The organism is Thermodesulfovibrio sp. TK500a, from assembly GCF_055381765.1.
On the sequence record NZ_AP041606.1, the window covers coordinates 1088212 to 1145882 of the forward strand.

The following is a 57671-nucleotide window of genomic DNA, read 5'->3' on the forward strand; positions in this document are numbered from 1 at the left end:
AAGCTCCTTAAGACTTCTCAGCATCATGTCGTATTCTTCATCGGATATCACAGGGCTATCAAGCACGTAGTAACGGTAGTTGTGATAGTTGAGTTCTTTGACAAGTTTTTCAATCTCTTTTTTTATATCTTCAGGTATCTGCTTCATTAAAAACCTCCAGAGAAATCTTAAATTAATCCCATTTTTTCTAAGTATTCTAAACTCTTTATAATAAAATCTTCTATTTCCATGGGTTCTGCAGGTAAATGCAAATCCGGATTTTCAAAAGGATGTTCGTGATAAAATCCTCCTTCTTTGTCTATACCATAAACTCTAATGTCAGAGATAACTAATGCAAGATTTGTTTTTTGTTTTCGGGTGTTTATATATATTTGGATGAAAATTTCTAATGAAAGCCCTATTCTTGCAATTAAAGAAAAATCAGAAAAATCTAAATGAAAAATTTTTAAATTGTATTTTTCTGCAAGATTGTCTATTAAACTTATATATTCTTCCATTAATCATCTATTTTTTCAATTTTTCTGAGCTTTTCGGTAAGAGTTCTTAAAGATTCTAAGGCATGCTCCCACTCAATTGCATCTTTTTCCACATCCCAAGAAAATCCTTTTTCCTTTACGATATTTTTCTTCTCAAACTCTTCAAAGCTCATACCATATTTTTTTTTCATTTTTTCGTCTATTAATCTATAAAGAACTATTCTTCTTCTGTATTCATTTAATGCCATTTCTTTAAGTTCCTTTTCTGTAATCAGTTCAGTGAGTTTCATCTTTTTCCCTATTTATTATAACAATTCAACAAAAAGTTTCAATGCTTCTTCAGTGGCCTTTATTTTATTTGATAGCCTATCACCCTGTAAATTCAATTCTTTGATATAGACTTTTTCAGGAGTTGCAATTGCAATATAAATTAAGCCTTTTGGCTTTCCCTCCATCACATCAGGACCAAGATTTCCCGTTGTAGCAATTGAGTAATCAGAACCAGTAAGAAGCCTTATTTTTAATGCCATTTCCTCGGCCATCTGCGAAGAGATTACCCCATAATCGAAGACTTCCCTTGCAACTCCAAGAAGTCTAAGCTTCATTTCCGTTGCATAGACTACCATTCCTCCAAGGAAAACTTTACTTGCCCCAGGAATATCAGTGATTGAGGAGGCTATTAGCCCACCCGTGCAAGACTCTGCAGTTGAGAAAGTTTTGCCAATCTCGATGAGTTTCTGAATAATTATAAAGGAAGTAGAATTTGAAAAATTCATGGTTAATTATAACAAAGCTTGAAAATAAAAAAGGAGGGATAATTCCCTCCTATAAAATATTATTTAATGAGTGACTAAGCGCCTTTTCTCTTTTCTCCTAACTCTATGTAACTTCCGCCAAAGTACGTATAAATTAAATCTCCTGCATCAATGAGTTCTCTTATAGCTGCCTTGGTGTCAGCATCTGAAATTCCCTGCTGTCTGAAATGCTTTATTAAATCTGCTTGTTTATATTTCTTCTTTCCTGCTGACTGCTCAATTAGCTGATAAATTGCTTTTTTGAGTTCCTCTTTCTCCATTTAAAAATCACACTCCTTTCATAAAAATTGAGGAGAGGATTAACCCCTCCTCATTATTTATTTAGTCCACTTAATTTGTGCTGTTGTTCTAAAGGTCTTAAATGCGTATGTCCAGTCATCAATATGCTGGAATGTGAATGGTAAGCCAGTTACCACAAAGAATTTCTCCCAGCCAATTCGTTCAATCCATTCACCTACTCTCTCATGTTTCTTTGCTCCGGCAATATAGGCATCAAATATTTTCTTTGTTGCCTTTATAACTTCAGGCCATCTTGGTGGAGTGTTTGGTAGATAAGCAACGGCAAGCTTTGAGAACATAGGTGGTTTTCTTAAGTTACCAACTTTTCCACCAACAACTATTGCAACACCGTCATTCTCAGGGTCTGCAATAGGAAGGGCAGGACAAACTGAGAAGCAGTTACCGCAGTACATGCATTTCTCAGCATTAATCTTTATAGATTTCTTTGCAGGATCAGGTGTAATTGCTGCAGTTGGGCATGAAGCCATCGTTGTTGGAAGCTCACAGAGGTTTTTGAAGTTGTCATGGTCGATTCTTGGAAGTTTTCTGTGAATTCCGACATAGGCAATATCAGAGCAGTGAACAGCACCGCACATGTTTGTGCAGCAAGCAACAGCAAATCTCACTTTATTTGGAGTATCCTTTGTTGTAAAGTAATCAGCAAACTCATCCATAATAGCCTTAACGAGAGCAGATGCATCAACTGCTGCTGAGTGGCAGTGAATCCATCCCTGAGTGTGAACTATATTACTTACTCTTGAGCCAATTCCTCCAATCATATATTTCTTTGCAGCAAGCTCATCCATTAAAGGCTTCACTTTGCTCTCGTCGGATACGAGAAATTCTATGTTATTTCTTGTGGTAAATCTGAAATATCCATCGCAGTATTTTTCAGCTATATCTGCAATCTCTCTTAATGTATCGGTTGATAAAAGTCTGGGTGAAGCAACTCTTACTGACCAGATTTTATCACCAGAATTTGCTATATGAACCATTAATCCAGGGCTTAATATTTCATGAGTTTTCCAGTCTCCATAGTTTTTCTGGATTACTGGTGGTAAAAAGTTTTTGTAATGGGGTGGTCCTATATCTGTTTTCCTTTGTTTTACGTCTACTACATCGGGAATTACATAAGGCATAATTTTTTACCTCCTTCTTTATTTTGTGTTTTTATTATTTTAAATATTCTTCCCAAGGCTTCTTTTCAAGGTCCTCTTCTGTCCAGAACCAGAATGGGTCATTTCTTGGCTCTTTAACCATTTCTGGTGTTGGCTCAAGTCCACATACTTCAAGGAATTCTCTCATGCCACGACGAAGAATTAGCTCACCAATTCTCTCTCTATTCTTTCCATATTCATTCCACCAATCCCACATGTTTCTTATGAGGTCTTTAATTTCCTGATATGGAGGCTTCATTTCCATAAATGGAACTATTACCCATGAAAGGGTTGCACCGATAACAAATGGTGCTTTAGCACCGATAAGGATAACCGCTCCAAAGGGTGGTGTTGGCTTTAATGCACCTGCAAGTTTTGTAATACAGTGCATACAGTGTAAGCAGTCGCTATTATTTATAGTAAGAGTATTACCATCCCATGTTATACATTTTCCAGGACAGAAATTGACTATTTCCTCCTGAATGTTCATGCCTTTCTTTGCATAGTCTTTCACTTTGTCCTGATCTATTGCTATGGGGCCTTTCCATGTTCCAATTATTGAAAGGTCTGCACGGGCTATTGATGCATTACAGTCAACGGGACAGCCAACGGTCTTGATTTTAAACTTATATGGGAACTGAGGCCTGTGAAGTTCGTCCTGAAACTCTTGTGTTAAATCATAGGTAATATCAAGGGTATCAATCATTGACCATTCGCATCTGGCTGGTCCTACACAGCAACTTGGAGTTCTCATTGCAGAACCAGAACCACCAAGGTCAAATCCATTCATACTAAGAATTGTAGCAAGAGGCTCAAGATTGTCTGTAACAGTTCCTAAAAAGATTATGTCTCCTGTGGAACCATGAAAATTTGTAAGCCCACTTCCATATTTGTCCCACAAATCACAGAAAAACTTCATTGTTTCAGAAGTGTAAAAAAGTCCTGATGGCTGATTTACACGTACGGTGTGAAAGTGAGCAACCCCTGGGAATTCGTCGGCTAACTGGGAGTATCTTCCAATAACTCCACCTCCATAACCTCTAACACCGACTATTCCTCCGTGTTTCCAATAGGTTACCTTGTCTCTAAAGCTTTTTTCTAACTGTCCAAGTTCATCGGCAGCCATTGCATTTTTTGCAGCTGCTTTTTTCATTTCCGTAACGAAGCTCGGGAATGGACCCTTTTCGAGCTCATCCAACAAAGGTGTGTCATACTTCTTCGTCATAATTTCCTCCTGCTTTTTAAGATTTTTTGAAATTATACCATAAAATTTTGTGTCTATCAACAGTAAAACAGTTGTAGCTATTTGGTCAAATAAAAAAAATTTATGCTCACATTAAAGCTTTTAAATTGAAAATAGGCTAAAATATTTTAATGCAGATTAAATGGATTGAACTAAACGGATTTAAATCTTTTCCAGATAAGATAAAAATAGAACTTAACAGCGGAATTACATGTTTTGTAGGCCCTAATGGAGCAGGAAAAAGCAATATCGTCGATGCTTTCAGATGGGTTCTTGGAGAACATAACCCCCGTATGCTCAGGGGAGATAAAATGGAAGAAGTCATCTTTCAGGGGTCTGCTTCAAAAAGAGAAAAGGGTCTTGCTGAGGTTTCACTGTTTTTAGTGCTAAATGAAGAGTCAAACAACGGAGAGTCATCTAATAGACAGGAATTAGAAATCAAAAGAAAGCTTTACAGAACAGGAGAATCTTATTTTCTGATAAATGGGAAACAAGCAAGACTTAAAGACATTAAAGAAGTTTTTGTCTCTGAAGGCACGGACATAAGAACATACTCAATCATAGACCAGCATAAAATAAGTGAAATTTTATTCAAATCCTCCCAAAGAAAAGCCCTACTTGAAGAGTGTGCAGGAATTTCTCTGTATAAAATAAAAAAAGCTGAGTCAGAAGGAAAATTAAGTGCAGCCAAAGAAAATTTACAAAGAATTGAAGATATCCTCAGCGAATTAGAAAAGCAATACCACCTTCTTGATAAACAAGCGAAACGGGCTGAAAAATATCAGAAACTCCTCACTGAACTCACAGAACTTGAATTAAGAACATCTAAAACTGAGAGTATGTCACTCATTGAAGAATTGAAAAAATTACAGGACGAATTAGAAAAGCTTGACGAAAGAAGTATGAATTTAAAAAAGGCAATTTCTGAGGTTAATATCTCAAAGGATAAATACAGAGAAGGCATCACGACTCTTGAAAAGAAGATAAAAGAGACAGAAAAGGAAGTTAAGAATAAAGAATTTGAAAAGGCAAAGCACGAAAAAGATGCGGCATTGCTTGTTCAGGAGGAAAAAAATCTAAAAAGCTCAATAGAACAAATGAATCAAGAAAACTTACAAATTATCGCAGAAATAGAAAAACTCCAAGGGGATTTAAAGGAGGGGGAGGCAATTATAGAAAAAACCGAAGAGATAATAAAAAATCTTCAGGAAGAGATAATATCGCAAGAGGAGGAATTAATAAAATTCCAAAACACTCTCAAAGAAACTGAGAAAATAATAGAAACTCAAAGAAAAAACCTCTTTAATCTTACCACAGAAATGGCAAACAAGAAGAATTTATACAATAACCTAAAGAAATCTTTAGATAACAACCAAAACAGAATCGCTTCACTTCAAGCAAGAAAGATAGAGTTGAGCGAAAAAATTAAATTAATCGAAAGGGAAATCGAAGGAAAAGAGCTAAAGATTGAGGAATTTGAGGAAGAATCAAAAAAACTTCAAGATAAAATCACAGATATGAACGAAAAATTAATTGCCGAAGAAAGAGAATTCGAAGACAACAACAGAAAATTAATAGAAAAAAAGAAAGAAGAGGCAACCATTGCGGGCAAGATAGACGCTCTGGTTGCAGAGTTATGGAGTGAGGAAAAGGATGGAAAACTTCTTTTCGAATACATAGATGTTTCAACAGAAGTGGAAGAATTATTAGAAGTCTTTCTTGATGAAAAACTTAGAGCCTCTGTAATAGATGATATCTCTGTTATAAAGGAGTCAGATAAAAAAAGATTTTTCTTCCTGAAAAATAATGCAAAAAATGAGGTATCCTCAGCCTATTTAGAACATGATTTAAAATGTCTCGGAAGCATGGTCAAAATAAAAGACCCAGATATTGCTGCAAAATTCCTTGAGAACACCTTTGTCGTTAAAGACATAGAAACAGCTGTTAATTATCAAAAGCTACTTCCGCAGGCATTTTTTATAACTGAAGCTGGAGAGGTTTTATATCCAGATGGCTTTATAAAAAAGGGTAAAAACATCAATCTGCTCAAAAAGAAGAGAACTCTTGAAGAGTTGGAGAAAAGAAAAATAGAGATACAAGAGGAAATAGCTAATATTGAAAAGTCTATTGAGCTTAGCAAAAACAAAAAGGAGAAATTAAAAATAGAGATTGAAAAAACAAAAACAACGATAAACAATCTAAGTAACGAACTATTTCGATTAAAAGAGAGCAAGAAAAATCTATCGAAGGAATTAGAGTTAATAACTCAAAGATTGAGATTCATGGAAAAAGAAGAGCGAGCCATAAACAACGAGATAGAAGAACATAGAGCCTCCATTGAACGACTAAAAACAGAAATTCAGAACCTTTCATTCAGTATTGATGAAACAGAAACAAAAATAGAAGATTTAAAGAAAAGTCAAAATGAAGCCCTAACAGAGAGAGAAATTAAAAAGGAGATTTTATCTTCGAAAAAGATTGAACTTTCAACACTTAAGGAGAAAATTAACAGCAAAAAAAGCGAAATAACGAGAATCAACGAAGATATTAGGAAATTACAAGCAAAAAAGGCAAAAAATTTAGAAGAAATCGAAAGAAAAACAAAGGAAACAGAGAAAAATCATCTTGAGCATAGGGAAAAAACAAATCAAATGAAGAAACTGGAAGACAAAATTATAAATTTGAATAAAGAGTTAGAGTCTCTTTCAAATCTCTTATTTGAGGAAAAGCAAAAAAACATAGAAGTTGAAGAGAAATACAAGTCCTTGAATGAGGAATTACAAAGTCTTACCTCAGCCATTGGAGAGAAGAAATCAAAAGCGAATGAAATAAAGATTAAACTCGAAAACCTATGGAGAGATATAAACAATCTATACGGAAAAGATATAATTCAAGAGAATATAGAACCTCTTGAAGATTTAGCTTTATCAAAAATAAGAATAAAACAGCTTAAATCTCAATTGAGAGAAATAGGCTCTGTTGATACGGAAATTTTGAGAGAGTATGAGGAGATAAAGGAAAGATATGAATTCATGTTAAATCAGCAAAAGGATATAAAAACATCCATTGAAGAGCTTGAGATGGCAATAAAGAAAATAAACAGTCTTACAAGAAAAAAATTAAGAGAAACTTTTGAGTTGCTCAAAGAAAAATTTAACTCAGTATTTCAGGAGCTTTTCAACGGTGGTAAAGCAGAAATAGCTTTAACCGATGAAAACAATATTCTTGAATCTGAGCTGGAAATGAATGTTCAGGTTCCAGGCAAAAAAATGAGCAATATCAATCTTCTATCTGGTGGAGAAAAGGCTCTCACAGCAATAGCTTTCATCTTTGCCTGTCTATCAATAAGGCCTTCACCTATATGCATTCTTGATGAAGTAGATGCTCCTCTGGATGACCCTAACACTACAAGGCTTTGTAGGATAATAAAAAATTTAAGCAACAGTATGCAATTCTTAGTGATAACGCATAATAAATTAATGATGGAAGCTGCCGATTACATTTATGGAGTTACTATGCAGGAACAGGGAGTATCAAGCATCATCTCTCTTGAGTTAAAAGAGGCTGAGGTATACGCATGAAAGACTTAAGTCTCCTAAGTGGCATAGAGATATCGGAATCAAAGGAAGACCTGATTTGTTATAGCTACGATTCATCCTATGCCTCTGGTATTATGCCAGAACTTGTAGCCTGGGTAAAAAATACCGATGAAATCTCTCGAGTTGTTAAATGGGCAACAAATAGGGGGCTTAAAATAATACCAAGAGGCTCTGGCACAGGAATGGCCGGTGGAGCTATTCCTATCAGTTCAAGGAGTATAGTTATCAGCCTTGAAAGAATGAGAGAGGTGCATGAAATAAATTCAAAAAATTTTACAACCACTGTTAGTGCTGGAGTCATAAACGGAGATTTACAAAAGGAATTGCAGATATACGGCCTTTTCTATCCTCCAGACCCTGCCTCACTTGATTACTGCTCAATCGGAGGTAATGTTTCGACAAATGCTGGAGGTCCCAGAGCTATAAAATACGGCGTTACGAGAAATTATGTAATGGAGATTGAAGTAGTCCTTTCTAATGGAAGCATTGTATCACTTGGTGGCAAAACGGTAAAGCGAGTTGTCGGTTACGAATTAAAGGAACTTTTCATTGGTGCAGAGGGAACGCTTGGAATTATTTCAAGAATAACCCTTAAAGTGCTTCCCGAACCAGAGGAAGTGTTGACTCTCCTTATAAGCTTTAACGAACTTAAAAATGCCGGAGAATGTATCCCAAGAATAATGAGTCTCGGTATTATTCCGAGAACACTTGAGTTTCTTGATAGCTCTTCCATTGAGCTTATCGAAGCTGACAATCATATAGGTCTACCAAGCAATATAGAGGCAATGCTTTTAGTTGAACTTGATGGAGAGATAACCTCCATTAAGAGACAAGCGGAGATGATAGTAGATACGGCAAGAAAGTTAAAGGCCGATGTTCAAGTAGCTACAGATTACTACGCAAGAGAAAACTTATGGAAAGCTCGCAGAAGTATATCGCCCTGCCTATTAAAAATGAAAGATAGGGAGAAGATAAATGTTGATATTGCTGTGCCCATTGATAATCTTGCTTTAATTCTATCTAATCTAAAAGAGATTGCAGAAAGAGAGAAAATCCCTATCGTATCCTTTGGACATGCAGGAGACGGAAATATCCACGTAAATATTTTAATAGAGAGAAATAATGAGGCGAGCAAGCAAAAAGGATTTGAAATTGTAAAAGAGATTTTTAGCAATACAATAGCCTTAGGTGGTGCCATATCAGGTGAACATGGAATAGGGATTACTAAAAAGCCCTACCTTGAAATGCAAATTTCAAGAAAAAACATTGAACTGATGAAAGCAGTAAAGAGAGTTTTTGACCCGAAGGAAGTAATGAATCCGGGAAAAATATTTTAAAGCCCGTAATCCTTTATCTTGTAGTAAAGATTTCTAAGAGATATTCCAAGTAACTTTGCTGCCTCTTTTTTGTTACCACCTGTTTTTTGAAGCGCCTCAACAATAGCTTTTTTCTCTATGCTTCTTAGGTCTTCGCTTTCTATAAAAGACTCTTTCTCGGGAACTATATCTACCTCTTCGTTATTAGAAAGAATAACTCCTCTTTCAATCATATTTTCAAGCTCTCTTATGTTTCCAGGGAAATCATATGATTTGAGAATTTCAACTGAACGGGAAGAGAATTTTTTACCTTCCTTGCCCAATCTTCTGCATATTTTGATTAATAAATATTCGGCAATTTTTCTTAGCTCTTTTCTTCTCTGCCTTAAAGGAGGAATAGTTATAGGAAATACATTTAGTCTGAAATACAAGTCTTCTCTGAACTTGCCAGCTTTTACCATCTGCTTAAGGTCTCTATTGGTTGCTGTAATAAATCTTGCATTTGTTTTAATTTTTTCAAGTCCACCAAGACGCTCAAAACTTCTATTTTGCAATACTGTCAAGAACTTTGCCTGAACAGACGGAGAAAGCTCTCCTATTTCGTCGAGAAACAAAGTTCCGTCCTTTGCAATTTCGATTTTTCCAGGTTTTTGTCTTAACGCTCCTGAGAATGCCCCTTTTTCAAAACCAAACAGTTCCGATTCAATCAGTGTCTCAGGGATTGAAGCACAGTTTATCTCAACAAAATCACCCCTTCTGCCACTCATTCGATGAATCTCTTTTGCAATAGCTGTCTTCCCAGTTCCTGTCTCACCGTAAAGTATAAGCGTAGTGTCTGTCTTCGCTACTTCTTTAACCATCCTGTATACATCCTCCATTCCAGCAAAAAGAATCTCCTCGGGAATTTCATCTGTCGTTATTGTCTTACCATTGATGTTCCCAGTATCTTTTGGAGAAGATATGATTTTTTCGACCAATAATAGAAACTCCTCTGGCGATGAAAGAGGCTTCGTAATATAATCAATCGCTCCCTTTTTTATTGCCTCCACTGCAGAAGGTATTGTCCCAAAAGCTGTGATGATTATAAAGGCACTATCAGGTAAAAGCTTTTTTACCTTCTCAATAAAAGTAATTCCATCCATACGGGGCATTTTCAAGTCTGAAATTACGAGATGTGGAGAAAAACTTATTACAGAGCTGATTGCCTCTTCGGGGTCATGAAAAACCTTTGTAGAATACCCCTCTTCATCGAGAATTGTCTTTAGGAAAGTTGCAAAAGATATATCATCTTCTACTATAAGGATTCTGGCATTGTCAGACATACCTTTGTGCCCTCTTCAGTCTTACTGCTTATTTTAAGTCCGATGCGTAGGCTCTCACAGAGCTTACTAACGATGGCAAGACCTAATCCCGTTCCCCTGGGCTTTGTTGTAAAAAATGCTTCTGTTGCCCTCTTAAGTGTTTCTTCGCTCATACCAATTCCGGTATCGGCAATTTCAATTTTTATTTTACCACTGATTTTACGTGCTTTTATAGTTATTCTTTTTTGATTGGAACTTCCGACAGCATCAACGGCATTTTGTATTATGTTTGTCAAAATCTGCTTTAACTTATCTCTGTCAGTTTTGACTTTCAAGTTTTCTAAATCTCTTTCAATTATGAGATCATTTTGCTCTATAAAAGGTAAAAGAGTTTCCTCAATAAGTTCTTTGAGATTAAATTCGTCAATTTTAAGATTTTTATGTGGATTTGCATAGCTGGAAAGCTCATTACTTAGACGCTCAAGTCTCAGACTTTCCTTCAAAATTACATTAAGATAGTCCTTTATTGACTTATCCTCTGTTTTCTTTAATAGGTATTGAGTAAAGCCTTTTATACTTCCAAGAGGATTTCTAATCTCATGCGCCAAGACCTTTGATAGAATTGACAGATTTTCGAGTTCCTTCATCTTAATCTGCATCTTCTCTATCTTATGCATTATTAATAGGGCAAAAATTCCAAAGAAAACTATTAATAGGGCCGATAAAAATATAAAAATAAGATGCGTTCTTGTAGTTCTTAGGAGGAGTTCCGCGGGATAAGTATGGAGAGCTACTCGTAGTATGTATGGACTGCCAGATTTTTTTATTTTAGTATCTGAGACGAATACCTCTTCTCCTGTTCCAAGAGTTATCTTGTGATAATAGGGACTTGAGTAGGTTAAAATATCTGCGATATCATCGGTTTTTTTGCCTATCAACAATGGATTTGAGTGAAGTATTACTTCACCTTTTTCATCGTAAAGAGCAAGAAATGCTATGCCTTCCCATCGGTCATCAAGAAGCATTTCAGACATTATACTTTTTCCTTCGATTTTCAGTTGCTGAATACTCAAATTTTGAATAAAACTATTCAAGGTTACCGTTATGCCGAGTGCTTGCATTCTCAATGACTGCTCCGTTGCCTCTAAGGCATTTTTATACAAAAAATAGGCTGTTATTATGAGACTTAATGAAGAGATTAGGACTATCAGGGATATGAGTATTTTTACTCCCGTGTTTGTTCTCTTGATAACTCCACCTCTCTGTAGATTTCTGCGGGATTTTCTATGTATTTGGGCGAGATGTGAAGTATTTTCAGCTCCTTTACTCCCGCTTTTTTAGCAATCTCTCCTGTAATTTGAGCGGTCAGATGATTTCGTTCAATTGCTCTATCTAAATCTTTACTTAGAAAATAGGCTTCGCAGAAAAGCACATCGGCGTCTTTAACAAAACTTATAACTCTCTTCACATTATCCTTCTGCGGCGATATATCCATTACATAGGCAATTTTCTCGCCCTTTGTTATTTTAAGAATTCGGAAAAGTTCCTCTATGTTTATTCTTCCTTTAGGAGTTTCAATTTCTATGCTCTTTTTTCTATTTTTTGGCTTTAAATTCTTGACGGGGTCATATTTATAATGAAGTTTTAGTTGTTTTTTTAGTTCGCCTAACCAAGGTCCTACATTAAGACCTGCCTTCTGAAGTTCAACCTTATTTATATTTATATGATAATCTTCCTCTAACGAATATGCTACTACAGGAATGCCGTGAGACAGAACAACTGCTCTTACCTTAAATAAGGGCTCTTCAAGAATTAAGCCATTCTTAAATGGCAAACTTCTGACTTCCTCAATCTTAAAACCATTCGATGCAAGGAATTTTGCACCAACAATCTCCCGTCCAGTAATGGCGTAAACCTCTATCTTGAGAGGATATTCGGAAACAAGATTCCACGTATATCCCCTCAACTTTCCATTAACACACTCAATTATATTCTCTGGGCCGTAAACCCTTAAAGGTTCACTTCTTCTAAGAATTGCCCTTATAACCTGGTCAAAACCTATGAAGTGGTCAATGTGAGTATGGGTAACAAATATATCACTGACCTTCAAAAGTTCATTGAAAGGTATTTTCCTTATATCACCAATGTCGAAAAGAAGAGCTCGTTTCTCCCTCAAAAGTTGAATAAATACACAGGGGTCTCCAAAGGCATTGTTAATTACTTTGTAGTGAAAAAGTCTTGCCACAATGGTATAATTATACAAAATTAAGGATAGATTTTATTAATCGGAGGATGCCATGTCAGAACTGAGAAGAGACCCCGTTTCAGGCCGATGGGTTATTATAGCCATTGAGAGAGGGAAAAGGCCTTCAGACTTTACTCCACTAAGCCAAAAGAGAAAAATGATGGGATTCTGCCCCTTTTGCCCCGGTAACGAACACACTGCCCCAAATGAGATTATTGCTTTCAGACCGCCCAACACAGCACCAAATACGCCTGGCTGGACACTTAGAGTTGTCCCCAATAAATTCCCTGCCCTCCAGATTCATGGTGAACTTAACAAAAGAGGAGAAGGAATATACGATAAAATGAACGGCATCGGTGCCCATGAGGTAATCATTGAAACTCCTGACCACTTAGCATCTCTTTCAACCATGTCCCAGAAAGCTGTTGAGGATGTCCTGTGGGCATACTACTTCAGAATTACCGATTTAAAGAAAGATGTTAGGTTTAAATATGTCCTAATATTTAAAAACGAGGGAGAATCAGCAGGAGCTACTATTGAGCACTCCCATAGCCAATTAATAGCCCTTCCTGTTGTTCCCCATCATGTAACCGAAGAGATGACTAACTCAAAAAGGTATTTTGAACTGCGAGACAGATGCTTACTGTGTGATATAATAGCCCAAGAACTCGAGACAGATAAGAGAATAATTTACCAAAATGACTCTTATATAGTTCTTGCACCATTTGCACCAAGAGAACCCTTTGAAACCTGGATTTTGCCGAAAAGACACGAATCAAAATTTGAGCCCAAAGACAAATCCTTTGCATTACTTGCAGAAGCACTACAGATAACTTTAAGAAAACTCGATGCTCTCCTTGAAACACCGCCTTATAACTATGTCCTTCATACCTCTCCTTTTAATGATGAAGTAAATGATTATTACCACTGGCATATTGAGATTATTCCCAAATTAACTAAAACTGCTGGTTTTGAATGGGGCTCTGGCTTTTTCATAAACCCTACACCTCCAGAAGAGGCAGCTAAGTTCATGAGAGAGGCAAAAATATGAAGATAGCAATTGTCTCTGCCGAAGCCCTTCCTTTTTCAAAAACAGGAGGACTTGGAGATGTTGTTGGTGCACTATTTAAGGAATTACTGAAAGCAGGCATAGATGTAAAACTATTTCTACCCTATTATCGTATAACAAAAAATAACCTATTAGATAATACAGAAAACACAGGAATTGTATATGGCGTGACTATTGGAAAAGAAAAAAAATTTGGCGCTGTTCGAAGCCTCAGAGCAACGATTGATAGCGAAGGTGAACTAACTTTTAAACCTGACAAAGCAGGAAATATTTACTTTGTGGAACATAATGATTTCTTTGATAGAGACCAGCTTTATGGAACAAGTTACGGAGAATATTTAGATAATGCCGAGAGGTTTATCTTTTTTTCAAGAGCAATCCTTGAAATGTGTCGAATACTCGATTTAAAATTTGAAATAATTCATTGTCATGACTGGCACACTGCTCTTATTCCTCTTTATCTGAAAACCCTATATAAAGAATGTATGTGCTTTGAGAGAACATCCACTATTCTCACTATTCATAATCTCGGATATCAAGGAGTATTTCCGAGAGAAAAGCTCGAATTAACGGGATTTGGTTGGGAGATGTTTCACATTGACTGTTTAGAATTTTATGGAATGATTAATTTTCTTAAAGCTGGTATTTTCAATGCAGATGTTATAACTACCGTAAGCCCAACATATGCAAAGGAAATACTAACGCCAGAGTATGGTTTTGGACTCGACGGAGTATTAAAAAAAAGGCAGGACAAATTAATAGGAATTTTAAATGGTATAGACTACAACATATGGGATCCAGAAAGGGATGTTAATATAGTAAAAAATTATGGAATGGGCAATTTTAATGATAAAATTCAGAACAAAGAAGAACTCTTAAAAATAACAAAATTAAAATGCCCAATAGACTCTCCTCTCATTGCCTTCATCGGAAGAATGGTCACCCAGAAGGGTGTAGATTTACTGGCTGAAGCAGTGCCCAAACTAATAGAAAGGGGGATAAATTTTATCTTTGAAGGCACGGGTGAACATTATTATGAGTCAAAAATCAAGGAACTTGAAAATTCTTTCCCTAAAAATATTTATGCCTTCATAGGCTTTGACGAAGTGTTAGCTCATAAAATTTATGCTGGCGCTGATGCAATCATAATACCATCAAGATACGAACCCTGTGGGCTAAGTCAGTTAATAGCAATGAGATATGGAACTATACCCCTTTGCAGAAAAACAGGAGGTCTTGCAGATACTGTTGAAGACGGGATTACGGGCTTTCTTTTCTCCGAATATAAAGTAGATGAACTCATATCAATGGTAAATCGCTTCATGGAAGTTTATCAAAGAGAAGAACAGTTTAAAGCAATGATACTGAATGCAATGAGCAAAGACTTTTCTTGGGAAAAAGCCTGCCTGAGATACATGGAGTTATACAGGAGCATAAGGTAATGAGAGAAAGGCAGGCATTATTTGAACTAATTAAACTCCTTGAAATTTCTGATGATATAGATATTCTTCTCGAAAGACTTATATACCACATCTCCCAGCTAATGAATGCACAAGGTGCAGTCTTAAGATTGTTAAAAAATGATTTTTTATACGTAGAGGCGACCTATAACATTGATACGGATAAAACCATTACAGGTCGGGATGAAGGACTTTGCGGAGAAGTTATCAGAGAGGGAAGAGTAAAAATTTTTAATGCCGAACAATTGAAAAACAAGGAAGTTGACATCCCTGCCTACTCTGCCATATGTATACCCCTAAAGGTTCAGGAAGAAGTAACGGGAGCGATAATAGTATACAATAAGATTGATTCCGAAGAAGGCTATGCTGAGTTTTCTGAAGAAGACATATCTCTTGGAGAGCTATTCTCTGGCGTTGCCTCTCTCATAATTCTCAAATCTCTCCAGTTCAAAGAGTTAAAAGACAGAGAGACCCAGACAGTCAAAGCAATGTCGCAAATTGAAGAACTCAGAAGCTACCTTGAAAGTCTCATACAGAGCTCTGCCGATGCAATAATTGCAACTGACCTTGACAACGTTGTAACAGCCTGGAATCAAGGAGCGGAAAACATATTTGGATATCAAAACAGTGAAGTTATTGAAAAACCTTTTCCTGTAATACCCGATTTTCTTCATGACGTTGAAAGATTTTATTTTGAAAGAGTCAAAAATGGAGAGACACTAAAAGACATTGATACGGTTATGATGACCCGAGAGGGCAAGCTTATCGAGGTAAGCCTAACCATGTCTCCGATTAAAAACTCTAAAGGTCAGATAATCGGAGTAAGTAGAATAATCAGAGATATAACAGAAAAGAAAAAACTCGAAAGAGACCTTATAAGACGTAATGAAGAGTTGACAAAAATACTTTTTGTAAGCTCTGCTGTAAGGAGCACTCTTGAGCTTAACAGTCTCCTCAGAATGATTCTCACTGTAATTACAATGGGCGAAGGACTCGGATTCAATAGAGCTGTTCTGTTTTTAATTGACGAAGACGAAAATACGCTAAAAGGTGTAATGGCTGTAGGTCCGTCAAGTTATGAAGAGGCATGGCAGATATGGTCAAGCATGGCAAAGGAGAAGAAAACCCTATTTGATGTGCTTGATGAACTCAGCAAGAAAGAGTTTGAATCGGATAGCTTTCTTGAAAGGCTGTGTAAAAACATCTCCATTCCTCTCGATGAAAATACTCCCATTGTAAGAGCTGTTAAAGAAGGCAAAGTTTTCAACATTAGAGATATTCAGAAGGAAGATGCAGATACAATAATCGTACAGCAGTTGGGCAGTCAGGCCTATGCTGTAGTGCCACTTATCTCTAAAGATAAGGCGATTGGAGCTGTATGGGTTGACAATTTTTATACAAAAAAGCCCATAACAGACCAAGATATAAATTTTCTAAAAGGCTTTGCTGACCAAGTGGCAGGAGCAATAGAAAATGCAAGAGTATTTGAAAAAATCGAACAGGCCGAAAAAGAACTTGAAATGCTCTTCAACTCTATCACTGATTTGATATATTACACCGATGACAACTTTAACATAAAAAAAGCCAATCGTTCTTTCTTAAATAAACTTAACTTAAAAGAAAGCGAAGTGCTTGGAAAAAAATGCTTTAAATTAATCCATAAAATGAATCAACCACCAAAAGACTGTCCCCATAAAAAAGCTTTAGAGTTGGGTAGAGCTGTAGTAAATGAAATAGAGGAAAATTATCTTGATGGTGTCTATTTACTGTCAAGTTCTCCCATATTTGACAGAGCAGGCAATCTAATAGGCACCATAAGTGTGGCAAAAAACACCACTGAACTTAAAAATTTAAAGGAAAAAATCTCATCAATGGAAAAAATGGCAGCCTTAGGTGAGATGGCGGCAAAAGTTGCCCATGAGATAAGAAATCCCCTTCTTGCCATTGGTGGATTTGCAAAAAGACTAAATAAGGAAATAACGGATGAAAAATTGAAAGAATATATTAGAGTTATAGTGGAAGAAACAAGAAGGCTCGAAAAAATACTCAATGAAACGCTAAGCTTTGTAAGACCCCAGCCTTCACCAAAGATATTTTTCAAAATTAACGACTTAATAGCTGATATAGCTAATCTCACTGAGGCAACTCTAAGAGACAACAATAATAGATTGTTTATACATGTTGAAGAAGAGATTTCCATCTTGGGCAGCTATGATAAGTTAAAAGAGGTTTTACTTAATCTTGTAAACAATGCCAATGAAGCGACGAAAAATGGAAAAATAACTGTTAGAGTGAAAAAACAACTGAAAAATCCTGACGATGAACAAGGAGAAGGTGAATTTTGTATCATTGAAGTAGAAGATACAGGCACAGGAATTTCTCGAGAAAATCTAAAAAAAATTTTCAACCCCTTTTTCACCACAAAAATAAGCGGAACAGGCTTAGGACTTCCAATTTCAAAGAAAATAATTGAAGAGCATGGTGGTATAATTAAAGTAGAAAGCGAAGAGAATAAGGGAACCATATTTAGAATTTATCTGCCAATTATTAAGCAAGGAGGTAATGGTAATGAAAATAATGGTAGTAGATGATGAAAAAAACATTCTTATGCTATATCAAACAGAGCTTGAAGAGGAGGGATATGAGGTAGTAGCAGCAAATTCGGGCAAAGAAGCTCTTGAACTTTTTGATAAAGAAAAACCTGATTTGGTAACCCTTGATATAATGATGCCTGATATTGACGGCATTCAGGTTTTAAGACAGCTCAAACAAAAAGCTCCCAATACGCCTGTGATAATGCTAACAGCCTATGACTACAGAGACGACTTCTCTGTATGGGCATCGGATGCATATGTAGTAAAATCCTCTGATTTAGGCGCTCTAAAAGAGACAATTAAGCAAATTGCTGAAAAGTTTGGAATAAAATGAAAAAGCTTGCCATAGCCTTTCTTTTTATATTAACATTTCCCGTTATGGCAATCGGACAGCTTTCGGAAGAAGTATTTAAGAACGGTATAAAGCTTATTACAATAGAAGACCACTCGTCTCCTGTGGCTACTTTTCAAGTATGGTATAAAGTAGGCTCAATTGATGAAGACGAGGGGAAATCAGGGATAAGTCATTTACTTGAACACCTGATGTTCAGAGGAAGCAAAAAATATCCGGGAAATGTGTTCTCTAAAATCATTCAAGCCAATGGTGGAGTTGACAATGCTTTTACCACTAAAGACTATACAGTCTACTTTCAAAAACTTGCTGCATCAAAATTAGGCATATCTATTGACCTTGAGAGTGATAGAATGGAGAATCTTTTATTGCAAAAGGAAGACTTTGAACTAGAGAAAAAAATAGTGCTTGAAGAACGAAGGCAAAGATATGAAGACAATCCTGAAAGCTTGCTTATCGAAGAGGTTATAGGTTTAGCTTTTAAGGTTCATCCCTACAGAAGACCAATAATCGGCTGGACAGAAGATATTAAATCAATTACCTTTGAGGATATAAAAAATCACTATCGCAAATACTACTGTCCTGAAAACTCATTCATAATTGTAGCTGGAGACATAGATAAAAAAAGGATAACTGAAGAAATCAGAGAAAAATTTGAAAAAATCTCTTCATGTAAAAATAAATCGATGCCTAAAATTCTTTATGAGCCAAAACAGTATGGAGAAAAAAGAGTAATAATTAAAAAACAAACTCATCTTCCCATGTTAGTCCTCGCATATAAAGTGCCTGCCTATCCTAATCCAGATAGTCTATCTCTCGAGATATTAAGCACAATCTTAGGAGAGGGGAAAAGCTCAAGACTTTACAGAAAATTAGTTAATGAGACTGGATTAGCAGTAGATGTAAGCAGTTCAAACTCACCATTAAGCAGAGACGGATTTTTATTTTTCATAGTTGCCTCTGTAAAGGACGTTGAAAAAATTTCAGAAGTCGAAAAAATCATTAAAAATGAAATAGAAAGGCTTAAAACTGAAAAAGTATCTGAAAGAGAACTGGAAAAGGCAAAAAATCAGGTAGAAGCTGCTTTCCTGTTTAGTCAGGACTCTGTTTTCGGTCATGCATTGTTAATAGGCAGATTTGAAATTCTTGGCAACTGGAGAATGATTGAAAAATATAGGGAGGAAATTGCAAAAGTCTCTCCTAAAGACATACAAGATGGAGTTAATAAATATTTAAATGAAGAGAATTTAACCGTAGGAGTTTTGCTTCCGCAATGAAGTTAAGGCAAATCTTCGTAATATTTTTAATATTTATTTTTTTTCTCGTAAACTATGTTTCGGCAGGAGAGGAAGAAATGAAATTTAAAACTATACAACTGACAAATGGTGCTAAAATTAAACATCTCTATCGTAAAAACATTCCCATTGTGTATATGACTGTTTTGATACCCGCTTCACCATTGCAGGAAGTAAAGACCTCTCAAGCATATCTCACAGCCCATCTATTAACGCATGGCACAAAAAATCGTTCAGCCAGGCAGATAGAAGATGAATTAGACTTTTACGCCATATCCATTGATAAAAAAGTTACCTATGATTATACAATACTAACTGTTGCTACAACTAAAAAATATCTAAAAAATGCCTTAGAGCTTTTCTTTGACGTTCTAAAAAATCCAGACTTTCCTGAAGAAGAGTTTAAAAAAGAGGTCTCTATACTTGAAAAATCCCTACTTCAGATGGAAAAAGAGCCTTCCTTTATAGCAAACAAAAGGTTCCTATCAGAGCTATTCGACAACCATCCATATGGAAGACCCGTTGAAGGATTACCGGAGAATTTAAAAAATCTAAAAAGGGAAGACATCTTAGAATTTTACAATAACTTTTACAAACCAGACAGAATGATTTTTTCATTCGTAGGAGATATCAATGAAAAAGAGCTCTCAGAAATAAAGAGCAATTTCATAGAAAAATGGAACGGTAAGAGTTTTGATAGAAAAATTAATCCCATAACCTCAGCTAAAAGGCAGTCTCCAAAAGAGACGTTCATCAAGAGAGATGACCTCACACAGTCAACTATCGTCCTGGGCTTTGAGGGTATTAGTAGAGAAGACCCAGACTTCTATGCGTTCAGTCTTATGAACTATATTCTCGGAGGTGGCGGACTTACATCAAGGCTTGCCAAAAATATTAGAGAAGAACAAGGGCTTGCCTACTCAATCTATAGTACCTTTAGCCCCTATCTATTACCTGGAGCTTTTTCAATCGAGGTTAAAACAAAAAGAGAAAACACTGATAGAGTTGTTAAAATGATAGTTAAAGAGTTAGAGGAACTCAAACACAAGGGAGTTAGCGATGAAGAGCTTAGAGATGCAAAAGCATTTCTTATTGGAAGCTTTCCTATGAGAATTGACAGCTTAAGAAAGATAAGCGAATTTCTTGTAGTAACCGACTTCTACCGGCTCGGAGATGACTATATTAAGAAATATCCCGAATACATAGAAAAAGTTACCAAAGAAGAAATAAAGAGAGTAGCAAATAAATTTATTCAGGATAAATCTTATATACTCGTAATAGTCGGCAACAAATAGCTTTTTTACACAGGCTTTCTATCAAAGAAGATATTCTTTCCTTTAACGCTGAGAGGAACTCCAAAAATCATCTGTCCATCAATCAATCCAAGCTTCTTTGCTGCCACACCTATTGTATACATAATTCTGTTGTCAACACCAAGCTCCTTTGCAACGGAAACTAAAGAGCCTAATGCTATACCAAGGTCTACAGCTCTTATAGTGCATACAGGGCCTGCGTAATCGAGGTTATTTCCTTTTTGTTTCAAGATTGAATTGCAGTCGTATCCACAGGCACCACAGTTTACTCCCGCTGGTTTTTTAAAATTGAGAGCAATAAGAATAACTGCCTCGGCATCCCTTACATTTTGAGCATCTCGTTTAAAAAATTTATAAGCCTCTCCTCTATCTCCGATTATATCCATCTCTAAGGCAAGTTTTTCTTTCTCTTCTGAAGACAAAATACCCATAATAATTTCATCTTCACCCTTTGCCTTAGGCGCTGTTCTTGCTGATACAAGCATTATCTTTGCAATTGTTTCAACAATCTCTGTCTCAGGATTTAACTGCATCAACACACCTCCAATTCAAAGTTGATAAGTTATTTTAACATAGAGTTACAATAAAAGATGGTCTCAAAAGAAAACGAAACGAACAACTTAGATACTACTTTTCTAATAATAAAGGGAGCCAGACAGAATAATCTAAAAAACATAGACTTAATAATTCCTCATAATAAACTAACTGTGATTACTGGAGTCTCTGGTTCGGGCAAGTCTTCCTTAGCTTTTGATACAATCTATGCAGAGGGGCAATGGCGATTTATCGAATGTATGTCGAGTTACGCAAGAGTATTCATTGAAAAGCTACCAAGACCTCAGGTAGACCTTATCGACAATCTCAGACCCGCAATTGCCCTGGAACAGAGAAATCCTGTTAAGGGTTCTCGGGCTACAGTGGGAACTCACACGGAGATATATGATTATCTAAGACTCATATTCTCAAAAATTGCTAAACCTGTATGTCCGAAATGTAAAAGAGAGATAAAAAAATGGAGCACCACTGAAGTCGCAGAAGAGCTCTTTAAAAAGTTTTTTGGCAAAAGAATTTTCATTATTTTTCAGTCTAATGAAAGACCTTCGAAGCTTATGAAAGAGGGATTTTCAAAATTCATGTCAATTGATACCCTTGAAATAAAAAACTTAGAGGATTTAAAAGATAACACTGTAAATAGTATTGATGTAATTACAGACCGCCTTAAAGTGTATGATAAAGCAAGACTCATTGACTCTTTAGAAATAGCCTTAAAAAGAGGAACACTTAAAATATTCGTTCCCGATGAAAAACTACTCATTCCCTTTTCGAAAGAAGCTCAATGCCCTATTTGTGGATTTCAGGTCAATGAACCATCGGCTCTTCTTTTCTCCTTTAATCATCCTCACGGAGCTTGCCCTCAATGCAAAGGCTTTGGCTATCTGCTTTCTTATGATGAAAATCTCATTATTCCCGACAGAGAACTCTCTTTAAAAGAGGGGGCAATTGAGATGTTTGAAAAACCTATGCTTAAATGGTGGAAAGACCAGCTAATTAAAGGGGCAAAGCTTTCTGGTATCGATGTAACCCTGCCCTACAGAGAACTGCCAGAAGAGCAAAAAGAGCTTCTTTTCACAGGAAATCAATACTTCTACGGATTGAATGATTTTTTTGAAGAACTGGAGAGAAAAAAATACAAAGTCCATGTCAGAGTTTTTCTGTCGAGAATGAGAAAACCCTCTCTGTGCCCTAATTGTAAGGGAAAAAGGCTTAAAGAGTCTGCTTTAATCTTTAAGATAAATGGCTTTGATATTGGTGACTTAAACTTCATGACAGTTAATGAGTTGAAAAACTGGATAGAGTCGGTTCAGTTATCGGAAGAAGAATTTAAAATATCAGAGGAGCCTTTTAGACAGATAAAGATGAAACTTGATTTCTTAAAAAGAGTAGGACTCGATTACTTAACAATGGACAGACAGATTAAGACTCTTTCGGGTGGGGAGTATCAGAGAGTGAATATTGCCAACCAACTTTCCAATAGACTTACCTCAACTCTCTACGTACTTGATGAACCAACAGTAGGACTACATCCAAGAGATACAGACAGAATAATAGATGTTTTAAAAGAACTCACCGAGTACGGCAATACCGTTGTGGTAGTAGAACACGACAGAGAGGTAATCTCCAAAGCAGACTGGATTATCGAATTAGGCCCCGGAGGTGGTAAAAATGGAGGAAATCTGGTATTTGCTGGTGATATACAAGGTCTAAAATCTATAATATCTCCAACTGCCAATTATCTAAAAAAGGATGTATCCTTTGAAATTAAAAAAAGTGCAGTAGCTTTTAAAAACTTTATTTCTCTCAAAGGAGCTAAAGGACATAACCTTAAGAATGTGAGCATAAACATACCTCTGAATGCTATTACGATTGTAACAGGTGTCTCTGGTTCGGGTAAGAGTTCACTGATTATAGATACTCTCTATAAAGCTATAGCTAAAAGATTGGGCATTAACAATGAAGAACCTCTTTCTTTTGAAGAATTAGAAGGATTAAAAAATATAAAGGCTGTAAAGCTTGTTGACCAGTCTCCAATAGGAAAAACTCCCAAATCGATTCCGGTAACATATCTTGAAATTTATGGAAAGATAAGGGAAATTTTTGCTTCACAGAAAGAATCAAAATTGAAAGGTTTTTCACCAGGCCATTTCTCTCTTAACAGTGCCTCTGGGCATTGCCCAAGTTGTAAAGGAGAGGGATTTATAAGAATTGAAATGTTTTTCTTTGAAGACCTCTTTCTTCCTTGCGAGGAATGTAAAGGAAGAAGATTTAGAGAAGAAGTGCTTGAAATAAAATACAAAGAAAAGAACATATATGACGTCTTGAATATGACCTTTGATGAAGCTTTTGATTTCTTTGAAGAAGAACCTTCGCTAAGAGAAAAAATAAGACTTATAAAAGAGTTGGGGCTTGGCTATCTTTTGCTCGGTCAGCCAGCAACAACCCTTTCAGGAGGAGAAGCTCAAAGACTTAAGATATGCGCAGAAATTTTAAACTCCCTTACTTCAAAAAGAGAATCCTCTCTAAAAGGTTTTCTATACATACTTGATGAACCGACTGTAGGGCTTCATCACGATGACGTCCAAAATTTCATTAAGGTAATCGATAAGCTCATTGACAAATCGGCCACTGTAGTGATAATAGAGCACAATCCTGATGTAATAATTCATGCCGACTGGATAATTGATATAGGACCAGAAGGAGGACACGAAGGAGGTCGTATACTGTATGAGGGAGTTCTATATGATTTTTTAAAATTAGACCACTCCCACACCGCCCGATACTTAAGGAAATTTCTAAAATCGCAATAAAGCACCTATACCACTATTTTCAATAAGCAAATTTCTATCACTTTCATTTTTTATCACTTCAACGGATACTCCATTTTGAAGAGCCATCTCCATGACCCTCTCTATGAGATTTTGCCCTTTCATTAATTTTCCTCTACAGGAAAGACAAACTTCTATTTCCTGATGAGTAGCGAAACCGCAAGATGGACAGATACTACCTTCAATTTTATAATCTTTAGGCAATATTAATTTACTCACTCTCTTTTCTCTCAAGTACTTCAATACATCGTCTATACCAGTAACAGCGTTTTCATTTTTGCTTGCCCGAGTAAGCAACTCTGAAAGAATTCTGCTTTCCTTTGCTCTTTCGTAATCCTCTATGATAGGCATTAATTTCATAAGAATTTCCTCGGAAGAAGCATGTTTTTCTATGAATGTTCTCCCTACAATTTTCTGTTTTATGCTCTCCGGAAGAATTTTCATTAATTCATAAATAGCCTCATCTGGTCCAGCTAAAATAAGATTTCTGATTTCCCGGTCCTTTAAAAATTCTCCAAACTTCTCAATAACTTCTTTTAGATGCATCTGTATGTGGTGTTCAATATGCCTTTCAAATCTCTTTTCTGCAAGAGCAAACCACCCACCCTTCTTGTGCTTACCGGGAACATGGTCATGCTCAACCATACCGTATTCTTCAATTTCCCCTAAAAATACCAAGAATACTCTGGCGGAACGTTTATCTACAAGAAGCACTCCATATTTTTGATAATTACTGAGAACATCAATCAATGGATTAGTATAAGGAGTGTTATCAACTATTAATTCATCTTTTAGTTCTACATTTAAATCATATCTCCGCCATAGTCCCTTTTTAATACAGCTATAAAGAACGAGAAATTTCTTGAAAGATTCCCTTTCTCCCTGTAAGAATCTCTCTATTTTTTCTATGTCCTCTTTAACCTGGGAAGCCTTCTTTTCATCTAAAGCTTTTACGAGATTTTTAAATTTTGATATATAACCACTTCTTTTTCTGTCTTGAGGTGATACGCTAAGAAAAAGACTTACCACTAATTCTCCTTCTGATTTAAAATTTTCTAAGACTTCTAATTCTTCTCTATCAAGCATGTTCTCCACCTCCTACAAAATTCTTTAAAATTTCGAGAAAAGATACGAAAAGACTGAAAATTAGCGGCCCGATTATGAAACCTATGAGACCGAATGCCTTAATACCGCCCAGCACGGAAAGAAAGATAAAAATCAACGGTAGATTTACCTTTCCTTTAATTATTATAGGCTTTAGGACATTATCAATAGAACTGATTACCAAAGCTCCAACTACTACCAGCACTATACCTTTTATTATATAACCCTTAGCAAATAGATAAATCGCCGCAGGCCCCCATACAGCAAAAGCTCCCAGTACAGGAATGAATGAAGCAATTGCTGTAGCAAAGCCCCAAAGAGTTGCAGAGGGGATGTTTAGAAAGTAGAAAGTAATGCCTAAAATTGTTCCCTGAATTATTGCAATTAATATACCTCCGTAAAAAGTAGTATAAATTATGTTTTTTACTTGATTTCTTATGGAAACCTTATCAGCTTCGGCAAAAGGTAAAAACTCTATGATTTTTCTCACAAAATGGTCTCCATCTTTGATAAAGAAAAAGGCTATAAAAAAGGTAAGAACAATATTTATACCTGAAGTTACGACATCTCCAAAACCATGGGCTATTCTAACTGCAATTGATTTCATAATAGTTGCTATCTCATCCTTTATGAGATTTTCAAGAGACTTTACATCTCCTCCTGTAATAAAACTAAGTCTTTCGATAATCTTTGCTAAAAATGGATTTGTAGTTATCTGGTTAATCAGTTCGGGCAAGTTTACTTTTCTTATGAGCTCACCTGCTTCAAGAATTATCTGATAGGATATGAAAACAAAGGGGAATAGAAAGAGGACAATCACTAAAATTATGGTAATGAAAGCAGAAACACCACGGTATTTAAAGTATCTTTGAGCAAAATCAAAAATTGGATGAAATACAAGAGCTATAACAATAGCCCAACCACAGGCTGCAAAAAAGTACTTAAGAATCTGATAGTTTAAATATCCCAAAAGGCCTATTAAAAAAAGCAGAATCCAGATATAAAAATTTCTCTCTAAGGAAATTTTGTATTTTTTTGTAGAACTCATAATCTATTGTATACTTTTTGAAAAAATTTGCCAAAGACTCTCTGACGCATCTCCATTGTCTCTCTCGGGATGCCACTGAACTCCTACAAAGAACGGATGTTCCTTGAGATAGATGCCTTCTATAAAACCATCCTCGGCTTTGCAAAACACTTCAAGTCCTTCGCCGAGCTTTTTTATTGCCTGATGATGCGAGCTGTTCACAAGGTATTCGCCTTTTTTTATTGGAAAATCAAGTAACATAGACACTCTGTGAGTTCCATCTTTATGATTAAGAGGACTTTGAATATCTTGAATAAGCGAACCGCCAAAGTAAATATTAATAAGCTGCATGCCGTAACATATGCCAAGTAAAGGTTTTCGGGTAGGCAAAAAGGCTTTTATCAATTCAAATTCAGCCTCTACTCTCTCTCGAGGAACAATACTTCTACATGCCGTATTCTTCTCTCCATAAAAAGATGGGTGTATATCGCCACCGCCCGAAATTATTAGAGCTGAGAGTTTATCTACTATGAAATCTCTAAAAACTAACATTTCAGGCGTGATAATAACGGGCATAAATCCAAAGCTTACAATCTTTTTGATGTAATCTTTATTTAAAAAATATCTCTTTTCATCTATACTACAAGCAATACCAATCGTTTTCATAACAATACCTCTCCGTTTCTATTTCCATTAAAAACTCCTTCTTCCACAGATATTTTTCCATTCACCAGGACATACTTGATTCCTTTGGATATATTAAAAGGCTCCTGAAAAGTCGCTCTGTCCTCAAGTTCTGAAGGGTCGAACAGAACAATATCAGCAAAATAGCCCTCTTTAATAACTCCTCTTTTGTTTATCTTAAAAGTTCTCGCAGGAAGTAGAGTTATCTTCTTTATCGCTTCTTCAAGGCTAATGAGATTTTTCTCTAAAACATACCTCCTTAAAAATCGAGGGAAGCTACCAAAACCTCTGGGATGTGGTTTTCCATGAGCAGTGATACCTCTACTGCATCTTGCAGAACTGTCTGTGCCAATCATAACATAGGGCTTAGATAGAATTCTTTCCAAATTTTCCTCGCTCATGCCAAAGTATATAGCTCCTACCTGAAGACTGGAACGAATTAGAAGGTCAGATATGAAATCAGAGGCATTTTCAATATCTGTAATTTCTCCAATCCTCTTTCCCTCGAACATTTTATCTCCTTCAAATAAAACATCCGATATGAGCAGTCTTTCCAGAAAACCCCTGCCTCTTGTCTGTAGATACTTCTTAATCTTTCTGCGCGTGTCTCTAAGTTTAAGCCTTCCTATTATCTCCTCTCTGTTTCCCTCTAAAATCCAAGAAGGCAGAAATGCATCTAAGTCCGTTGCCGAGGCTGTATAAGGATATCTATCAGCAGTCACTCTCATTCCCTCTTCTTTAGCTGACTCTATCATAGTAAGCACCGCATCAATCTTCCACCAGTTTTCACTTCCAGATGTTTTTAGATGTGATATGTGGATAGGCACACCAGCTCTTTTTCCTATCTCTATTGCTTCCTCTATGGCAGAAAGAAGCTTCTCACCTTCACTTCTTATATGAGTAGCATAAATCCCACCAAAAGTGCGAACAACTTTGTTAAGCTCTACAAGCTCATCCTTATCAGCAAAAATTCCTGGTGGGTATATCAAGCCTGTTGATAATCCTCTTATTTTATGTGAAAATTGTTTCTTTAGGAGCTTTTTCATCTGGGACAATTGCCTTTTGTCCGCTTTAAGATTTTTATAACCTACAACAGCGCCTCTTATATTTCCATGTCCACATAGAAATGTAAGATTTATGGAGGCTTTATTTTCCTTAAGTAGCTGAATGTAATCTTGAAGTGTTGTCCATCCTTTAAGACCAAAAGACGAAAGTTCAAGAACCCGCCTTTCAAAAACCTCTCCAATAAGAGGGAAAGCTGAAATTCCACAGTTTCCGTTTATTTCCGTAGTTATGCCCTGTGTAATCTTACCTTCTGCCCGAGCATCCGCAAGAATGGTAAAGTCCGAATGAGAATGAGTATCGATAAAACCAGGAGTTAGAACAAGATTATCTGCTTTAATAATCCTACTGGCTGAAAAACTCTCTTTGCCAATATAGACTATTTTGCTGTCTTTAACTCCAACATTAGCTTTTAGGGGACTCTTACCTGTGCCGTCAAAAATAAGGGCGTTTTTTATTAATATATCCATTTAAAGTTTGCTGGATTTTTCTTTTTTAACTTTGCTTTTTCCGAGGTCTGTTCTTTTTAAAAACTTATTGGTATACTTCACATTTTTAATATTTTCTGCCTTTGAAAAGTAGTTATCTATACCCTCTACAATAGAAGCTGCAATTTTTGCTCTGTATGAGTCATTTGTAAGAAGTTTTTCTTCTTCGGGATTGCTTATGTAGGAGATTTCTAACAAACAGGAGGGCATCTGAGCTCCTACAAGAACATAAAATAATGCCTGTTTTACGCCATTGTCATTTCTTGAAAAAGAGCTCTTAAGGTTTCTTGTAAGAGAGTTGTGAATATAACCCGCAAGTTTTACCGAGTCGTCTCTTTTAGCCTCCCTTTCCAGAGAAGCCAGCATGAAACCAAGCTCTCCCTTCATCTGCCTCATCTTTGCTACAGAAATAGAGTTTTCCCTTGCAGCAACCCTTATTGCCTCTTCATCGTCCGTCCAGTTAAGAAGATATGTTTCTATGCCTTTTGCAAACGAATTAGAAGCAGCATTAGTATGAATTGATATGAAAAGGTCTGCCTTTACTCTGTTGGCTAACTCTGTGCGTTCATTTAAAGGTATATACACATCCTTATCTCGTGTTAAAATTATCTCGTATTTTGAACTCTCTCGCATTAAATCTCTAACTTTAAGAGCCACGTCCAGAACTACGTCCTTCTCCATGAGACCATTATGACCGATAGCACCTGGGTCTTTTCCGCCATGTCCCGGATCAATTACAATCTTCCTCTTAAACGTGGGGGATTTAGAACTTCTTACAATCTCTTTTTCAGGAGACGTGTTACTGCCCTTTGTATCCTTATATATGTCAATTACTAATCGGAAAGGGTCTTCAAGTTGAATTAATTTAAACTCATATTCAGAACTGAGTAGGTCAAAGACAACCCTTACTGTGTTTGAATCGAACTGACCCACTCTTATTCTGTTTACTATCGATTTGGATGTTAAAAATTCTCTTTTAACCTCTCTGCTTAGAATGGTGTTCTTGAAATCAAAAAACAATCTCTCTGGATTTTTAAGCTGTCCCTTTGAAAATTCTAATTGTCCACTACTTTCAATTACTACTCTAAGCCCATGAGCTGTTTCATAATATCTTATATCTGTTATCTGATATTTTTCCTCCGCAAAAACCGCTCCTAACGAACAACATAAGAGAAAAAATATTAAAAATTTAAACATTACCTTAAACGGCTACTACTTCTTTAACTTCCGGAATCTCACTTTTTAAAGTTTTCTCAACCCAGTTTTTAAGAGTTAGAGTTGCCATAGGACAGGTTCCACAGGCTCCTTTTAGTTTCACATAAATTACATTGTCCTTAATATCAACAAGGTCAATATTACCACCGTCAGCCATAAGTCCTACCCTTATTTTTCCTAAAACCTGCTCAACTCTTGCTCTGTCAATCATATTACCTCCTTCTTTTTAATTAGCATTGCGATAGCCCAGCTAACTTTAATAAATTATACATCATTCTTTAACCAATTTTCTCTGATATTGTCATTTAGATATCAAAAATAATCTCTGCTATCCATCGAGATTCTTGTTTTCTGACAACGAGATTGTGATAAGTAGCTGCTTTTATAAGAAGTTTTCTATCATGCTTATCAGCATTGAATTGTTCACCTGAAACCTTTGCAATCAGTGAATTTCCAATAATTTTTACGTTTACATTTCTACCAATGAAACCTTGAGTATCGAAAATATAAATAAGTTCATTTAAAAAACATACCAAAAGATTTTCAATGTTATCTTCACTTATTGAAATATCAATCTCTTTCTTACTCTCAATTTTATCTAAGTCTGTAATTAGACTATATAGTCCCAACGCAGCATTACTAAAACATTCTTCAAGGCTATCTCCCTCTGCTCTTATACCTATGTCTCCAGATACATCAATTATTGCGTAACTCATTGAAGCTTTTTTAATGCATCTTCAATAAATTCTCTTATCTGAGGGTCTTTCTCCTGATTAAGAGCTTCAATTAAAGCTGCCTTTGCCGAGTAATCTGCTATTATTTCGAGAGCATAGACTGCATCACCTCGAATATTTTTATCCGGAGATTTAAGAAGCTCAATTAGTGAAGGAACTATCGTCTTCAATAAGTCTTCATTTTTCTGTTTTAGCTCCTCAATAATTGCAAAAGCTCCAACTTTAAGTCTTAACCTCTCATCAGAAAGCATTTTTGGTATTAGAAGAAGTTGCTGAGGCTCATGTTCAAAAAAAGTGATAATGCTTTCAAGATAACCGTTGTTAAGATAGTCAAACAACAGCTGCTCAAAGGCTTCACCTTCCCAATTACTAAAACCTTTACCATTGTTACTCATATTTTCACCTTATTTAAAATTATTTCTCTTATTTTTGTTGCAATTTCGTAAGAATATTTAGCTTCCTCAAGGGTGGGTTCATAAAATGTATCTGGATATCGAACTTCTACAGAAAATTCTGTTAATCTCTCTAAATCTTCTTCAAACTCTTTCAATTCTGGGATGAGATCTACAATTTCTGAGAGTAGTCTAACAAGATCATGGGTTTTACTTATGTCTCTCTGAAAATATACAAGTGCTCCCTTGAAAAATTTCTCTACTGCCTGCTGAGCATGAAAACAGACTGTATCAGTTGGAAAGTCCTCACTTTTTAAATTGTTTTCGATGTTTTTAATATCGTTTTCTGCTTTCTTAAACCATCTAAGAACTATTTCTTCCTTTAGATTTTTCATATATTATCTTCCCATTTTTAAAGGCTGTGTATAAAATTGTACCTCTTATATCCCTAAGTTCTCTTTCCTCCTTCGGCGTGAAGACAAAAACATCAAGGGAGAAATTTCTTCCAGGAAAAAGCCTTCTAACGATTAAATTTCTTCTATGTTGGGATTCTGCTGTATCCCAGATTATTACTAAATCAATATCGCTCTCTTTTTTTGCCTCACCTGTGGCTTGAGAGCCAAATAAAATAATCTTATCTGGAGAGATTGAGCTTACTATTTTGTCCTTAATTTCTTCAATAAGTTCTTCGGTTATCATCATTTCACCCATGCCAGTCTGCCTTAATACTGCTTCTTCCTCGAATGTATTTTTCTGCACTAAGAGCTGCTATTGCTCCTTGGGCACAGGCAATAATAACCTGTCTAATAAAGGGACTTGCCACATCTCCTGCAGCATATACTCCTTTAATACTTGTCTCCATGAAATTATCTACCACAATAAATCCCCTCTCATCAACTTTCAATGCCTCACCGAGAAAATCAGTGATAGGCTGAGACCCCTGAATGAATACAAATACACCGCTTAAGTTTAATGTTTCCTCAACTCCATCTTTACTTATTTTAAGTCCTGTAACAAAATCAGTTCCTACTATCTCCTTTATTGTGTAACCTGTGAGAATTTTAACCTTAATGTTTGTAAAAACAGGATGAGAATCCTCAACCTTTAATTTTGACGATGAAGTTACAAGATAGCATAGCTCAACAAACTCTGTAAGATAAACAGCCTCCTTGGCTGCTTCTTCGCTATCTCCAAGGACTGCCACGGTTTTCCCTCTAAAAAAGGGAGCATCACAGACAGCACAGTAGCTTACACCTCTTCCGAGAAATTCTCCCTCTCCCTTTATGGTAGGTTTTCTTCCCATAGAACCAGTGGCAATGATAACTGTTTTCCCCTTGTAACTTCCACTCATGGTAATAACTTCCTTTATCTCTGATACAAGGTCAACTCCAACTACCTGCTCTTCTCTATATTCAGCACCAAATGAAATAGCCTGTGTGCGAATTCTATCAAGGAGTTCCTTTCCTGTTAAAGGTCTCTCCATTCCAGGATAATTCTCAATCAAAGAGGCATAGGCAAGGGCTCCTGCAGTTTTTGATTTATCAAGTATGAGTGTCTTAAGGTTTGCCCTTGCTGCATAAATTCCTGCTGTAAGTCCTGCAGGTCCTCCACCAATTATTATTACATCGTAGACTTCACTCATAAAGCCTCCCTATAGAAGTTTTAAAAGTGTCTTTCCATCTTTTTATCCAAAATCTCATTCCTCTCTTTATTTCAGGATACTTGAAGGCAATTGTTTCAGTCTCTTCAGGATAGAGTCTAAAAATTCTCTCTATCTCCTCAAACTTTCCATATCTTAAAACCCTAAGAATCAAAACCTCAAGAGGTGCCTCAATCTTGTAGTCCCACAGATACTTGGAAAACTCCTCAGGAATTATAACTTTTTCAAAGAAGTCCCAACGGATTCTATTCAAAGTACTTGAGCACATTGTAATAGGTATCTCTCTGGGCAGGCTTAAACCCTGCTGACTTAATTGCACTGATTATCTCATCCATTGTAACTCTGTAGCTTACACCTGCTGCTCTTACAACATTTTCTTCAAGCATTGTTGAACCAAAGTCATTAGCACCAAAACGAAGCCCTACCTGGGCAATCTTTATTCCCTGTGTCACCCATGAAACCTGAATATTAGGGAAGTTGTTAAGATATATTCTACTTAGGGCAAGCACTTTGAGATACTTTACAGCACCTGCAGGCTCAATCTCTGGATTTTCTCTCTTTAGCTCTGTATTCCAAGGCTGAAAACTCCAAGGGATAAAGGCAGTAAATCCAGCAGTCTCATCCTGAAGGCTTCTTAATTTATCAAGATGCTCAATTATGTCCTCATCTGAGTCAATACTTCCAAACATCATCGTTGCTGAGGTCTTCATTCCAAGCAAGTGTGCTTCCCGCATTACACTCAACCACTCATCTGATTTAATCTTATTCGGTGACTGACGAATTCTAACTCTGTCTGAAAGTATTTCTGCGCCTCCTCCGGGAATTGTATCAAGTCCAGCCTCTTTGAGCCTAATCAAGATTTCTCTTACAGATAGCCCCTCTTTTCTACTAAGAAAGGTAATCTCTGGAGGAGAGAATCCGTGAACATGAATCTTGAAATTCTTCTTGATGAACCTTAGCATCTCCACATAAAAATCAAGTCCAAGCTCGGGGTGGACTCCACCTTGAAGAAGTATCTGAGTGCCTCCCTTGGCAATGGTCTCCTCAATTTTTTGGGAAAGCTCATCATAGGTAATCACATAGGCTTCGGGGTCTTCCTTCGGTCTCCAAAAAGCACAGAATTTACAACGATTTATGCAAACGTTCGTGTAGTTTATGTTTCTATCTACCACAAAGGTAACAACCTCTTCGGGATGAAGTCTCCTTCTTATCTGGTCTGCTTCTTTTCCAAGTTCATGGAGATGGATTTCTTGTATCATTTTGAGAGCATATTCTTTTTCTAAACGAAGTGTGTTAGCCATATATCCTAAGGGAATTATAAAAACTATCCCTCTCTACAGGAATCTTACCTGTCTCCCTTACGAGATGGACTATTTCACTAATTCCCATTCCTCTCTTTGAACGGGCACCTGCAGAGTGGGCAATTCTCTCTTCAATAACAGTTCCTTCAAGGCAATCTGCACCAAATAGAAGGGCAAGCTGTGCAAGTTTCTCTCCAAGCATTATCCAATAAGCCTTAATGTGAGGAATATTGTCAAGGACAAGCCTTGAAATGGCAATTGTTTTTAGATCATCTATCCCTGATGGATAGGGAACTTTAATGTCTGTATTTTCAGGCTGATAGCTTAAAGGGATGAAGGCAAGGAAACCTCCTGTTTGGTCTTGCAATTCTCTCAATCTAAACAGATGGTCAACTCTATCCTCATAGGACTCCACATGTCCATAAAGCATCGTAGCATTTGTTTTAATTCCAAGAGTGTGAGCGGTTTTAGCTATCTTAAGCCATCGCTCTCCAGAGATTTTTTCAGGGCATATCTGATTCCTCACTGATGATTCAAAAATCTCTGCCCCTCCACCTGGCATTATGTCAAGTCCTGCCTCTTTTAATCTAAGCATTACCTCTTCCTCGGACAGTCCCGACTTTCTTGAAAAATAATCTATCTCTACAGCAGTAAAGGCTTTAATTCCAATCTCTGGAAACTCACTTTTTATTGAACTCAGTATCTCAAGATAGTAGTCAAAATTCCAATCAGGATGAAGTCCAGAGACAATATGAACCTCGCTAAGTCTTCCAAGTTCTTGCTTAGCTTTTCTAACGTCTTCAAGAATATCATCAATTGTCATCTCATAGGCATCCCTATCTCCCTTTGAACGAGAAAAGGCACAGAAGCGACAACGATTAACACAGATGTTTGTAGGATTTATGTGCCGATTTAGAATGAAGTATACCCTATCTCCGTTAACTCTTCTTGAAACTTTATCGGCGAGCTCACCTATTTCATGGATTCGGTCAGACTGAAAAAGATATAAAGCATCATCTCTTGAAAGCCTCTCTCCAGCCTCAATTTTTCCTTTAATTTCGGCAAACATAAGCTTATTATAGCACTGCTCATTGATTTATTTTAAGTTTTCATTTAAAATTTTTATATTTACCTTAAAAGGAGTGTTATGTTCAAAAAAGTTTTAATTGCCAACAGAGGAGAAATTGCCCTAAGGGTTATCCGTGCCTGCAAAGAACTCGGGATAAGAACAGTTGCCATCTACTGTGAACCCGATGCAACGGCAAGATATGTAAAGAAAGCTGATGAAGCCTATTTAGTAACTCCAGGACCCTTAAGAGGATATCTTAACATCTATGGAATTGTAGAGCTTGCAAAGAATGTTGGCTGTGACGCAATCCATCCTGGTTATGGCTTTCTCTCTGAAAATCCTCAATTTGCAGAAGCCTGCATAGGAGCAGGGATTACATTCATCGGACCCAATCCTCAGGCAATAAGAAAAATGGGGCTTAAAGATGAAGCTCGTAAAATTGCCAAAGAACTGGGCATTCCTCTTTTGCCTGGAACACCTCCGATTAAAGACATTGAAGAGGCGGTAAGCGCAGCAAAGGAAATTGGCTATCCTGTCATGGTTAAAGCCACTGCAGGTGGTGGAGGAAGAGGTCTGAGAATCTGTTATGACGAAGAATCCCTTAGAAGACAGATACCTATTGCCATGTCTGAAGCCAAAAAAGCCTTTGGAGATGAAAGAATTTTCATAGAGAAATATCTTGAAAGACCACATCACATTGAGATACAGGTAATGGCAGACAAGTACGGAAAAATAATCCATCTTGGTGAAAGAGACTGTTCAATACAGCGAAGGCATCAAAAGCTGATTGAAATAGCTCCGTCTTTGCTGCTTACTGAAAAAGTAAGAGCTCAGATGGGAGAGGCAGCAAAAAAAATTGCCCATGCAGTTGGATATGACAATGTTGGCACAGTAGAATTTCTTGTTGATGAAAATCTCAATTACTATTTCCTTGAGATGAATACAAGAATACAGGTAGAGCACACAATTACCGAGGAAATTACAGGAATAGACCTTGTACAAAACATGATTAAAATTGCTTATGGTGAACCCCTTGACATAAAGCAGTATGAGGTAACCCTAAGCGGATATGCAATCCAGTGTAGAATCAATGCAGAAGACCCGCTTAATGACTTTTTACCATCAACAGGAGTTGTAACAGCCTACTACTCTCCCGGTGGATTTGGTATAAGAATAGACGGGCATGTGGCAGAGGGATATCATGTTCCACCCTACTATGACTCTCTTCTTGCCAAGCTTGTTGCACGAGGTCGCACCTGGGAGGAAGTAGTTCGCAGAATGCATCGTGCCTTAAGTGAATATATAATCAGAGGAGTAAAGACCACAATACCTCTTTATATAAAAATTATGGAAGATGAAGATTTCAGAAAAGGCAATTTTAGTACAAAATACATTGAAGAAAAACTTCCAAGCCTTCTTTATACTGAAGAGAAAGATCCCTTTGATTTAGCCGTGATTCTTTCTGCTGCAATTGTAGCACATAGTAAAGTGTAAATAATATTTGAGAGGTGTAACATGTCAAAATCACCCGTGAAAATAATGGATACGACTTTTAGAGATGCCCATCAAAGCCTCCATGCAACGAGAATGAGACTTGAAGACATTGTTCCTATTTGTGAAAAGATGGATCAGGTCGGGTTTCATTCTCTTGAAGTATGGGGAGGTGCAACCTTTGACAGTTGTTTGAGATTTCTACGAGAAGACCCTTGGGAAAGGCTAAGAACAATCAGAAGCCTCGCTAAAAATACAAAGCTTCAGATGCTCCTTAGAGGACAGAACCTTGTAGGATATAGACACTACGCTGATGATGTAGTTGAGAAGTTTGTTGAGAAAACCATAGAGAACGGAATAGATATTCTAAGAATTTTTGATGCTCTTAATGACTTAAGAAATTTGGAGAAATCTATTGAAGCTACTTTAAAATATGGAGGCACTGTTGAAGCAGCTTTTTGCTACACAGTCGGCCCCATATACACAATTGACTACTTTGTTGAACTCGCAAAGAAACTGCGTGACATGGGAGCTCACATAATCTGCATAAAAGATATGGCTGGATTACTTGACCCTTATACTGCATACAATTTAATAAAGAAACTGAAAGAAGAAATTGATTTGCCCATCCATCTTCACACTCATGACACAGCAGGAATGGCAGTGGCCACCACTATAAAAGCAATTGAAGCAGGCGTTGATATTGTTGATACAGCAATGTCTACGATGGCAGGTGGAACTTCTCAGCCACCACTTGAAACAATATGTCACATTCTTAAGGGAACAGAGAGAGACCCTAAATTTAATATGGAGCTTCTTGATGAGATTGCCGATTACTTCTATGAAGTAAGAAAGAAATACAAAGCCCTTGAAAGTGAATACACAGGACCAGACCCGAAAGTAATTGTCTATCAAGTTCCAGGAGGAATGCTAAGTAATCTTGTAAATCAACTGAGAGAGCAAAATGCTTTGCACAGAATACGAGAGGTTATGGAAGAAATTCCACAGGTAAGGGAAGACTTTGGTTATCCTCCTCTTGTAACTCCTTCAAGTCAGATAGTAGGGACTCAGGCAACTCTGAATGTTCTAACAGGTGAAAGATACAAAATGGTTACAACAGAAACAAAAAATTACTTTAAGGGGCTATATGGAAGACCTCCTGTGCCAGTGAATGAAGAAGTAAGAAAAAAAATACTTGGTGATGAGGAGTTTATTACAGTAAGGCCAGCAGATTTATTACAACCAGAATTTGAAAAAGCTAAGGCAGAACTTAAAGATAAAGCTCGTTCCGATGAAGATGTTCTTAGTTATTGTCTTTTCCCTAAGATTTATCTTGAATTCCTTGAAGCAAAAGAAAAGGGCATCAAAGAAGAAATTCCAACTCCTAAAAAAGAAGAAACAAAACCCACTACATCATCCCTTGCACCTACTGAATTCGTGATAAATCTCTATGGCGAGTCCTACCATGTAAAAGTTGGTGGAAAGGGACATAAGGTGGATGGTAAGAGACCATATTTCCTCTATGTTAACAATCAGCTCGTTGAGGTAATAGTAGAACCTCTTCAGGAGATTGTTCCAAGCGAAGAAGGCAAAGTAGAGATAAAACCAAAAGAGTCTGTAAGACCAAGACCCGCTGAGCCAGGAGATATTACCTCACCAATGCCCGGTACAGTAGTAAAAATTAATGTAAATAAAGGAGATAAAGTAAAAGCCGGTGATACGGTTGTAATAGTAGAGGCCATGAAAATGGAAAACGAAATTCACTCACCAATAGATGGAACCGTCGAGGAAATCTACATAAAACAAGGAGACATGGTAAATCCGGATGAAGTAATGATAAGGATAAGATAATGGACTTTACAGGCATTTTTAGACAGATAATCATCTCAGCTCCAGCAATTCTTATTGCCATAGTTTTTCATGAACTCGCACACGGATGGGTTGCTTATAAGCTCGGTGATAGCACAGCCAAGCTTTCGGGTAGATTAACGCTCAATCCTCTATCTCATATCGACCCCTTTGGCACCATAATAATGCCTTTAATGTTAATAATACTCACAAGTGGGCAATGGGTTTTCGGATATGCAAAGCCTGTTCCCGTTAATCCTTATAATTTTAAAAATCCTCGTGCCGGAATGGCTCTATGTGCTGCTGGTGGACCTGCTGCTAATCTTCTGGTTGCAATAGTAAGCACAGTTTTACTCAAGTGGATATTTCTACCATTTATGGGTGTTATTCCTGATTTTATATTCAATCCAACTGTTCTCATACTTAAATCAACGATTCTCATAAACATTGTTCTTGCGGCTTTTAATCTAATACCCATTCCTCCGCTCGATGGTGGTAGAATTCTAATGGGGATACTGCCCCTCAGATATTCTGAATTTATGGAGAGAATTGAACCTTACGGTTCTCTGATTGTTATATTGCTAATTGTTACAGGACTTACAAAAATTTTCGTGTTGCCCTTAGTCAAATTTTTCTATTCCATACTCTCACTTTTTTAGGAGGCACAGATGGACAGAGTGTTAAGCGGAATGCAACCAAGCGGACCGCTTCATTTAGGAAATCTAATAGGAGCGTTGTCAAACTGGGTTAGAATTCAGGATAAATACGAGTGCTATTTCTTTGTTGCTGACTGGCATGCATTAACAACGGGCTACGGAAATCCCTCCCAAATAAGGGACTATACCCTTGATTTACTAATGAATTTCGTCTCTGCTGGACTTGACCCTGAGAAATCAACCATATTTATTCAGTCTCAAGTGCCTGAGCATGCTGAACTTCACATTTTCCTTAGCATGATTACACCTCTTGGTTGGCTTGAGAGAGTTCCAACCTACAAGGAGAAGAAGGAACAAATAAAAGATAAAGACCTTGACACCTATGGATTTTTAGGCTATCCTGTGCTTCAGACTGCAGACATCATCATCTACAGAGCAAAATACGTTCCCGTGGGTATTGACCAGGTTCCACATCTTGAGATTTCCCGTGAGATTGCAAGAAGGTTTAACTATCTTTACGGAAAAGATTTCTTCCCAGAACCAGAAGCCTTGCTTACAGAATTCCCTAAGGTTCCAGGCACAGATGGAAGAAAGATGTCTAAAAGCTACGGCAATGCAATATATCTCAGTGATGACGAAAAGACCGTTACAGAAAAATTAAGGACAATGGTGACAGACCCAGCAAGAAAAAGAAAAACAGACAAGGGAAATCCTCAAGTATGTCCTGTGTTTGATTTGCAAAAAATATTCTCTACAGAAGATGAAAGACAGGAAATCACAAAGGGCTGCACAACTGCAACTATTGGCTGTCTGGACTGTAAAGCAATACTTATAAAGCACGTAATTAATCTTATGAAGCCCATATGGGAAAAGAGACAACACCTCATTGACAATCCTTCTGTTTTACTTGACATAGCCCTTGAAGGCTCTAAAAAAGCTAAAAAAGTTGCTGGAGAAACTCTAATAAAAATGAAGGAGTTGATTGGATGGATTTCTTAAGATATTCCCGTCAGATAATGATTGATGGATGGGGCGAGGAGGGACAGAAAAAGCTAAAAAATTCCACAGTCTTCATAGCAGGTGCTGGTGGACTTGGAAGCCCTGTCTCAGTGTATCTTGCAGTTGCCGGAATTGGAAAAATAATAATATGTGACTTTGACAGTGTAGAGATAACGAACCTCAACAGACAGATACTACACTGCCATACAAGAATTGGAATAAACAAAGCTTTATCTGCAAAGATAACCCTTACTGCCATAAATCCTGATGTTGAAGTGGTTCCTATTACAGATAAAATAGAAGCTGATAATGTGTATGAACTTATAGGGGATGCTGACATTATCCTTGATTGTATGGATAACCTTGAGACAAGATATCTTCTCAATGAAGTTGCCATAAAGAAAGGAATACCCCTTGTTTTCGGAGCAATATATGGCATTCAAGGCATGGTAAGTTTTATCCATTCACCAGAAACACCTTGCTTGAAATGTCTTTTTCCAGAGCCTCCTCCAAAGGAGACTTTTCCAGTAGTTGGCGCAACTCCTGGAGTTATTGGTGCACTTCAGGCTCTTGAGGCACTTAAACATCTTGTTGGTATCGGTAAGCTTTTAAAAAACAAACTACTTGTATGGGATGGACTTAGTTCTGAGTTTAAAACTTTCAAAGCCCAGAAAGACTCTTCCTGCCCTGTTTGCGGAAAAATATGAATAGGAAATTTTTTTAATTCAGGAATAAAGGAGCGAATAAATGGAATATATAAATGATTTTATGTATTTCGTGATAAAACCGATTGATGAAAAAAGACATCTATATTGTTCAGGTGTGAATGTAACAAAATTCTCCCCAATTACAAAGGGACGGCATAGACTTGGACAAAATCCTGCGGTAAAGGGCCTTCAAACTCTAAATAACGACATAAGAGCAATGATTATAGAGAACAGAGCAACGCCTGAGACTATAAAAAATCTATTATGTCAGCACATTAAGCCATTGATGGATGATTTATGGTATACAGAATCCTTTCTCATACACAACTACTCACGTCAGTTAGGAGAAAAGATAAAAAATTTTGCCCCTGCAGAGCTTTTAAGAAAAATGTTTAAGGCAATGATGATAAATGAAACAGTGCCTGAAAATCTATCAGCTCAGAATCTTCAGAACTACCTTCATAGTTTAACCAAGCGACTTTAAATTTTTACTCATATAACTCTAAAACAACTATTATTGTCCTTTTTCTAAAATCACCATTTTAAATATTCACATAATCAGGGATAATCAGTTCAGCTATCTCTGCATTTAATTCTTCAAAAATCCTTTCATCTTTACTTATTTCAACAAATTTTTCAAACATCAGCTTAATAAAGATTAATTCTAATTTAGCCCATTCTTCTTCAATGAAGTTTTTAATTCTATCCTCCGAATTTTCCATGTGAATTGCAATTGGAGTATTTCTTATGCCTGTAGCACAGGTGCTCAACAGCGTCCAATCTCCAGGTCCAAAACCAACTGTTTCTGATATAGCTCCCTCTGATATTCCGTAGGATTCGGTTATTATTTGTCTATCAGTCTTTCTCATCAATTTTCCTACAAAATAAGTATTAAGCTGAGCTAATACATTCGTATCGTTATAAGCAATTCTTTGGGTAGCTAATCCCAAGCCCATGCCGTATTTTCTGCCCCTTCTTGCTAACATCTGACAGGACTCTTTAACTTTCTTTATGGAACTTGATTCTTCTTCTTCACTCCTTTTTATGCTTCCTGGAATGAAAAGGTCTGCTTCATCAAAAAAGAATAGTATCGGAGGAGAGGTAATACCTCTTGACTTTCTGAAATTGTACATAAAATCAATAAAGTAAGAGGCAAAATATCTCAGAGTATTATCATTATCAGACAAAACGATTACTAAAGACTTTTCATTGTCAGATACTATTTTAAATAGTCCTTCTCTTCCAATGCTGAAAAGATAATCGGATGGCTCTTTAAATTCGTCAGCAAACTTATTTATAAATGTGTTCATTTGTTGGAGATAGGTTTCACAATATTGTATCAATTCACTGCCAAAATACTCTTCTGCCCAGTCTCTAAGATTCGTATTTATATAATTCAAGTGAGTTTTAGTGATGTTAATCGAGGTATCTTGGATTTTCTCTCTCATAAATTCAACAAATGATGTAATTTTTTGTTTTGTAACTTTTGAGCCCCTTCCTACTGTTATGTTATTTTTCAAAAATTGTCCAAATGAAAATAAGAATTTCTCTATCGACTCACCTTCGACAAACATCTTGAATACTCCTTTTGAGAGAAGGAACCTTACTATCTCTCTGATTTTATCTTTATATGTTTTCAAGGATGATGGGATAACGATTGAATCAGTTATCTCTTGAGCAGCAAGTTCAAGATTGCTTAAATTTCCTTTTAAAAATGAGTTTGCATATTTACCAAGATAACTCTCTTCAAGAATAATTACATGAGTATCATTGATTTTTGCCAAGCAGTCAGATAATAGGGTAATATATTCATTATTAACGTCAAACACTACAATATTCGTATTTTCTTCTGAATGATACATGAGATATGAAAAAAGAGATGATACTAAGTTGCTCTTACCCGCTCCAGTAGTTGCGAAAATCCCGAAGTGTCTGTTTATAAGAGAATTGTAATCAATAAATACATTTACGTTATAAAATTTGTGCAAACCGACAGGAAAAATCGTTTTCTTCTTGATTATTCCTTTGTTTATTACCTGCTCAACAATTTCATTGTTAAGTAAGTAAACTTTGTAGCCCTGAATAGGCTCCATCTCATTCTGTTTTATTAAGTATTCATTCCCTGTAACTTTAATTTCATAATCAGTTATATCAGCAAAAACTTGAATTTTCAGATTCGGAGACTCTTCTTCCTTTAGGCTTCTATTCCAATCTTTCTGCAATTTTTCAAAATCCTCTTCAAGTTTTATGCTTGATGGAGTATTCTTCATTTCTTGAATTTTGTAATAAATAGCCTTCTTATCTGTTATTTGCAATATTGAAAAGTGTTTTTCATTATCTAAAAATGATATCTCATCATCAATCGGTAGATTTATGCTTGAAAAATTCTCTGCTGCAAGAAATGCTCCCTTTGTAAGTAATTTCATGACTTCTATTGAATAGGGAAACCATATTTCACATTGAGAACCATTAACATCAATTAAATAACCTGCAATTAGTCTGTTGTGTCTTTGTTGAAAAAGCGTCTTATAAATTTCATGATTATCATTGCTCATTTTTAAACCTCTTTAGTTTGGAGATTAAATTATTGATATGAACAATTTGCATCATGTTAGGATTTTCCAAAGTTCTACAGACATGATCTATCCTTATACCAAGATTAAGTCCTGATATTGAGTCACCCCCAACCCCTCTTGTAGCAATTCCTATTATAAATCCCTCGTTTGTAAATATTGGTCCTCCGGAATTACCGGGGTTTATTGAAGCATCTGTCTGTATTGTATAGGATAAAGCGGGATTATCATGAAAATCATAAACATTACTGATAATACCTTTTGTAAAAGATAATTCAATACCGGTAATTGCATGCAGAGGGTAGCCGGCAGCATATATTTCTGAACCAATTTTTATAGGATAATTTTCTGATATAGCAAAAAAATTCTCAATATTAACATCATCTTTTCTAATTACAAATATACAAAAGTCGTATGGATATAAATCAGGGTCCTTATCTAAAAAAAAGAATGCCGATTTAGGAGCAATTATGTGTTCAATAGGAATTAAGTCATCTTTCCATTTTGCATATACACATAAGTTATCGTTTTTATCAATATGAAAAGACAAATCCTTAATTGGATTAATTACGTGAATATTTGTCATAAAAAATAATTCTGACTTATTATCCTGGTAAATTACCTGCTTATATAAAAAGGCTGTTCCATTTCCTATTATTCTGTCATTCAAAACTATATAAACTGGAATTACACTTTTCTTTGCAATTTCAAAAATGTCATCTTTTTGATTTAACTTAAATACTCTTATCATTCTTTTTTCTGAACTCTCACGGTAATTTTCTTTGTCTGATAAGTCTTCTTTATTGTCTTCAAACTTTATCTCAAACTCTAAATCAATTTTACTATCAACGTCTACATTTTCTTCTTGATTTATGTTCTCCTGTGTTTCATCAATATTAATTAGTTCTGAAATTATCTTGAAATCCTCAATTTTTGAAACATCTATTTCTTTTCCTTCAGAAAACTTTATAGGAACGAACTCAACAAATTTTTTTTCGAAATTCTCAATCGTGAAACCAACTAATTCATAATTTGAGTTTATTACAGGCAGGCCTAAGAGATTGGGCGTATATGGCATATTTAATATTATTCGGTTATTTTCAATGTCTCTTATCATAACGTTAATGCTCTTTAATTCCTCTTCTAAAGGAGAGCTATCATCGGTCAAGCAAGGAAATTTTTGGTTTTTCTCAGGAACCAATAAGATTAGGCTATCATTTTTATTAATATCTCCCTGGAAAATTTTAATTGGTTTGATAAAAAGATTAGAAATAGAGGATATAGGTATTTTTAGAGCTACTAAGTCATACTTTCCTGAAAAACTACAAAGTTGTATTTCTGAGTCTTCAATAATATCTGAAAAGTGTATTAATTTATAGTTTTTTATTTCCTTAAAAATATTCTTCCATACTTCAGAGACTTCAATATTGTTAAGCTTTTTTTCATTACAATTTTCCATTTCTTTATCATATATCTTTTCAGGTTCCTTTATTAAATTAACAATATCTCCAAACTTTGAAGGAGAAAAAAAGAGCAGGCAATTATCAGCGTCAAAATCTACAAAAACACAAATAAGTCTGGATAAATTAAAATTTAAGGTTCTAATGTTATCGCTTGAACCACAATAAATATGTGCCTTAAATGAATATCCTCGGACAGAAAGCTGCTCTTTGGTTATCATTTTTGCAACTCCAATTTATTGTATTTATTTAATCAATATTGCCCTTAACTCAGCTTTACTGTATAATTTCTACTACACACTTACTAAATAATTGATAATTTAGATTACAATTTGAAGCATTCTTAAGTACCTTTATAAATCTTTTTATTTTTATGACCTCATAAATATTGAAAGAATTAGGCAAATAGGAATATGATTTAAAGAATTTTTTTAATAACGATTTGAGAAAATTCTTAATCTTTTTAATCTGACAGTAAATAGTTAACTTATCATTTACGCCAATTAAATCCATTTTTTATCATAATAAAAATTTTAGTAAGTATTATAAAAAATGGAAATTTTTATGTCAATGAACCGAATTGCCTCATCAAAAATCTAAATGAAAATTAATCGTTGCCTCAAATAAGAAATCTAAACGAAAATACAAGCCTCTAAGAGAAAACCCTCAAGGAGGCTTAAACAGTGGGGTTAACGATGAAAGAAAGAAAAGCAATAATGGTAGGGATTTCAAAAAGGTATAAGAGAGCAACAAAAAAGCAAAAGGGTATTATACTTGATGAATTCACAGCACTGACTGAATATAATCGCACATATGCATCTTATCTCCTAAGCAACTGTGAAAAGTTATCAAACTAAGGGAGAAAATTTCACTTATAAACTTATGTATCTAAAAGTGAGGAATTTAGGTTGTAATACTTTTAAAGATTATATTTTTTCTACCTTTTCAGCTTTCATAACTTTCTTCGCTATCATAAAAACAACAAATGCAATAATAATAAAATTTATCAACTCACCCAGAAAGGCGCCATAATTTATTACAAAGGGACCAATTGATAAAGTTGCTGTTTTCCAAGCACCTTCTGGTATAAAGGGAGTAATTAATGGCATTATTATATTGTCAACAAGGGATTTAACAAGTGAAGTAGAGGCAGCTCCCATTATAAATGCAATAGCTAATGCAATTACTTTATATTCTTTCAAAAAGTCTAAAAATTCCCTAATCATTCCCATTTAACGCCCCCTTTCTAATTTTTCTAAATTATAAAACAATATATTTATATTTTCAACAAAAAATCCTTTTACTAAAGTTGAAGTTCTCTAAAAGATATGACCTCTGAATTTAGCTATTAGCTCACAACTAATAACAAAATCTAAAAGCTTGTGAGCAAGTAAATTTAATCTATGAATAATTCAAACTAAATATTCTCAACCATCTCCCACACACCGCAGGGGCAGATGCCTACGCAGAATCCGCAGGCTATGCATTTGTTGTCATCTACTACGTATTCAAATCTGCCATCAGGCTTTTCAACTCTGCTTATAGCACCCCAGAAACAGGTCATCTCGCACATGTGGCAGTCTCTACAGGAACCGCAGGATAGACACCTCTCTGCCTCTTGCTCAAGGGATGTAACAGCTCGGCAGCGTTCATAGTAGTCAATTTTTATCTTTTCATAGGGGATACGGGGTCTTAAGTCTCTTGTAATTGGGGCATGCATGAGTTCTCCATGGAGATATTCTGCAAGAAGTCTTCCATGTCCTATTGCATGGGTTACAAGTCCAAGTCCTGTTACATCGCCGATTGCAAAAACTTTAGGATGGGATGTCTGGAAGAATTCATTTATTACAAGCCAGCCTTTCTCAGTATGAATCTGGTGAGGGATAAAGTCTAAGTCAGGCATATCACCTATTGCCATTATTACAAAATCAGCATCAAGATTTGTTCCGTCAGTGAAGTATATTTTTTTCTCCTCTGGTACATATTTTTCTGTTATTTTAGGCCATATAATCTCCACACCTTTCTGTTTTGCATACTGAAGTTCAGCGCCATAGGCAGCTGGTTTCTGAATATCAACTGCCGTAACCGATGCTGCACCACAGAGGAATGCCTCAACTCCTGTATCCATTCCTACATTTCCAGCACCAATTATTACTACTCTCTTACCTTGCAAGTCATAGGTTTTTCCTCTGTTTATATCTCTCATGAACTCATAGGCTGAGACAGTATGTTCAGAGCCAGGGAAAGGAACTTTCCTTGGTTTATGAGCACCTACTGCTATGATTATGAATTCATACTCCTTGAGAAGCTGCTCAAATAGCTCTTTTGTGACCTTCGTATTGAGCCTTATGTCAGTTACTACTTCTTTAAATCGCTCTATTTCCCTGTGAAGTATCTCTTTGTTTAGTCTATGCTCGGGAATACAGAGCTCAATTTTACCTCCAATTTTATCTGTTGCCTCAAAAATTGTTACATCATGTCCTTTAAGGCTAAGTTGCCAAGCTGCAGACATTCCTGCAGGTCCTGCACCAATTATGGCTACTTTGTGTCCAGTAGTTTTTGGTTTCTTAGGTGCTGGAAGCTCAAGAGATGCTTTACCGAACTCTTTAACAGAAATGGGCATATCAATTATTCCACGGGTACATGCCTGCATACAAAGATTTGGACATATCATTCCACAGACTGTTGCTGGTAAGGGGCTGTATTCAAGAACCATCTCTATTGCCTCTTTTACTTTGCCCAGTCTAATCAGGGCAGTTCTCTTATGAGTTGGTATGTGAGTAGGACAGCTGTATGCACAAGGTGGTGCATACTTTTCATTTGCCCAAATGGGTTTATATCTACGGTACTCACCAGTTACGATGTATGGAATAATTGTTGGTTCGTGGTCAACATATTCGGCAAAGATTCCGCCCTTTCCAACTTCCTTTTCCCAGTAGTTTTTCCTGAACTCATCCATTGATACCTTAAACCACCTTCTCTGCCTTCTCTCTTGAGGTGTGTATGGGACAAGTTTATGCCATTCATTTGGGCTCTTTGTAAGTTCATCGTAAAGTTCAATTCTTTCTATTGCAGTAAGATAGGGCTTAAGATTTTCACAGAGCCAATTCCAGTCCTGCTCAGTTATCTCAAGGAGTTTCACATCTCTCTCTGAATATCCGTCAATTCTACCACGGAAATAGATAACTCCGCCGACCATTCCTACACAGGGTCTATATCCAAGGACACTTCTTGGATTTCTTGGATTTACTCCGCATATTACTGCAATTCCACCAGCCTTAAACTCAGCGAATGAGTCACCCACATCTCTTAAATACCAAGACTGGGGTGGGTCAAAGCGAGGGTTATGTTTAGTCATTGTATCACAACGGGCACCACCACTTCCCTGAACATAGAGAATTCCCTGGGCAGCGGCATTCCATGCTCCGTTTGTTGCATCACCAAGCACTGTAATCTTTGCTCCACAGTTAAGCCATCCTACGTCATCGGAGACACCACCTTTGATAACTATCTCTGTTCCGAACATTCCCATGGAACCACATCTTTGCCCAACTGGACCTTCAATTGTAATCCTTATTGGCTCTCCCTGAGGATAGAGTCTTCCTCCAATTCCATGCTGTCCGTCTGCATGTATATGAAGATTTCTTGCACCATCTCTTACTGATTCCTGAATAAACTCCTCAAGAATTCTTGAGGGAACTCTTTTTCCGTTAATATTGCCGTATATGGTGACAGTTCTTGAATCAGTCCATCTTACAGCATCCTTATAGGAAATCACTGACTCATGGAGTCCAACCTTTGGTGTTTCTTTTTGTTCTTTTCTTTTAGCAGGCATAGCTTATCTCCAACCTTTCTGCCATTTCCTTATCATCTATACTTAAACCGTCAGACATTCCAATTGGAAGCTCTGTGCTTCTTCCCATCGGTGCAAATATCTTACGAAGCTCTACATCAGCAGCCTTAAAGACCTCTACCACTCTTTCTGCTACTTTATCGGGATCAAGACGCCTATAAAGCTTTGGGTCTTGAGTTGCAATTCCTCTTGGACATTTACCAGTGTTACACATGTTGCAGCGGTTATACTCATCTCCAAGGCAGTCAGCTGTAGCCTGCATTATGTATTTTCCTATGGCAACAGCTGATGCACCAAGCATAATTAGAGCTGCTGTATTAGCTGCAAGATTGCCTTTTTTACCAATTCCTCCTGCAGCAATAAGAGGAAGCTCATTCTGTTTACCCTGCTTTACGAGGTCAAGGTAGCATTCTCTAATGTTTGATGCAATAGGATGTCCCATTTTATCAAGGGATACATTGTATGCTGCTCCTGTTCCACCGTCTTCTCCGTCTATGCAGAGCGCTGCGGCATAGGGATTACGGGCAAGGTTATTTAACACTGCCTTGGCAGTTCTTGTTCCTGAGATTTTCGGATAAACAGGCACTCTGAAGCCAAAAGCCATGGACATGGACTGAATCATCTTCATAACAGCCTCTTCTATAGAATACTTTGTCTGGTGCGTAGGCGGAGAGGGAAGGTCAACAAACTTTGGCACACCTCTAATTTCAGCAATTAGCTTAATTACCTTTGGTGCCATAAGAAGTCCACCGTCACCAGGTTTTGCACCCTGACCGTACTTTATCTCAATTGCTGCTGGGTCTTCAGTCATGTAAGGCAATGTATGAATAATGCTATCCCAGCCAAAATAACCAGAGGCAATCTGAAGGATGAAATACTTTACGTATCTTGATTTAAGAAGTCTTGGAGGGAATCCTCCTTCACCAGAGCACATGACAACAGGAATTCCTTCAACTTCATTTAAGTAAGCCACACCCATAGCAAGTCCTTCCCACATGTGAGGCGAGAGCGCTCCAATTGACATGCTACCAATCATTATTGGGAATATCTCTCTTACAGGTGGAATGAACTTACCTGAAGATTTATCAACTACGAGTCTGCCATCTTCAACTTTAAGGGGTAATTCCTCTGGTGGAAGAATTCTTCCAATGTAGGAGCGAACTCTGAATTCATGTCTTCCTGCATCCAAGGCAGGGTCTGTAAGCATAGATATTCTTGTAAATTTTATTCTGTCAAGGGTAGATACACCGGGGTCATTTCTTCTACCACCTCTTTTATATCCTTCACCGCCACGATTTTTGTAGAATAGAAATTTATTTTGAGGATTGTATTCAGGTTCAATAGCATTATTGGGACAGACAAGGGCACACATGGCACAGCCTGTGCAGTAGTTCTCCATATTGTCAACCTGTTCAATCACATGAATGATTCTTCTTACAGGTCTTGGCTTTGGTGTGTCTCCTCCTGATTCGATAACTCTCATGTATTTTACAGCAGGCTTAATCGCACCGTTTGGACATACAGCAGTGCACTGCCCACAACGTTTACAACGGTCTTCTCTCCATCTAACAATGTAGGGAAATTCTTTTATGGTTAATTTATGATTGTAGTCAAGCTTTAAGCCTGTAGCTGGTTCCATACCTTAACCTCCTTAGCCTCCGGTGATACAATCACCATATCATACTTCATTGGATATATATCCTTAGATTTATCTCTTTCAGGAATTACTTTATCAAGACCACAAAGCTCTGACATAAGGGCATACTTACCTTTAACTCCGCCTACAACTCCTGGTCTTAGTTTCTTCGCATCCTGAACCATAAAACAGGTTCCATCGGGAATAAATCCGATTACCATATTAGGACCGTCAATGCAAAGGGGTCTAAGTGACTGCTTAATTAGGGATAGGGCTTCTCTGTCAGGTCTCTGTTCAATCTCCTGCCATTTAAGAGGAGTAATTACATCTTTATAATATGTAAGTGGAAAGCCAAGTCTTTTATTGGTGTAATGAAGGATGTGACAGAAAACTTCACTGTCAGAGTTGTATCCCATGTATCCAGGAAAGCCTCTGCTCATCAAAAACTCTCTTATGGGAACAAAGGCTGTGTTTTCACCATTTGTCATAGTGCAGTAACCCTGAAGGAAAAAGGGATGGCATGCATAAAGATATATCTGATAATTAGTGTTCTGGCGCCCCTGAGCAAAAATGACCTTTGCCTTAAGAATATCTTTATCTAATCCGAAAAACTCTGCTACCTCAAGGGGGTCACCGACTTCTTTGAGAGTTATAACATCTGGGTAGAAGGAGAAAACAAAAATTGATTCATCGGCTTCTCCCATTCTTCTTAAGGCAAGACGAGTATTCATCAAAAGCTGTTCTTTCTCCTCAAAGGGTTTGTCTTTCCACTCTTCAGGATAATCATAGACACCGGCAAAGTAGAAATCCCTTGCCACTATTCCTTTAACAGGTTTTATTTTTGGTCTCCATCGGTAAATCAATTTGAACCCCATCTCATCCATGTAGGCATCAAGAACTTCTCTACCCCTATTTGAACATATTCCAGATAGAATTGGATAATCTTTTAGGTCCTTGAAATCTCCACCAAGGTCTTTAAGGGTAAGTCCTAGTCCAGAGCCATCATGCCCTTCTTTCATTGTTTCAAGGGCAAGGATGTTCTCCATAGGTGAAAAATACTTTGAAGAGCTTATCGCTGCAAGTCTACACATTATAAATCTCCACTTTCAATTTTCCATCGGCAAAAGGTTGCCATATATTATACCTTATATAAAAACATACATTTTTGTCAAACTTAAACTTTTGTTCAGTCAGGATTGTGAAGAATCTTTATGTAACAGTCTTTCGGTATTCTTACTTTTTTATCAGAGAGAAATTTATATTTATCAATAGAAAAATAAGAGCCTTTTCTAATACTAAGCCAACTTTCTTTCTCTGAAAAATCTCTTTTCAGTTTTTCCATATCAATTAATTCTCCTCTCCAGCATGCCCATAACCTGCTTTTTCCCTTCTCATTTAGCAGATGACTCGTGTTCTTTACTATTTCACCTTGCCATTCAAATGTATCAGATATATTTATTTTGTCCTTTCTCAATATACAGTAACTAAACTTAAGATAGTTTATCTGCAAACCTACTGCACTTAGAAATTTTAGATATTCCGGTGAAGCCCATCTTCTCTCTTCATAGCACCAGTTATTTACCTTAAGAGCAGCGCAGGGAAGGTCATTAAGACAGGGACTGTATGGATAAAAATTGAACTCCTTGATAAGCTCATCCCTTAGGCTATGAAGCCTCATTGAAGCTTTCTTCGTGCCCGGCTCAACTATGATAATGGTAAATTCAGGATTTTTATAAGTAAAAGGCCTAATGAAGCTTAAAAAATCCTCTTTACTGATTTCATTTTTATCAAACAACTCACCTACGGAGTTAGAAAAAATCATAATATCTGGATTTAATTCTCTCAGTTGATTATAGACTTTAATGTTAGCAGCGCTTGCATTGATAAAATTGAAGTTTAAAGATAATCCCTTAACAGAACTATTTTTAATTAACTTTTCGCCCACCTTAATTGCCTTTTCTTCCTGCTCTATGCCTACATATCTAATGTACTGCAATTGCCTTCTATAGTTACTGATAACGTCTAAAATTGCAACTACGGCAGGTGCCGGTCCGCAGCCGATATCAACTATTTTAATATCTTTTTTATCGAACACCTGAGGATGCATCAATAGTTCACAAAAAAAACTCCGAATTTTTGAAAGGGTCAATGGAACAAAATAAAGAAGATAGCCTTTTAACAATTCTTCGTCTCTCATGTAATTAAGAGGAAGACTGTCTTCAGCATTTTTAAAAATATCTGAAATTCTGAAAATAGCATTTTTAATCTCTTGCTTTGAAGGTTTTTTGTCTTTAAAGGTAAGCTCTAAGAGAAAATTATATAACTTTTCCAAAACCGAGCATCTCAGATTATCCAGAGGGAGGCTAACATACTAACCTCCCTCTGAGCTAAAATATCTTATTACTTTACAGCTTCCTTTAATGATTTACCAGCGGTAAATTTTGGAACTTTTGTGGCGGGGATTTTAATCTCTTGGCCTGTCCGAGGATTTCTACCCTTTCTTGCTTTTCTTTTTGAAACATAAAAACTTCCAAAACCAACAAGTGTTACCTTATCTCCTTTTTTAAGAGATTCCTTAACAGCATCAATCATGGCATCAAGAGCTTTTCCTGCTTCAGCTTTTGTCAAACCTGCTTTGCTTGCAATCTTACCAATCAAATCTGCTTTTGTCATAACTTCTACCTCCTTTTATATTGATAAATATAGCTTGATGTAAACAATAACAAATTTTTCACATAATGTCAAGTATTTTTTTGAATTTAAATAAAAAATTTTTCTTAATTTTTCACATAAAGAGCAAGGGATTTTTCAACGGCAAGAAGTTTATAATGCCATAAAAATACACTTTAAAGCCTTGAGGCTTTACTAAAATCTTAATTTTATGTTAATTTTTAAAATTAATCCTATAGGAAAGGTGGTGAAGAAAATGGCAATTTCTACTGAGAGAAAAAGAGAAATAATTGAAAATTTCAAAACCCATGCCTCTGACACAGGTTCTCCAGAGGTTCAGATTGCATTGATGACCGAAAGAATCAACTATCTTACCGAGCATTTTAAAACACACAAAAAAGACCATCACTCCAGAAGAGGGCTAATCAAATTAGTAGCCCAAAGAAGAAAGCTTTTAAACTATCTTAAAAAAATTGACAGAGAAAGATACGGCAAGATAATTGAGAGACTTAGCCTAAGAAAATAACTTAAAAGAGGTCAAGGTGGAAGTAGAAATAGAGATTAAAGGGAAGAAAGTTGTTTTACAAACTGGCTTTATTGCAAGGCAAACAGATGCTTCGGTGTTGGCAAAATATGGCGATACTTATGTCTTATGCACTGTTGTTGCAGAAAAAAGCCCTAAAGAGAGCGTAGATTTTGTTCCTTTAACTATTGATTATCAGGAAAAGGCTTACTCTGCCGGAAAAATTCCAGGAGGTTTCTTTAAAAGGGAGGGAAAACCTACAGATAGAGAAGTATTAGTCTCCCGCCTTATTGACAGACCAATAAGACCTCTTTTCCCAGAGGGTTATAACTACGAAACCCAAGGCATAGCGTCAGTGCTTTCCTACGGTGATGAAAATATCGCTGATATTTTAAGCATAATCGGTATGTCCGCAGCACTGACCATATCAGATATTCCTTTTCTTGGACCTGTTGGCGCCGTAAGAGTAGGAAAGATTGGAGACGAATTTATTCTCAATCCTGACAATACGGAAATTGAAAAAAGCTCTCTTAATCTTGTTGTTGCCGGCACTGAAGAGGCTGTTACAATGGTAGAGGGAGGAGCTACCGAATGTAGCGAAGAAACACTTGTAGAAGCACTCAAATTCGCTCATATTCACATTAAAGAAACTATATACCTGCAAAAAGAACTTCAACAAAAAATCGGCAAGCCAAAAAGAACAATACAACAAACTGATAATTTGCAGGAATTAAAAGACTTAATCAAGACATATATAAATGAAAAAATTGAGAAAGCTCTTTTCATCAAAGAAAAATTAATAAGACAAAGTTCAATAGAAGAGTTATTAACAGACTGCCTAAATACATTCAATACAGAAGAGTTTAGGTTAAAACTATTCGGCAATAAGGACAAAGACATCTCCACTGATATAGCAAAAATATTTGACAAAATAGTTAAAGAATTCTTGCGGCAAGCAATAATACAAAAAGGTATCAGGGTGGATGGAAGAAAACCCGATGAAATAAGAGCCATAAGCTGTGTGACTGGAATACTACCAAGAGTTCACGGTTCTGCCCTTTTCACAAGAGGAGAAACGCAAGCTCTTGTAGCGACCACTCTTGGAACTTCAGAGGATGAGCAGAAAGTTGATTCACTGGAAGGAGAAGTTTCGAAGTCTTTTATGCTCCATTATAATTTTCTCCCATTTAGCGTAGGAGAAGTTAAACCCCTCAGAGCTCCAGGAAGAAGAGAAATAGGTCATGGCTATCTTGCAGAAAGGGCGTTAAGTTATGTAATTCCCTCTAAAGAGGAGTTCCCCTACACCATAAGAGTTGTCTCGGATATACTTGAATCGAATGGTTCTTCGTCAATGGCAACAGTATGTGGAGCAACTCTATCTCTCATGGATGCAGGAGTACCAATAAAAGCACCCGTTGCAGGAGTTGCAATGGGTTTAATAAAAGAGGGAGATAAAACAGTAATACTCACCGATATTCTGGGAATGGAAGACCATTACGGAGATATGGATTTTAAGGTAGCAGGCACTGAAAATGGAATTACAGCTTTTCAAATGGATGTTAAAATTTCTGGAATAGATTATGAGACATTTAACAGAGCACTTCAACAGGCCAAAGAAGCAAGACTTTTTATACTTAAGAAAATGTCAGAAACCATATCATCACCAAAAAAAGAACTTTCACCCTTTGCCCCAAGAATATACACTATTCAAGTCAAGCCAGAAAAAATAAGAGACATAATTGGAACTGGCGGAAAAGTAATAAAAGGGATTATTGAAGAGACTGGTGTCAAAATCGACATCGAAGACAAAGAAGGAATTGTTAAAATCGCATCCTCCAATGAAGCCTCTGCTCTTAAAGCAATAGAGATAATAAAAGGTATTACGCAAGAGGCAGAGCTTGGCAAGATTTACATGGGTAAGGTCACAAGGATAGTTGATTTTGGAGCTTTTGTGGAAATCTTACCTGGCGTTGAAGGCCTTCTTCATATTTCACAGCTTGCCGATAAAAGAGTGCAGAAAGTCTCTGATATAATTAAAATTGGCGAGAAAATTCCCGTCAAAGTTATTGAAATAGACGAGTTGGGAAGGACTCGTTTAAGCAGAAAAGAAGCACTTAAAGAAATAGAAGGCAAATCCTCATAATCCATTGAGAGTAAAAAAGACATATCTATTCTCTAAAATTCCTGTTGTAATGTGTAGAATGCCCCATCTGCACTCCGTTGTTATAGGAATTTGGATAAAACATGGCTCAAGAGATGAACCCTTTGAAAAAAACGGAATTTCCCACTTTATAGAACATCTATTCTTTCAGGGGACTAAAAATAGAGATGCTAAAGCTATCTCTTTTGCAATCGATAGTCTCGGAGGAGATATTAATGCCTTTACCTCACGAGAGTTTACTGTTCTTTATGTAAAAATTCTCGATAAATGTCTTGAAAAAGGCATAGAGCTCCTATGCGATATTTTCTCAAATCCAATTTTCCCACAAGAAGAAATAGAGAAAGAGCGTTCTGTTATACTCGATGAACTTCGAACAATAAATGATACACCAGATGAACTCATACATGACCTTTTCATGGAAAAGGCTTTTCCCGATGGACTTGGTAAACCAATACTTGGCAAAGAAAATACTATTTCGGCAATTACCAGAGAAGATATAATAAACTTCCATGAAAAATACTATCATTCCTCTAACTGCATAATTAGTTGTGCAGGCAATTTCAATGAGGACATGTTGCTTAATATGCTTGAGAGAAACTTATGCTTAAGGGACTTCCCAGTGAGAAAACAAGTTATTCCCTCTGTTTTTTTACCTTCCATTAATGTCTACGAAAAAGAGCTAAATGAAGTCCATCTATCTGTTGGAATGGAAACCTTTCCCTTTACAAATCCTTTAAGATATGCTTTAACAATTCTCAATTGCATAATAGGAGGGTCTGTTAGTTCGAGGCTTTTTCAGGAGATAAGAGAAAAAAGAGGCCTTGTATACAATATTTTTTCTTATGTATCCTTTTACTTAGATACAGGCGTATTCGATATTTATACTGCCTGTAGCAGAAACAACCTCAACAAAATACTTGAACTCATAATGAAGATTATAAAAGAAATTCCCGAAAACATAAAAGAAGAAGAAATCGAAAGAGCCAAAATTCAGACAATCTCTCAGCTACTTTTTTCTTCTGAGTCACCAGCCTCTGTTATGCACAATTTAGCATACAATGAACTTTATTATAATGAGCCTTATGAAGTTAAAGAGCATATTAAAAAATTTAAATCCATCAAAACAACAGAAATAATAGAAGTCGCCTCAATACTTAAGGAAAAGTTACATGCAATTACAGTTCTTGGGCCTATAACAAGAAGAGATATCGACTTTTAAGTATCAGGGGCGAAAACCGCCCCTGATAACTACTTATGCTGCCTCTTGTTTCCTGATAGATTCCTCTCTGACAGCAGCCTTAGCAAATACCATAGCTGTTGCCCTGTAGACCATATGAGCCATCTTCGAGTGAGGTGCATATGTGAAGAGAGTAAACACAAATACTAAATGAGCTACGTATGAGGCATAAGCTAATGTGCCTGCATCGGCAAGTCTTAAGAGTTCTGCCATAAAACCTGTTATGCCTACGCCAAGAATAATGGTAATCAAAAGCCAGTCGAAATAGCTACCGATTCCCTGTTTTACTGCATTTTTAGACCTGTTTGCTATTATGTAAAACATTCCTATCAAAAGGGCGATACCACTTACATTACCAATTATCTTAACGATGTTTGTCTGTGGATACGGAGATTCCCATCTAAGACCCCACTCATAGAAAGCCGCTATTCCAGTTGTGATTGCCAATCCAATGAATGCATAGAGTACAAGAAGATGAGCAGTTGTTCTTGACTTGTTAAAGGTGCAGAGCTGAAACTTTTTGTGAGCTAATATGTCTATTATTGTCTCTTTGATACAGTTATAGATGTCCTTTCTTTTTAACTCCATTCCATCGGTAAGGTCAAGCCAGTACTTTTTTACTCCCAGATAGAAACATATAACTGCAAAGCCTGCAGCAGCCATGAAAGGAACATCAATCCAAGGAACAGCTGGTAGGAATTTTGAATAGGCTAACTCTCCATGTTCACCTCTTGGTATCTCTGTTCCAGTGAAATAACCAAGTAGAAAAAGCTCACCAAGGAATAGTAGTATTGGAAACAGAAACAGAAGCAGTAAATACTTAGGGTCTGCTACCCAGTTAGCAAGAAAAGAAGGAGGAGAGTAATTTTTAATCATTAGCTTTCTTACGGCGCCTAAAACCTCTCCAGGCTTTGCTCCTCTGGGGCAGTAGGCAGTACAATCACCACAGTGATGGCAGAGCCAGATGTCAGGATTTTTAAATAACTTTTCCTTCAAACCCCATTGAGCATAAAGCATTTCTTTTCTTGGAAACGGTTTGTCCTCTGGTGAGAGATTGCACACTACCGTACACGTAGAGCATTGATAACATTTCTTTAAAGACTCTCCACCAGCTTTAATAATCTCCTTTGCAAACTGTAAATCTGGTCTTACTGGTTTATCCATCTCTTCCCTCCTTAGAAGCCCTTAAATGGATTAGGACCAATTTCTCTAATCTTATCCATA

General features: G+C 36.6%; 54 protein-coding genes (2 of these 54 only partly in view). 19 read left to right on the top strand and 35 right to left on the bottom strand.

The window, feature by feature from the left end; genetic code table 11:
* From ligA to dsrA, 7 genes are all read right to left on the bottom strand, one after another.
* On the bottom strand, positions 1–147 hold the 5' portion of the coding sequence (gene ligA / locus ACZ430_RS05835) for an NAD-dependent DNA ligase LigA (RefSeq protein ID WP_297212259.1). The gene continues 1866 nt to the left of window position 1, outside the view; the window shows 147 of its 2013 coding nt (coding positions 1–147); it begins with the start codon at positions 145–147; its stop codon lies beyond the left edge, outside the window.
* Between the two features lie 20 nt (positions 148–167).
* Entirely contained in the window at positions 168–497 is a 330-nt protein-coding gene (locus tag ACZ430_RS05840; RefSeq protein WP_297212263.1) for a hypothetical protein, read from the bottom strand.
* Positions 497–766 carry a hypothetical protein gene (locus ACZ430_RS05845; protein ID WP_297212266.1) on the bottom strand — a complete coding sequence of 90 codons (270 nt, stop codon included), beginning with the start codon at positions 764–766 and terminating at the stop codon, positions 497–499. Before ACZ430_RS05845 ends, ACZ430_RS05840 begins: the two co-directional genes overlap by 1 nt.
* 15 nt (positions 767–781) lie before the next feature.
* On the bottom strand, positions 782–1252 hold the full coding sequence (locus tag ACZ430_RS05850; RefSeq protein ID WP_297212268.1) for a CinA family protein: 471 nt from the start codon (positions 1250–1252) through the stop codon (positions 782–784).
* Between the two features lie 74 nt (positions 1253–1326).
* The gene (locus ACZ430_RS05855; RefSeq protein WP_297212272.1) at positions 1327–1551 is read right to left on the bottom strand and encodes a hypothetical protein; all 225 of its coding nucleotides are present in this window, start codon (positions 1549–1551) and stop codon (positions 1327–1329) included.
* A 57-nt stretch (positions 1552–1608) separates the two neighbouring features.
* On the bottom strand, positions 1609–2709 hold the full coding sequence (gene dsrB / locus ACZ430_RS05860) for a dissimilatory-type sulfite reductase subunit beta (protein WP_297212274.1): 1101 nt from the start codon (positions 2707–2709) through the stop codon (positions 1609–1611).
* A 34-nt stretch (positions 2710–2743) separates the two neighbouring features.
* Complete coding sequence (gene dsrA, locus ACZ430_RS05865; RefSeq protein WP_297212277.1) at positions 2744–3952, bottom strand: dissimilatory-type sulfite reductase subunit alpha; 1209 nt, start codon at positions 3950–3952, stop codon at positions 2744–2746.
* A gap of 149 nt (positions 3953–4101) precedes the next feature.
* On the opposite strand from dsrA, the gene smc reads away from it, so the two are divergent.
* Together smc and ACZ430_RS05875 are read left to right on the top strand one after the other, a co-directional pair.
* Positions 4102–7551 carry a chromosome segregation protein SMC gene (smc, locus tag ACZ430_RS05870; protein ID WP_464910432.1) on the top strand — a complete coding sequence of 1150 codons (3450 nt, stop codon included), beginning with the start codon at positions 4102–4104 and terminating at the stop codon, positions 7549–7551.
* Positions 7548–8906 carry an FAD-binding oxidoreductase gene (locus ACZ430_RS05875; protein WP_297212283.1) on the top strand — a complete coding sequence of 453 codons (1359 nt, stop codon included), beginning with the start codon at positions 7548–7550 and terminating at the stop codon, positions 8904–8906. Before smc ends, ACZ430_RS05875 begins: the two co-directional genes overlap by 4 nt.
* Here the strand turns inward: ACZ430_RS05875 and ACZ430_RS05880 are convergent.
* The 3 genes from ACZ430_RS05880 to ACZ430_RS05890 form a co-directional block, all read right to left on the bottom strand.
* Positions 8903–10207, bottom strand: a complete 1305-nt coding sequence (locus ACZ430_RS05880) for a sigma-54-dependent transcriptional regulator (RefSeq protein WP_297212286.1) — start codon at positions 10205–10207, stop codon at positions 8903–8905. The genes ACZ430_RS05875 and ACZ430_RS05880 overlap by 4 nt on opposite strands.
* A complete protein-coding gene (locus ACZ430_RS05885) occupies positions 10180–11307 on the bottom strand; it encodes a sensor histidine kinase (protein ID WP_464910433.1) in 1128 nt (375 codons plus the stop codon). The genes ACZ430_RS05880 and ACZ430_RS05885 overlap by 28 nt, the downstream gene beginning before the upstream one ends.
* A gap of 104 nt (positions 11308–11411) precedes the next feature.
* Positions 11412–12431 carry a ribonuclease Z gene (locus ACZ430_RS05890; protein ID WP_297212290.1) on the bottom strand — a complete coding sequence of 340 codons (1020 nt, stop codon included), beginning with the start codon at positions 12429–12431 and terminating at the stop codon, positions 11412–11414.
* Between the two features lie 52 nt (positions 12432–12483).
* Between ACZ430_RS05890 and galT the strand changes: the two genes are divergently transcribed.
* The 6 genes from galT (at position 12484) to ACZ430_RS05920 (ending at position 20496) form a co-directional block, all read left to right on the top strand.
* On the top strand, positions 12484–13482 hold the full coding sequence (gene galT / locus ACZ430_RS05895) for a galactose-1-phosphate uridylyltransferase (RefSeq protein ID WP_297212293.1): 999 nt from the start codon (positions 12484–12486) through the stop codon (positions 13480–13482).
* Complete coding sequence (gene glgA / locus ACZ430_RS05900; RefSeq protein WP_297212296.1) at positions 13479–14942, top strand: glycogen synthase GlgA; 1464 nt, start codon at positions 13479–13481, stop codon at positions 14940–14942. The genes galT and glgA overlap by 4 nt, the downstream gene beginning before the upstream one ends.
* Positions 14942–17551 carry a PAS domain S-box protein gene (locus ACZ430_RS05905; RefSeq protein ID WP_464910434.1) on the top strand — a complete coding sequence of 870 codons (2610 nt, stop codon included), beginning with the start codon at positions 14942–14944 and terminating at the stop codon, positions 17549–17551. Before glgA ends, ACZ430_RS05905 begins: the two co-directional genes overlap by 1 nt.
* The gene (locus ACZ430_RS05910) at positions 17529–17888 is read left to right on the top strand and encodes a response regulator (protein WP_297212302.1); all 360 of its coding nucleotides are present in this window, start codon (positions 17529–17531) and stop codon (positions 17886–17888) included. The genes ACZ430_RS05905 and ACZ430_RS05910 overlap by 23 nt, the downstream gene beginning before the upstream one ends.
* Complete coding sequence (locus ACZ430_RS05915; RefSeq protein WP_297212304.1) at positions 17885–19183, top strand: M16 family metallopeptidase; 1299 nt, start codon at positions 17885–17887, stop codon at positions 19181–19183. Before ACZ430_RS05910 ends, ACZ430_RS05915 begins: the two co-directional genes overlap by 4 nt.
* 77 nt (positions 19184–19260) lie before the next feature.
* Complete coding sequence (locus tag ACZ430_RS05920) at positions 19261–20496, top strand: M16 family metallopeptidase (protein ID WP_297212306.1); 1236 nt, start codon at positions 19261–19263, stop codon at positions 20494–20496.
* A 5-nt stretch (positions 20497–20501) separates the two neighbouring features.
* Here the strand turns inward: ACZ430_RS05920 and ACZ430_RS05925 are convergent, their stop codons facing one another.
* Entirely contained in the window at positions 20502–21047 is a 546-nt protein-coding gene (locus ACZ430_RS05925) for a ferredoxin domain-containing protein (RefSeq protein ID WP_297212309.1), read from the bottom strand.
* 57 nt (positions 21048–21104) lie between these two features.
* Here ACZ430_RS05925 and uvrA point away from each other — a divergent pair, with 57 nt between their 5' ends.
* Positions 21105–23879, top strand: coding sequence for an excinuclease ABC subunit UvrA (uvrA, locus tag ACZ430_RS05930; RefSeq protein WP_297212311.1), 2775 nt, complete (start codon positions 21105–21107; stop codon positions 23877–23879).
* Here the strand turns inward: uvrA and ACZ430_RS05935 are convergent.
* From ACZ430_RS05935 to mqnE, 14 genes are all read right to left on the bottom strand, one after another.
* Entirely contained in the window at positions 23865–24983 is a 1119-nt protein-coding gene (locus ACZ430_RS05935) for a baeRF10 domain-containing protein (RefSeq protein WP_297212315.1), read from the bottom strand. The two genes, uvrA and ACZ430_RS05935, sit on opposite strands and share 15 nt — an antisense overlap.
* Positions 24976–26049 carry an AI-2E family transporter gene (locus ACZ430_RS05940; protein WP_297212318.1) on the bottom strand — a complete coding sequence of 358 codons (1074 nt, stop codon included), beginning with the start codon at positions 26047–26049 and terminating at the stop codon, positions 24976–24978. The genes ACZ430_RS05935 and ACZ430_RS05940 overlap by 8 nt, the downstream gene beginning before the upstream one ends.
* Before the next feature lie 3 nt (positions 26050–26052).
* On the bottom strand, positions 26053–26694 hold the full coding sequence (locus tag ACZ430_RS05945) for a gamma-glutamyl-gamma-aminobutyrate hydrolase family protein (RefSeq protein WP_297212322.1): 642 nt from the start codon (positions 26692–26694) through the stop codon (positions 26053–26055).
* Positions 26691–28244 carry an N-acyl-D-amino-acid deacylase family protein gene (locus tag ACZ430_RS05950; protein ID WP_297212325.1) on the bottom strand — a complete coding sequence of 518 codons (1554 nt, stop codon included), beginning with the start codon at positions 28242–28244 and terminating at the stop codon, positions 26691–26693. The genes ACZ430_RS05945 and ACZ430_RS05950 overlap by 4 nt, the downstream gene beginning before the upstream one ends.
* Positions 28245–29459: an N-acetylmuramoyl-L-alanine amidase gene (locus tag ACZ430_RS05955; protein WP_297212328.1), complete on the bottom strand. Its 1215-nt coding sequence runs from the start codon at positions 29457–29459 to the stop codon at positions 28245–28247. It lies immediately after the preceding gene.
* Positions 29460–29463: 4 nt separating this feature from the next.
* A complete protein-coding gene (locus ACZ430_RS05960; protein WP_297212331.1) occupies positions 29464–29688 on the bottom strand; it encodes a NifU family protein in 225 nt (74 codons plus the stop codon).
* Positions 29689–29782: 94 nt separating this feature from the next.
* Complete coding sequence (locus tag ACZ430_RS05965; RefSeq protein ID WP_297212334.1) at positions 29783–30193, bottom strand: archease; 411 nt, start codon at positions 30191–30193, stop codon at positions 29783–29785.
* Complete coding sequence (locus ACZ430_RS05970) at positions 30190–30606, bottom strand: HEAT repeat domain-containing protein (RefSeq protein WP_297212336.1); 417 nt, start codon at positions 30604–30606, stop codon at positions 30190–30192. Before ACZ430_RS05970 ends, ACZ430_RS05965 begins: the two co-directional genes overlap by 4 nt.
* Positions 30603–30998, bottom strand: coding sequence for a HEPN domain-containing protein (locus ACZ430_RS05975; protein ID WP_297212338.1), 396 nt, complete (start codon positions 30996–30998; stop codon positions 30603–30605). Before ACZ430_RS05975 ends, ACZ430_RS05970 begins: the two co-directional genes overlap by 4 nt.
* Positions 30967–31362, bottom strand: coding sequence for a nucleotidyltransferase domain-containing protein (locus tag ACZ430_RS05980; RefSeq protein WP_297212341.1), 396 nt, complete (start codon positions 31360–31362; stop codon positions 30967–30969). Before ACZ430_RS05980 ends, ACZ430_RS05975 begins: the two co-directional genes overlap by 32 nt.
* Entirely contained in the window at positions 31307–32245 is a 939-nt protein-coding gene (locus tag ACZ430_RS05985) for an NAD(P)/FAD-dependent oxidoreductase (protein WP_297212344.1), read from the bottom strand. Before ACZ430_RS05985 ends, ACZ430_RS05980 begins: the two co-directional genes overlap by 56 nt.
* The gene (locus ACZ430_RS05990) at positions 32238–32516 is read right to left on the bottom strand and encodes a hypothetical protein (protein ID WP_297212347.1); all 279 of its coding nucleotides are present in this window, start codon (positions 32514–32516) and stop codon (positions 32238–32240) included. Before ACZ430_RS05990 ends, ACZ430_RS05985 begins: the two co-directional genes overlap by 8 nt.
* Positions 32509–33564 carry a cyclic dehypoxanthinyl futalosine synthase gene (gene mqnC / locus ACZ430_RS05995; protein WP_297212350.1) on the bottom strand — a complete coding sequence of 352 codons (1056 nt, stop codon included), beginning with the start codon at positions 33562–33564 and terminating at the stop codon, positions 32509–32511. The genes ACZ430_RS05990 and mqnC overlap by 8 nt, the downstream gene beginning before the upstream one ends.
* Complete coding sequence (gene mqnE, locus ACZ430_RS06000) at positions 33557–34633, bottom strand: aminofutalosine synthase MqnE (RefSeq protein WP_297212353.1); 1077 nt, start codon at positions 34631–34633, stop codon at positions 33557–33559. The genes mqnC and mqnE overlap by 8 nt, the downstream gene beginning before the upstream one ends.
* 78 nt (positions 34634–34711) lie before the next feature.
* Here mqnE and accC point away from each other — a divergent pair, with 78 nt between their 5' ends.
* From accC to ACZ430_RS06030, 6 genes are read left to right on the top strand one after another with little or no spacing between them, the layout of a single operon-like run.
* Positions 34712–36127 carry an acetyl-CoA carboxylase biotin carboxylase subunit gene (accC, locus tag ACZ430_RS06005; RefSeq protein WP_297212356.1) on the top strand — a complete coding sequence of 472 codons (1416 nt, stop codon included), beginning with the start codon at positions 34712–34714 and terminating at the stop codon, positions 36125–36127.
* A 21-nt stretch (positions 36128–36148) separates the two neighbouring features.
* Positions 36149–37975 carry a sodium-extruding oxaloacetate decarboxylase subunit alpha gene (gene oadA / locus ACZ430_RS06010; protein ID WP_464910435.1) on the top strand — a complete coding sequence of 609 codons (1827 nt, stop codon included), beginning with the start codon at positions 36149–36151 and terminating at the stop codon, positions 37973–37975.
* Positions 37975–38631 (top strand): site-2 protease family protein, encoded by a 657-nt coding sequence (locus tag ACZ430_RS06015; protein ID WP_297212362.1) that lies wholly within the window; start codon positions 37975–37977, stop codon positions 38629–38631. Before oadA ends, ACZ430_RS06015 begins: the two co-directional genes overlap by 1 nt.
* A 9-nt stretch (positions 38632–38640) precedes the next feature.
* Positions 38641–39627, top strand: coding sequence for a tryptophan--tRNA ligase (trpS, locus tag ACZ430_RS06020; RefSeq protein ID WP_297212365.1), 987 nt, complete (start codon positions 38641–38643; stop codon positions 39625–39627).
* A complete protein-coding gene (locus tag ACZ430_RS06025) occupies positions 39615–40334 on the top strand; it encodes a HesA/MoeB/ThiF family protein (protein WP_297212368.1) in 720 nt (239 codons plus the stop codon). The genes trpS and ACZ430_RS06025 overlap by 13 nt, the downstream gene beginning before the upstream one ends.
* Positions 40335–40374: 40 nt before the next feature.
* Entirely contained in the window at positions 40375–40818 is a 444-nt protein-coding gene (locus tag ACZ430_RS06030) for a hypothetical protein (protein WP_297212371.1), read from the top strand.
* Positions 40819–40876: 58 nt separating this feature from the next.
* Here the strand turns inward: ACZ430_RS06030 and ACZ430_RS06035 are convergent, their stop codons facing one another.
* Entirely contained in the window at positions 40877–42889 is a 2013-nt protein-coding gene (locus ACZ430_RS06035) for an ATP-binding protein (RefSeq protein WP_297212373.1), read from the bottom strand.
* The gene (locus ACZ430_RS06040; protein ID WP_297212376.1) at positions 42879–44588 is read right to left on the bottom strand and encodes a S1 family peptidase; all 1710 of its coding nucleotides are present in this window, start codon (positions 44586–44588) and stop codon (positions 42879–42881) included. Before ACZ430_RS06040 ends, ACZ430_RS06035 begins: the two co-directional genes overlap by 11 nt.
* Positions 44589–45062: 474 nt before the next feature.
* Here ACZ430_RS06040 and ACZ430_RS06045 point away from each other — a divergent pair, with 474 nt between their 5' ends.
* Positions 45063–45224 carry a hypothetical protein gene (locus ACZ430_RS06045; RefSeq protein WP_297212437.1) on the top strand — a complete coding sequence of 54 codons (162 nt, stop codon included), beginning with the start codon at positions 45063–45065 and terminating at the stop codon, positions 45222–45224.
* 69 nt (positions 45225–45293) lie between these two features.
* Here the strand turns inward: ACZ430_RS06045 and ACZ430_RS06050 are convergent, their stop codons facing one another.
* The 6 genes from ACZ430_RS06050 to ACZ430_RS06075 form a co-directional block, all read right to left on the bottom strand.
* A complete protein-coding gene (locus ACZ430_RS06050; protein ID WP_297212384.1) occupies positions 45294–45599 on the bottom strand; it encodes a large conductance mechanosensitive channel protein MscL in 306 nt (101 codons plus the stop codon).
* Between the two features lie 185 nt (positions 45600–45784).
* Positions 45785–48202, bottom strand: coding sequence for an FAD-dependent oxidoreductase (locus ACZ430_RS06055; RefSeq protein WP_297212387.1), 2418 nt, complete (start codon positions 48200–48202; stop codon positions 45785–45787).
* Positions 48192–49859 carry a glutamate synthase-related protein gene (locus ACZ430_RS06060; protein WP_297212390.1) on the bottom strand — a complete coding sequence of 556 codons (1668 nt, stop codon included), beginning with the start codon at positions 49857–49859 and terminating at the stop codon, positions 48192–48194. The genes ACZ430_RS06055 and ACZ430_RS06060 overlap by 11 nt, the downstream gene beginning before the upstream one ends.
* Positions 49838–50947: a class II glutamine amidotransferase domain-containing protein gene (locus ACZ430_RS06065; RefSeq protein WP_297212393.1), complete on the bottom strand. Its 1110-nt coding sequence runs from the start codon at positions 50945–50947 to the stop codon at positions 49838–49840. Before ACZ430_RS06065 ends, ACZ430_RS06060 begins: the two co-directional genes overlap by 22 nt.
* Before the next feature lie 95 nt (positions 50948–51042).
* Positions 51043–52188: a small ribosomal subunit Rsm22 family protein gene (locus ACZ430_RS06070; RefSeq protein ID WP_464910436.1), complete on the bottom strand. Its 1146-nt coding sequence runs from the start codon at positions 52186–52188 to the stop codon at positions 51043–51045.
* A 68-nt stretch (positions 52189–52256) separates the two neighbouring features.
* Positions 52257–52529: an HU family DNA-binding protein gene (locus ACZ430_RS06075; protein WP_297212400.1), complete on the bottom strand. Its 273-nt coding sequence runs from the start codon at positions 52527–52529 to the stop codon at positions 52257–52259.
* A 253-nt stretch (positions 52530–52782) separates the two neighbouring features.
* Between ACZ430_RS06075 and rpsO the strand changes: the two genes are divergently transcribed.
* Genes rpsO through ACZ430_RS06090 form a run of 3 tightly spaced genes read left to right on the top strand, consistent with a single transcriptional unit; the run spans position 52783 to position 56429 of the window.
* Positions 52783–53052: a 30S ribosomal protein S15 gene (gene rpsO / locus ACZ430_RS06080; RefSeq protein ID WP_297212403.1), complete on the top strand. Its 270-nt coding sequence runs from the start codon at positions 52783–52785 to the stop codon at positions 53050–53052.
* A 16-nt stretch (positions 53053–53068) separates the two neighbouring features.
* Positions 53069–55192, top strand: a complete 2124-nt coding sequence (gene pnp, locus ACZ430_RS06085; protein WP_297212407.1) for a polyribonucleotide nucleotidyltransferase — start codon at positions 53069–53071, stop codon at positions 55190–55192.
* Positions 55193–55250: 58 nt separating this feature from the next.
* On the top strand, positions 55251–56429 hold the full coding sequence (locus tag ACZ430_RS06090) for a M16 family metallopeptidase (RefSeq protein WP_297212409.1): 1179 nt from the start codon (positions 55251–55253) through the stop codon (positions 56427–56429).
* 33 nt (positions 56430–56462) lie between these two features.
* Here the strand turns inward: ACZ430_RS06090 and qmoC are convergent, their stop codons facing one another.
* Together qmoC and ACZ430_RS06100 are read right to left on the bottom strand one after the other, a co-directional pair.
* Positions 56463–57611 (bottom strand): quinone-interacting membrane-bound oxidoreductase complex subunit QmoC, encoded by a 1149-nt coding sequence (qmoC, locus tag ACZ430_RS06095; RefSeq protein ID WP_297212412.1) that lies wholly within the window; start codon positions 57609–57611, stop codon positions 56463–56465.
* A gap of 11 nt (positions 57612–57622) precedes the next feature.
* Positions 57623–57671, bottom strand: partial view of an FAD-dependent oxidoreductase gene (locus tag ACZ430_RS06100; protein WP_297212414.1) — the 3' end only. The gene runs 2186 nt beyond the window's last position; only the last 49 of its 2235 coding nucleotides appear in the window; its start codon lies beyond the right edge, outside the window — the gene reads right to left on this strand; the stop codon is at positions 57623–57625.

Coding starts and splice junctions, on each gene's coding strand:
- ACZ430_RS05845 (WP_297212266.1), bottom strand. CDS start 766: ATGAAACTCACTGAACTGATTACAGAAAAGGAACTTAAAGAAATGGCA.
- ACZ430_RS06035 (WP_297212373.1), bottom strand. CDS start 42,889: ATGAGCAATGATAATCATGAAATTTATAAGACGCTTTTTCAACAAAGA.
- ACZ430_RS05880 (WP_297212286.1), bottom strand. CDS start 10,207: ATGTCTGACAATGCCAGAATCCTTATAGTAGAAGATGATATATCTTTT.
- ACZ430_RS05935 (WP_297212315.1), bottom strand. CDS start 24,983: ATGCTTGATAGAGAAGAATTAGAAGTCTTAGAAAATTTTAAATCAGAA.
- ACZ430_RS06030 (WP_297212371.1), top strand. CDS start 40,375: ATGGAATATATAAATGATTTTATGTATTTCGTGATAAAACCGATTGAT.
- ACZ430_RS06065 (WP_297212393.1), bottom strand. CDS start 50,947: ATGTGTAGACTTGCAGCGATAAGCTCTTCAAAGTATTTTTCACCTATG.
- oadA (WP_464910435.1), top strand. CDS start 36,149: ATGTCAAAATCACCCGTGAAAATAATGGATACGACTTTTAGAGATGCC.
- ACZ430_RS06015 (WP_297212362.1), top strand. CDS start 37,975: ATGGACTTTACAGGCATTTTTAGACAGATAATCATCTCAGCTCCAGCA.
- ACZ430_RS05915 (WP_297212304.1), top strand. CDS start 17,885: ATGAAAAAGCTTGCCATAGCCTTTCTTTTTATATTAACATTTCCCGTT.
- ACZ430_RS06040 (WP_297212376.1), bottom strand. CDS start 44,588: ATGATAACCAAAGAGCAGCTTTCTGTCCGAGGATATTCATTTAAGGCA.
- ACZ430_RS06050 (WP_297212384.1), bottom strand. CDS start 45,599: ATGGGAATGATTAGGGAATTTTTAGACTTTTTGAAAGAATATAAAGTA.
- ACZ430_RS05940 (WP_297212318.1), bottom strand. CDS start 26,049: ATGAGTTCTACAAAAAAATACAAAATTTCCTTAGAGAGAAATTTTTAT.
- mqnC (WP_297212350.1), bottom strand. CDS start 33,564: ATGGCTAACACACTTCGTTTAGAAAAAGAATATGCTCTCAAAATGATA.
- ACZ430_RS05985 (WP_297212344.1), bottom strand. CDS start 32,245: ATGAGTGAAGTCTACGATGTAATAATAATTGGTGGAGGACCTGCAGGA.
- trpS (WP_297212365.1), top strand. CDS start 38,641: ATGGACAGAGTGTTAAGCGGAATGCAACCAAGCGGACCGCTTCATTTA.
- ACZ430_RS05850 (WP_297212268.1), bottom strand. CDS start 1,252: ATGAATTTTTCAAATTCTACTTCCTTTATAATTATTCAGAAACTCATC.
- ACZ430_RS05965 (WP_297212334.1), bottom strand. CDS start 30,193: ATGAGTTACGCAATAATTGATGTATCTGGAGACATAGGTATAAGAGCA.
- ACZ430_RS05885 (WP_464910433.1), bottom strand. CDS start 11,307: ATGCAAGCACTCGGCATAACGGTAACCTTGAATAGTTTTATTCAAAAT.
- ACZ430_RS06045 (WP_297212437.1), top strand. CDS start 45,063: ATGAAAGAAAGAAAAGCAATAATGGTAGGGATTTCAAAAAGGTATAAG.
- ACZ430_RS05920 (WP_297212306.1), top strand. CDS start 19,261: ATGAAATTTAAAACTATACAACTGACAAATGGTGCTAAAATTAAACAT.
- glgA (WP_297212296.1), top strand. CDS start 13,479: ATGAAGATAGCAATTGTCTCTGCCGAAGCCCTTCCTTTTTCAAAAACA.
- ACZ430_RS06055 (WP_297212387.1), bottom strand. CDS start 48,202: ATGCCTGCTAAAAGAAAAGAACAAAAAGAAACACCAAAGGTTGGACTC.
- ACZ430_RS05855 (WP_297212272.1), bottom strand. CDS start 1,551: ATGGAGAAAGAGGAACTCAAAAAAGCAATTTATCAGCTAATTGAGCAG.
- ACZ430_RS05950 (WP_297212325.1), bottom strand. CDS start 28,244: ATGGATATATTAATAAAAAACGCCCTTATTTTTGACGGCACAGGTAAG.
- ACZ430_RS05925 (WP_297212309.1), bottom strand. CDS start 21,047: ATGCAGTTAAATCCTGAGACAGAGATTGTTGAAACAATTGCAAAGATA.
- ACZ430_RS05910 (WP_297212302.1), top strand. CDS start 17,529: ATGAAAATAATGGTAGTAGATGATGAAAAAAACATTCTTATGCTATAT.
- ACZ430_RS06025 (WP_297212368.1), top strand. CDS start 39,615: ATGGATTTCTTAAGATATTCCCGTCAGATAATGATTGATGGATGGGGC.
- accC (WP_297212356.1), top strand. CDS start 34,712: ATGTTCAAAAAAGTTTTAATTGCCAACAGAGGAGAAATTGCCCTAAGG.
- ACZ430_RS05960 (WP_297212331.1), bottom strand. CDS start 29,688: ATGATTGACAGAGCAAGAGTTGAGCAGGTTTTAGGAAAAATAAGGGTA.
- dsrA (WP_297212277.1), bottom strand. CDS start 3,952: ATGACGAAGAAGTATGACACACCTTTGTTGGATGAGCTCGAAAAGGGT.
- ACZ430_RS05875 (WP_297212283.1), top strand. CDS start 7,548: ATGAAAGACTTAAGTCTCCTAAGTGGCATAGAGATATCGGAATCAAAG.
- qmoC (WP_297212412.1), bottom strand. CDS start 57,611: ATGGATAAACCAGTAAGACCAGATTTACAGTTTGCAAAGGAGATTATT.
- ACZ430_RS05955 (WP_297212328.1), bottom strand. CDS start 29,459: ATGTTTAAATTTTTAATATTTTTTCTCTTATGTTGTTCGTTAGGAGCG.
- smc (WP_464910432.1), top strand. CDS start 4,102: ATGCAGATTAAATGGATTGAACTAAACGGATTTAAATCTTTTCCAGAT.
- dsrB (WP_297212274.1), bottom strand. CDS start 2,709: ATGCCTTATGTAATTCCCGATGTAGTAGACGTAAAACAAAGGAAAACA.
- ACZ430_RS05905 (WP_464910434.1), top strand. CDS start 14,942: ATGAGAGAAAGGCAGGCATTATTTGAACTAATTAAACTCCTTGAAATT.
- uvrA (WP_297212311.1), top strand. CDS start 21,105: ATGGTCTCAAAAGAAAACGAAACGAACAACTTAGATACTACTTTTCTA.
- mqnE (WP_297212353.1), bottom strand. CDS start 34,633: ATGTTTGCCGAAATTAAAGGAAAAATTGAGGCTGGAGAGAGGCTTTCA.
- ACZ430_RS06060 (WP_297212390.1), bottom strand. CDS start 49,859: ATGGAACCAGCTACAGGCTTAAAGCTTGACTACAATCATAAATTAACC.
- ACZ430_RS05840 (WP_297212263.1), bottom strand. CDS start 497: ATGGAAGAATATATAAGTTTAATAGACAATCTTGCAGAAAAATACAAT.
- ACZ430_RS06075 (WP_297212400.1), bottom strand. CDS start 52,529: ATGACAAAAGCAGATTTGATTGGTAAGATTGCAAGCAAAGCAGGTTTG.
- ACZ430_RS05970 (WP_297212336.1), bottom strand. CDS start 30,606: ATGAGTAACAATGGTAAAGGTTTTAGTAATTGGGAAGGTGAAGCCTTT.
- ACZ430_RS05945 (WP_297212322.1), bottom strand. CDS start 26,694: ATGAAAACGATTGGTATTGCTTGTAGTATAGATGAAAAGAGATATTTT.
- ACZ430_RS06090 (WP_297212409.1), top strand. CDS start 55,251: ATGCCCCATCTGCACTCCGTTGTTATAGGAATTTGGATAAAACATGGC.
- ACZ430_RS05975 (WP_297212338.1), bottom strand. CDS start 30,998: ATGAAAAATCTAAAGGAAGAAATAGTTCTTAGATGGTTTAAGAAAGCA.
- galT (WP_297212293.1), top strand. CDS start 12,484: ATGTCAGAACTGAGAAGAGACCCCGTTTCAGGCCGATGGGTTATTATA.
- rpsO (WP_297212403.1), top strand. CDS start 52,783: ATGGCAATTTCTACTGAGAGAAAAAGAGAAATAATTGAAAATTTCAAA.